Genomic DNA, 57,671 nt, shown 5'->3' on the forward strand with positions numbered 1-57,671 from the left:
GCTGAAATCTCCGTTCGACTTGCATGTGTTAGGCACGCCGCCAGCGTTCGTCCTGAGCCAGGATCAAACTCTCCATAAAAGTTATATTATGAAGAACCTTGATGGCTCTTTAAAAAACTTACTTGCGCTAGATCACTTACGTGACCCAACGTGTGTGTACTCAAAACGAGTACGGCACATCTGGCTTATTTTAACTTTACTTACATTGTTTAGTTTTCAAAGAACACCTAATTTTATTTTTGCTAACCTTGTCTTCAAAACTAACGTTTCAAACAACGTTTATTATAATATCACAACATTGCTTTTATGTCAATTTTTTTGATTATTCTTGCAGATCACTTGATCTCGCTCGTTTATAATAGCACAATCAAATTACTTATGTCAATAGTCTTATGTCATTTTTTTATTAATTTCAACATTTTTTCACAAATTTGAAAACTATTCCATTTGCTTTATTCAAACTAAGCTTTCTTTTTAATTAATTTCTTCACTGTTATTTTCGCCACCATTCAGACCATTTGGTAGCGGAAAGGGAAATTGCACATATGTACTTGGTACTTCACCAACAACAACATATTCAGCAATTAGCACTTGAGTATCCACGCTTACACTTTTACTCACTAATGGTACTACAATTCTAATTTGCGTTGTAGCAATCAAATAAATCATATGTCGAGTTTGATTGATGCCAGCTTGCTGAAATTTATCAATTACTTTTACACTCACAGTACCCATGGGAATCACTGTGACTGTAATATCAGGACCAACACTAGCAAATAGTTGACTTCCTAGAATTTGCCCCATAGGAATTTTAATTTTCTCCTCACCAATTTCTTTCAATATATCTTGCACTCTAATTGTAGTATCAGCTGCAATTTTATTGAACTCCATTGTATTTGGTTGTATTAGTACGACACGTCCGCGACTATCTAAGGTTACATTCACTAGTTTTTGCGAATCAACGCTTACATTTACTCTTTCACTAATTACACGATTAATTGATTGTGTTGCTATTAATGTAGCTTTTGTTTCAGCTATAGCGAGCAAAGTCGGTTTTAAATGACTTTCGATTACCCACAAAATGGCGATTAAGCAACTAAAGCATACTATAATGATCATCGTCAATGATGTTATATTACGTCTTTCCTTCACTAAAAATCTCATGATTTTCCTCCTAGATCTATGTATCTTTTATCAATTCACAATTTTATTCACTCTTATTCTTACTTATATGTTATATACCCATCCGATGTGTATCTTTCTCTTTAAAAATAGCTGATAGTTGCAATTCATCAATAGGATTGATTTAATCGTTTTTTTAAAACTAATACTTTTCATATGGTATTTTTACTCCGAATAATATTGTTTTATGTTATAATAATTAGCGTATTCAAATCTGAGGAGGTTACCAATGGATAACGATCATAACGATAGTCAAACATCCGGCCGTCGTTCTTCTAAAAATCGAAATTCGAAATTAACAATCATCGTATTAGTCGTATTTGTCGTCATGATTTCTGGTGCTGGTCTTGGCTTTCTGACAGCAAGTATTCATACTATGCCAAGTCTCAAAAACGATATAAGACCTTCAGCATCTTCACAAATTTACGATGTGAATGGTAAATTAATTAGCACGATTCATTCTGTAGAAAACCGTCTTCCCGTTCCCATGAGTAAAATACCTAAAAATTTACAAAACGCTTTCGTTGCTGTAGAGGATGCGCGTTTTTATCAACATATGGGTGTTGACCCTCGCGGCATTGTACGAGCTGTATGGTCGAATATTACGAATCGTGGTGTATCAGAAGGCGGCAGTACCATTACACAACAATTAGCGAAAAACGCCTTATTATCCCAAGAAAGAACGCTCAAGCGCAAAATTCAAGAAGCTATTTTAGCATTGCAAATTGAACAACAATATAGTAAAAATGAAATTTTAGAACTATATCTCAATCAAATTTATTTTGGGCAAGGTGCTTATGGTGTACAATCTGCAGCTATGGTTTATTTTGGAAAAAATGTAGAAGATTTATCTTTAGAAGAATGTGCTATGCTAGCAGGTATTCCAAAAAGTCCCAATTACTATTCACCATTAAATAATCTAGCAGCAGCAACCGAACGTCAATCTGTTGTATTGGACCAAATGGTTAAATATGAATTCATCGATAATGCAACAGCCAATAAAGCTCGTAATACCAAGTTAAAATTAACATCACGTTCCGCTCAGCCTGAGAACCAATCAAATACTGCCAGTTATTTTATCGATTATGTCACCCAACAGCTCATTGATAAATATGGTGCCGATGCAATCTATAAAGATGGTCTAAAAATTTACACATCTTTAGATCTTGATATGCAGGTAGCTGCTGAAAGTGCCATGCAGCAACTTCCTAATGTACGCACTGATAGTAATGGACTAAAGCAACCTCAAGGTGCATTAATTGCGATTGATCCACATACAGGTCAAATTAAAGCCATGGTTGGCGGTCGAGGTACTGACCAATTCAACCGTGCGGTACTTGCAGAACGTCAACCTGGCTCTGCATTTAAACCTTTTGTTTATTTAGCAGCGATTGAGGGCGGCATGACTCCATCATCCGTTATCGAAGATAAAACCATTAGTTTTGGTAGTTGGTCTCCAAGTAATTACGACGGAACATTTCACGGTTCAGTGTCATTACGTAGTGCGTTAGAACAATCTTTGAATGTACCAACTGTAAAAATAGCAAATCATACAGGAGTGGACAAACCGCTCTATTATGCTCAACAAATGGGAATTTCCACCCTAGTTTTACAAGGTTTCACTAATGACCGTAACTTAGCAATGTCCCTAGGCGGATTAACTAGAGGTGTTACCCCTCTAGAACTCGCTAGAGCCTATGGCGTATTTGCCAATCAAGGTATTCTTGTTGAAACAACGGCCATCATTAAAATTGTTGACCGGAATGGAAAAATTTTAGAACAATATACACCACAAGAAAAAGCTGTTGTCAATGAACGAAGCGCTTATATTCTCACAGATATGATGCGTGGAGTCATCAGTCATGGCACTGGTACAGCTGCAAACATTGGTCGTCCTGCAGCAGGCAAAACAGGTACAACCAGTGACTATAAAGATGCTTGGTTTGTTGGATATACTCCCGACCTAGTCGCATCTGTGTGGATTGGTTATGACAATGATGGTAATCTAGATGGCATCACTGGCGGTGGCACTCCTGCAAAAATTTGGCAATCATTCATGTCAAAAGCCTTAGCACATACACCAAGCAGAGACTTCATTAGACCAAACGGTGTAGTACTTGATGCTCCTCCAACAACAACGATCAAAGAAACTCCCGATGATAAAAAACCAGCAAATCCAGCAACAACTGATCCAAAAAATGATAAGGCGACGGATTCTAAGACAGGCAATAAACCTACGGATAAAACGACTCCGCCACCGCCTACTAAGACAGATAAACCTCTTACAACTCCTCCAGATACGACCTCTCCTGTTTCATCAACACCTCCGCCTCCATCACGACCTGATGAGTCAACGAAAAAAAATAATCCTTAAAAAATAAAAAAACACGCGTAAATTACGCGTGTTTTTTTATTTCTTGCATATACATGACTATAGACTATAAACAAGTACTTGAATCATCATTATTACAACACACTAACAAAAGAATAATAATCACAATAATCCATACGTTTCCACCAAAACCGCCGCCACAACCGCCACCAAATCCAAATCCACGTCCCATATTATATTCCTCCTCCCCATGTTTCATCCAATCATTAATGGAGAATTTTACATTTCTTTGCTTTACTATATGAGCAACACGATGAATTGGTTACTCATTTACTTAAAAAGGATTGTAAATAATCATGCTGCAAAGCCATTCATAGATGCCTTGTTCCAATTCCTTTGCGGTAAGTATTTGAGCAGCTTATGAGAAACTATTGTCATCATTAAAGCAGAATAGCAACAGAATGATAATAATGATCCACCAAGATTGACCCCCTCCAAAACCGCCTCTTGCCATTACATATTCCCTCCTTACATCTACCTTTGCCAGGGCAATGACTTATGCCCTTCTACTTTTAATATATGATAATCCTTATGAAAGTGTTACCATACCCTCAGCTTTTTCCCCAAAACATCATTCTAGTATGCGACGAATATTTTTAGGTACTTCCGATACAACTTTCATTGAACTCATTCCATTGTTCACTAATTCAGTGATTGTACGCAATTTATCAATTGTTGTCGTCATACCATCAATTCTTCGATCCATTTGCATATTATCAGAAGTTAAACTTAATAAAATAACCATTAATTGCATATTAAAATTAGGATTTTTCATTAATTGTCTAATCATTTTTAACGGTCTGAGTGATTTGCCTTCTTTGACATTGTTAGCTTTTCCTGTAGTATGGCTATTTTCCATTTTTTTTGTTTCTTGCACTTTATCTTCTACTATTTCTTCATTAATTTGACTTTCATTATTTTCTATCTCTGACCGTTTATAGTTTTTATAATGTCTCCGTAAGCGCAATCCCATCACCCCTTATAAAATGAATAAACGGATCCATTTACTGTAATATATGAAACACCCTCACAATTGGTTAGCGTAAGTTATTAAATATTTTTTGAGGAGGTTTGTAAAATGTGGGAAAACTTAGGAAATATGATGGACTTAGTCAAAAAGGTTCAACAAAATGTTGACAATGTACAAAATGATTTAAAATTACAACGTATTGAAGTTTCTAGTGGTGATGTGATCAAATTAACACTCAATGGTCAACAAGAGCTGTTAGCAATCGAAATCAATCCCAACTATCTGGCTGCTGACAATGCGATATTATTACAAGATTTACTTGTTGCTACCATCAATAACGGTTTAACAAAATCTCGTGAACTCCAACAAACAGCAATAGGAAAACTAACAGGTGACCTTAATCTTCCCAAAATTCCTGGTCTATTTTAAGGAGGGTATTCTATGCCGAACGAGAGCCCTAATAGTTCTCTCTTACAAACAATCACACATATGATCGACACAATGATCAACGAGGGCACCGGCTATGATACGCTCATTAATGTTTTATCACTGCTGTGCCTGCTTCATATACTCAATCGTACACAATCGACTGCGATAATGCCGACGGCACAAAACATTCCACAAACAAATTCGAGCAATCCATTACAAAAAATATTGGGTGATCTTACCAAAGGTGGCGATCAATCAGGAGGTGGGCCATCTCCTGATTTGCTAATGAGTCTCTTACCCTTACTGAATAACCCACAAATTAAATCCAAATTAAATCCAACCAACATCTCAACAATCTTAGGTCTTATGAATAATTTAGGCGGCAGCGGCAGCAGTAACAATGATAAACCTGAAAAAAAGGAACCACCAGCAGCTACAGTAAGCCATCCAGTGCCTCCCCATACAACTAATCCAGATGAACAAGAAAAGAAAGACTTAGGACGCTCCTTGAACTGGAAAACTAATTTTCAAAATGAAAAAGAGGTATGAGAAATTAAATTCTCATACCTCTTTTCTTACCTCAATTGAACAATGGTCGCGCCATCCCCACCCTCATTAAGTTCACCAATACTAATATCTCTCACATAATGATGATGTTTTAAATAAGCTCTGACCCCTTTACGTAAGGCACCAGTCCCCTTACCATGTATCACAATAATTTTATTTAATCCTGCTAAAATAGCATCATCAATATACTTGCCTAGAAGAATTTCGGCCTCATCTACCATCATACCACGTATATCAATTTCCCTTGATACATCACGAACTTTAGAAAAATCCATACTGATTTTAGCTGTTTTATTTTTCTCACTAACAGATTCCGATGACAAGCGACAATTAGCAATTGCTACATTCATTTTTAGAATCCCCAGTTGAACGATTACATCATCACCATGAACAGAAAGTACCACACCCTTTTGTTTTACAGTGGTTACATAGACATTCATTCCAGGTTTCAATAAGGTAGGCGTAATCCTTGGCAAAGAGTTATCATCTTCTTCATCATCACCACTTTGCAGAGAATCCAGATTCTCACGCAACCGTTTTCGACTTTTATCAATAGTACTTTGTCTCACAGTTCCGCTCTTCTCAGAAAATTGAGTTTTAAGCTCACTAATAATACCTTCGGTTTCCCTGCGTGCTTGCCTCAATATAGCCTCAGCTTCATTTTTCGCTTTGACTAATATAGTTTGTTTTTTTCGAGCGAAGGACATTTGTTCTTCCGCAAGCTTTTCTTTAACCTCTGTCAATAATCGTTCTTGTTCAGCCAACTCTCGATTGAGTTTATCATAGGCGATCTTTTGCTCTTCTAATGAATTCAATACATTCTCAAATTCAGCATGATCTTTTCCAATGAATCCTTTAGCATGGTCAACAATGTCCTCAGGAAGACCCAATCGTCTACTAATGGCAAATGCATTACTGCTTCCCGGGATACCAATTAACAAACGATAGGTCGGTTTTAACGTCTGTATGTCAAATTCCACACTCGCATTTTCAATTCCAGGTTTAGAATAAGCAAAGGTTTTTAATTCACTATAATGGGTTGTAGCAATCGTTCTCGCACCAACTTTTAGTAAATATTCCAAAATGGCGATTGCTAAAGCTGCCCCTTCATCAGGGTCAGTACCTGATCCAATTTCATCGATCAATACCAAATCGTGTAAAGAAACTTTCCCTAAAATACGCACTAAGTTTGTCATATGAGCAGAGAACGTACTTAAACTCTGCTCAATACTTTGCTCATCCCCAATGTCTGCAAATATATTATTAAACACTGTAATTTCTGAACCATGTTCAACGGGGATATAGAGCCCAGACTGAGTCATAAGAGCAAATAAACCAAGGGTTTTTAAAGAGACTGTCTTACCACCAGTATTTGGGCCTGTAATGAGCAATGTATTAAAATCTTTACCAATATAAATATCAATGGGTACAACTGCAGCTGCTGGTATCAAAGGATGCCGCGCCTGGCGCAGATTCACATATCCTTCATCATTGATTAAGGGCATTGTTCCCTGCATATCTTGACTGAGCTTAGCTTTTGCAAAAGCAAAATCAATTTGCGCCAAGACCTGACAGTTCTCATTAATTTCATCAACAAAATTAGCAATTTGCCCTGTAATCATACGCAAAATACGTTCTATTTCATTTTTTTCCGCAGACATTAATTGTTTGATTTCATTATTCAACATGACAATTGCCATGGGTTCGATAAATACGGTAGAACCACTCGCAGACTGATCATGAATAATTCCTGGAAAATGATAACGCGACTCTTGCTTGATTGGAATTACATAACGGTCACCACGCATGGTTACCAAGGCATCTTGGAAATATTTTTGATACTCACTCGCGCGCAGTATACTCTCCAATTTATCCTTGACACGACTTTGAGACAACTTGATATCGCGTCTGATTTTCGATAATTCTACACTGGCATCATCACGAATCATTCCTTGCTCATTCACTATATTTTCAATACTATTCTCAATATTACGCAGCACGGTAATATTGCTTACATAACCTGCTAAAATGACTAATGATGACGGCATGTCAGTAAAAAAACTTTTCATGCGCCGCGAAGCATATAAAGTACTGCTGATAGCAACTAACTCATGAGCTTCGAGAATCGATCCAACTTCTGCCCTTTTGAGCAGTGGTCGAACATCACGAATACCGCCAAGAGGTACATTTGACATAGCATCTAGAATTTCTCTAGCCTCTCGAGTTTCCGCAATTCGTCTTTCAACTTCTGCCATCTCATTGGTTGGAACCAATTCTTCAACTAATTCACGCCCCATGGTGCAGCTACTTCGATCAGCTAACATAGTACGAATTTTAGGATATTCTAATGTTTTTAGTACAGATAAATCCATGTATCCCTCTCCTATTGACAAAAACTATATTCTACTATAATACACCTCGGAAATAATGTCCCCGAGTGATCTGCTCATGTTCAACGCTTCCTATTTTATCCTGCACAAACAAAGGATGATTGTCGCCTTGTTGCAGAATTTCCTTATACAATCGAGTCATTTTCCCTAAATAATCCACATCGCCTTTCTTACCTTCAATTCGAATACTGTCAATTCCCATGATACCAAATTTCGGAATATGGGGTAGCATGCTGAGTTCTTTACCATTTAGTACATGCATCCGACAATATTGATCCGTTACAATTGGGAAATATTCATTTTTGCGATCCTTTAATTGGTACTCGCGGCGTAAGCAAGGTTGGTTACATTTACCGGTATGAAGTTCTCCCAAATAACTGCCAATCATACAATATTCTGAGACCATCAATGTTAGATAACCATGTGCCAAACACTCTACGGACATCTTACCTGCATGATTGATTTCTGTAATCTGTGCACAGTTTAACTCTGGAGATAAAGTACCGCTAGTGATTCCCTGTTCTGCAAAAAATTGAAGGGATAGATCGTTATAGATATTTAATGGATAATCGCCATGTAAGGGTAAGGTAAGCAATCTCTTCGCAAGATGAAGCACTCCTAGATTGCTCACACTTACAGCATCAGGCTGTAATTCTTGAAATAAATCAAGCTCAGCTTTTAGACCATTCATTTGCCATTCTTTCACAATCCGTGGCGTATTTAAAATAATTTTTTTCCCCTGTTCACGAACAATAGCTACCGCTCGACGATACTCTTCAGGAGTGATAGCTTGGTGATGAAAAGATTCGCCACCAAACATAATTGAATCGGCTCCATTTTTAAGACAAGCTTCTAATTTATCAATTGTATCAACATTCACTGTCAATAACGGCACTGTAAGAGAAGGTTTGACAACACTTTTACCTGCACGCGGAATAAAATCCTGTACAGTATAACGTTGCTCAGACAAAGGTGGACGATCATAATAAGCCAAACGAGCTTTTTCTAACTCTTCTACAGCCCTACGTCGTGCATCATTGATTTCACTGACGGGTACCATGACTTCTCCCTCAATATGACAATTTAATTGTTGCAGACTAAAGATAGTGGACCCCAATCGGTCAACTTGTTTGGCAATTGTTTCGATTGTTAAGGGTCTTTTAATGGCCTTTTGTGCCAAAAAATCCGTCCCAGCAGTCCCAGAAAAACCATCCGTATCTTCTATAGTAATGACAAGGGGCTGGCCTTCACTCACAGCAACCTTTATATCAACACCAACTCGTTTTACCGCAGTAGGCTCCGCGAAAAAGGACCGTGCTCGTTCCATCAATCCAGCATCATACACTTTAAATACTCGATCATTCACGCGTACAGGCTGTACCCCAATCGATACTTCTGTCCCCGCTGGCGCCATAGTCACACTTTGACCGTCAACAATCATTTCTGATATCGTCGCACTGACACGCCCGCCAACTTTAACCCAAAATTCAACAATATCATGAATATATAAAGGCTCATCAAGTTTTATCGTCGCCATTCTTTCTGGATATTGATACTCACTTACCCGTCCAATGCGTACCCCCCGATTATTAGGGCGGCGATCACTCATCATATTACGTCCTTGGTGACGTTCTAAGTATGCAGTGGTAAAATCACGATTAAAAATTTGCGCCAAATCTTTTTGTTCTTTTTCATCAACAACATAATTTTCTTGATCTGCCAAGCAAGCATCAATCGCCCGCCGATAGGTATCAACTGCCACTGCGACATACTCTGGTCGTTTCATACGACCTTCAATTTTAAAGGATGTAATACCAGAACGAATCAGCTCAGGCATCATTTCTAACGTATTCAAATCCTTAGGGCTCAGTAAATATTCGCCAGCATCCCCTTCATTCAATGCCTCATTTCCATACTGATCAACAAGGGTATAAGGTAAACGACAAGGCTGAGCGCATCGTCCGCGATTCCCACTACGCCCTCCAATCATACTACTCATTAAACATTGTCCTGAATAGGAAATACATAGGGCACCATGAATAAAGGCTTCAATCTCCGTATCCGTATTGTTACAAATATAGGTAAGATCATCAAGAGACAACTCTCGTGACAGAACAACCCTTGTAAAACCGAGTTCTGTTAATAACTGTACGCCTTCCAAATTATGTACTGTCATTTGCGTACTACCATGTATCGGCATATTCGGTACGACTTCTTTAGCAATTTTAAAAGCGCCAAGATCTTGAACAATAATCGCATCGATACCAATTTGATACAAATACCGTAAATATTTAATAAATGCAGGAACTTCGCTATTATCAAGTAAAGTATTCACTGTGACATAGACTAAAACGCGACGCAAATGAGCAAACCGTACTGCCTCTGCCAATTCCTCATCATCAAAATTAGGTGCACTGGCACGAGCACCAAACATTTTCCCGGCCAGATATACGGCATCAGCTCCGCTTTCCACTGCTGCTACTAAGGCCTCACGACTACCAACAGGTGCTAATAATTCTATCATTTCACTTCATTCCTTTCCTAAAACCCATACAAACCAAATAGAAGAAGGGATTCCCTTCTTCTATTATGACTCTTTCGTATTTTCCGTTTCCTTATGATCGATTGCCCCCTTGGACAAACCTTGGTTTTTTATATATTCTGCTACATAGTGTACTTCAGACATACATTGTTCTAATTTAACCCACTGCTGCCCGAAGGGACTCAGTGGATTTGTATAAATACTTTGTAGATAATTTTCCAATTCTTGTTTTGTCAATGATTCCATCTCTGGTTTTTTTATAATGGAGAAAACACCACAACTTTCCAGCCGTGCCAGTTTAATCTGAGGTAAATCAGTCATGTCCATTCCTTGTTTATGTAATTCCTGACGTAAATCATCATAATTAAAATGAGTTTTGATGAAATTTTCCTTAATAATTTCTCCATCTTGAATCAATAATACTGGTGTACCCTCAACCCATTTGCGCACCGTGGTACTTTTAAGTGATAGATATGATAATAATTGTTGTAAAACTAATAATGCCACAAGTCCTTCAATTCCCGTCAACAATGTCTGCCCTTTGTCCATGGAAGCTGTAATAATAATGTCACCGATGCCCACCATAATTACAAAATCAAAAGGAGACAATTGACCAACTGTACGATTGCCCATTAATCGAACAACAATTAATGCTATCGTAAATAACACAATAATATGTAATAAAACATAACCAATACTATCAATTTGAGTCATAATCTCAGTCCTTTTTTTACTATTATTCGCACTTAAAAGGACTCTTATACGAGGAAATTCTATGGATTATTCTTCTTCTACCATTTTAATCAATTGTTTGTAATTATGCTCTAGCTGCAAAAAATCTTCAGCAAGGTTTAAGGCGGCGAGTACCGCCACTCGACTAGGTGATAAACATAAATTCGATTTAGAAATTTTCTTCATCCGTTCATCTACTAATGCTGCAACCTTCATCACTTGCTCAAGCTCTATATCACTTTTCAAAGAATAAAGTTCACCAAAAATTTCAACTGTTACTTTATGTTTTATTCCACTCATAACTCCACCTAATTACCTATAGTTTTACCTATTTCCTACATTCGACCTATGAAATATAATTTCCTGCATCTAAGCAAGAAAAAAGACTTGATCTTTCACCAAGTCTTTTTTCCTCTATTTTGTTAGCTTCTAATTTTCGCCATTAATTCTTTATCAAGGTATTCAACAATATTTTTGTGAAACACATCAATCTCCGTATCCGTCAACGTTCGATCTTGATGGCGATAAGTAAGAGAAAAAGCCAAACTACGTGATCCTTCCGCAACCTGCTCACCCGTATACACATCAAATAGACGCACATCACTTAGCAATGGCCCCGCACTAGCAATAATCCCTTTGATCACTCTATCCACAGTAATTTCTGTCGATAAAACAACTGCCAAATCCCGATTGATTGCCGGAAATTTTGGCAAAGATTGATACGAAGTAAGTAGAACAGCCTGACTAGATAAGGTTTCTACATTAATCTCAAATACATAAACTTTACGATTAATTCCAAAATCATCTAATACTTTTGGATGTACTTCACCAACTGTAGCAAGTAAATGACCATTTTTTGTAAAGATTGCTGTTTTTCCTGGATGTAGTGATGCATGCTCACCAGTTGCCACTTCATAATCAATGACTCCCAAAGAACCTAATAAGACCTCAACAGTCCCTTTAGCGTCATAAAAATCAACATTTTCTCGACTTGTATTCCAAGAAAGTTCATTTCGTTTGCCGACCAAAGCACCGCAAAGCATCAATGGTTCTTTAGGCAAGGCATTTAAAGGCAATTCTTCAGGCAGGTACACTGCACCCAATTCGTAAATTTTTATATCTTCATTTTTGCGGGAAATATTACGTACAACAGTTTCTAGCAATCCACCTAACAGTGTGGTCCGCAAAATAGGAAAATCATCCGTAATTGGATTGAGTACCGTAATCGCATGACGAAGTGTACTATCAGTAGGGATATTCAATTTGTCAAAAATCTGAGGATGGGCAAAACTCAAGGAAAGAATTTCATCAAATCCTGCTCCTGTTAAAATAGTTTTTATTGAATCAGCAATGGATTGAACATATTCTTGTCCACCGCGCAAGATATTTCCACCAGGCGTCGTCGTTGGAATTTTGTTAAAGCCATAAATTCGTGCAATTTCTTCACAAATATCAGGGTGACCATGAACATCTCCGCGCCAGCTCGGAACATTCACTGTAACTTTATCATCAGTAGATTGGGAATTAATTTCAAACTCCAACCGGCGCAAAATATCCACCATGACTGCTGTATCAATGTCAGTACCTAAATAAGCATTGACTTTAGCAGGAAGAAAGGTAATTTGTCGCGGCAACAGCATATTAGGATAGCTTTCCACAATCTCAGGGCAAACTGTGCAAGCACCCATACTTTCAAGCAATTGAGCCGCACGATCAAGAGCACGAATGCTATTGGCAGTATCAACACCGCGTTCAAAGCGTCCAGAAGCTTCCGAACGTAAGCCTAGGGCACGAGAAGTACGACGAATACTCACTCCATCAAATGTAGCAGCCTCTAATACAACAGTTTGGGTATTTGCTGTAACTTCTGTCGCAAGACCACCCATTACGCCAGCAATACCGACAGCTTGAATACCATCAGCTACCACAATCATTTCAGACGTCAGTTCACGTTTCACATCATCAAGAGTGGTTATTTTTTCTCCTGGATAAGCTTTGCGTACTGTCAAACTATGTTTTGATAATAAATTATAATCATAAGCATGCATTGGTTGTCCCATTTCAAGCATGACATAATTTGTCACATCAACCACATTATTAATGGATCGCATACCAACAGCTTGCAAGCGATGAGTGAGCCACTTTGGCGACGGGCCAACCTTAACATTTTGTAAGACCCTTACTGCAAATCGAGAACATAAAGCAGGTTCATCAATGATCACTTTTACCAAATCAGTTGCTCTTTCTTGAGCTGTTTCGTGTACACTTAATATAGGTTTTTTGAAGCTTCCACCTGTTAATACAGCCACTTCTCTCGCCAAACCTAACACACTAAAACAATCTGCGCGATTTGCAGTTAATTCAAACTCTAATACAACATCATCAAGTCCAAGTGCTTCTTTAATATCCATACCAATCGGCAAATCCGTTGGTAAAATATAAATACCTTCCCGCGCTTCAGCTGATAATAATTTACTATCAATATTAAGCTCACTTGTTGAACAAAGCATCCCATAAGACATGAGACCGCGTAAATCCGTTGGTTGAATTTCAAGACCATTTGGCAATTTGGCTCCAACAAGAGCAACCGGAACAATCTGCCCCTCTTTTACATTGGTAGCACCTGTTACAATTGTTAGATTTTCATTTCTTCCTACATCGATCGTACATACGGATAATTTAGTTGCATTTGGATGTTTTTCAATATGAATAATCTTACCCGTTACAATATTGTCAATCCCTTTACCGAGATCTGTAATTCCTTCAACAGGAACTCCAGCCATTGTCAGCATTTCCGCTAATACGGCTGGGGCTTCTGTAAACTCAACATATTCTTTAAGCCACTTGATTGATGCTTGCATACCCATCCCCCTTAGAAATTATCAATTAAAATTTATCCAGCGTTAGCTGAAGGAGTTTATTTAGAATTGGCGTAAGAAACGCAAATCATTTTCATAGAACAACCGTAAATCATCAATACCATATAATAACATGGCAATCCGTTCTACGCCCATACCAAAGGCAAAACCAGTCACTTCTTCTGGATCAAAATTGCTCATTTCTAGTACTTTAGGATGTACCATTCCTGAACCCAAAATTTCCAACCAACCAGTACCTGAACACACTCGGCAACCGCTACCAGAGCAAATTACACAAGAAATATCCACCTCAGCACTTGGCTCAGTAAAAGGGAAGAAACTCGGACGGAAACGGACACCAACATCTTCACCAAAGATTTCATGAATGAATAATTCTAATGTACCTTTTAAATCTGCAAAACTAATATTCTTATCAATAACGAGTCCCTCAACCTGAGTAAACATAGGTGAATGAGTCGCATCGTAATCGCGACGATACACTTTGCCTGGTGCAATAATACGAATTGGCTCGTTTGGTGTAGCAGCTTGCATCGTACGAACTTGCACTGGTGAAGTATGAGTACGCAGCAAAAATTCTTCAGTGATATAGAAAGAATCTTGCATATCACGGGCTGGATGATCTTTGGGCAAATTAAGTGCTTCAAAATTATAATAGTCCTGCTCAATCTCTGGCCCCTCAGCAATAGCAAAACCCATTTTCATGAAAATATCTTTAATGCGATCAAGAGTAACTGTCAAAGGATGCTTATGACCAACATTAACCTTGCGACCTGGTAACGTGACATCAATTTTTTCTGAAGCCAATTTTCTAGCCAGCTCAGCTTGTTTAAAACCATCACTCTTCGTCGTAATGATTTGCTCAAGTTCACTTCGAATATCATTGACAATTTGGCCAATCCGCGGCCGTTCCTGAGCACTGAGTGCTCCCATTCCTTTTAAAGCACTCGTCAAACTGCCTTTTTTTCCTAGATATTTAACCCTTAGATCATTTAACCCTTCCATATCAACTGCCTGTGACAATTCTGCCACAGCCATCTGTTTTAAGGATTGTAATTCTTGTTCCATAAATACCTCCTAAAACTTAAAAATTGAACTACACACTATGTTAACAGCCTCACTTAGCGACGCTGGCGTACAACTTCATATAAGATAACAGCTGCTGAAGCTGCCACATTCAGGGATTCAACATGATTGGCCAAAGGGATATAAAGTCTCTCTTGAGCCTTTTCGATAAATTCTTGACTTACCCCATTGCCCTCATTACCAAAGACAATGGCAAGGGACTGCTTAAAATCAATCTCAAAATACACCTTTGAAGATTCCAAAGAAGTGGCTAATATCTCAATGTCATGTTCCTTTAAGTAAGAAATGACTTCACTTCTTGTTAACCCTTCAATGATTGGCACATGAAAAATCGATCCCATACTCCCTCTGACAGCTTTACTTGCAAACACATCAGCGCAGCCTTTTGTCAAAATGACTCCTGTACACCCTGCTGCGGCGGCTGTACGAATCATCGTCCCCACATTACCAGGGTCTTGCACTTCGTCAAGCACAATGAAAAACTCTTTTACTTTTGCTTCTAGCCTATCTTCTAAGGAATGGACATTTTTTTTAACAATTGCCATAATACCTTGAGGTTCTTTAGTGTCCGTTACTTTTTCATAGATACTACTTGCCACCTGAATCATCCGACAATTTTTCGACTGTAGGTCAGCGATGATTCTCTGAACCCTCTCTTGCTCTAAGGTTTCTTCTGTGTATATACAAGTTTCAATCAGCCAATCAGACTGTACAGCCTCTTCAACTAAGCGAACCCCTTCGACAACAAATAGACCTAATTCATCACGGTATTTTTTTTGTTTCAACGAAGCCGCTAATTTTACAAATTTATTTTGCAAACTCGTAATTATTTCTATCATTTAAGAACCTCTAAACGTTGTATTCCAATAATACTGCCCACTACAACTAAAATATCATTCATTTTTATTTTTTCATTTGGCAGTGGTGGTACGATGATATCGTCCCCGCGTTTGATTGCGACCACATTAATTTCGTATTTAGCACGTAAATCTGTTTCCGCTAAGCTTTTGCCAACTAATGCATGAGGGACATTGACTTCCATAATATTTAAATTAGGTGAGAGTTCAATATAATCTAACATCGTACTTGATACAAGGTTATGCGCTACCCGTTGCCCCATATCGCGTTCTGGATAAACTACCCGATCAGCACCCAATTTTTCTAGCATTTTACCATGCAGCTTATTACTCGCTTTAGCAACAATGTAAGGTACACCAAGTTCTTTGAGCTGTAAAGTTGTCAAAATATTCGCTTGAATATCTTCACCAATCGCAACAATAACCACATCAAAATTTCGAATACCTAGAGCAACTAATGTATCTTCATCTGTCGTATCGGCTTGCACTACGTGGGTGACCTCATTACTAAATTCTTGCACCCGCTCTTCATCATTGTCAATGGCTAATACCTCATAGCCCATTTTATGTAAGGTAGTAGCTACGCTCGTACCAAATCGTCCTAGCCCAACCACAGCGAACTGTTTCGTTTTCTTCACATCTTCAACCCCTAACCGATAATAATTTTACCTTCTGGATATTGCACCGTACCTTTTCGTGTACGTAAAGCCAAAGCTAATGCTAAGGTTACAGGACCCACTCGACCAGCAAACATCATAATAATAATCCATATTTTTCCGTATTCAGTTAAAGTCTGCGTGATACCTGTTGTCAAGCCTACCGTACCAAAAGCCGATACGACTTCAAACAAAATCCTAAGGAAGGATGCATTTTCCGTAATACTCATCATCATTGTCACAAAGATAATCAAAGTTGCTGCAATGAAAAATATGGAAAAAGCTTTATAGATAAGTTGTTGGGGGATACGACGTTTGAAAATTTCAGCATCTTGTTTGCCAGTAATTAAAGCCCATACCGCTGCCATCAATACACCAATTGTTGAAGTTTTGATACCGCCACCCGTTGATGTAGGCGATGCACCAATGAACATTAAAATAACCATAAAAAAAACAGTTGCATCTTGAAGTTTACCAATATCTACAGTATTATATCCAGCAGTCCGCGGCGTAACAGATTGGAAATAACTTCCTAGTATTTTACCCTGCCATGTTAACGGACCAAGAGTATCAGGATTATTCATTTCTAGCAAAAGAATAACAAGGGTACCAAAAATAAGTAATACCGTAGTAGTCGTAAGAACTAATTTAGTGTGCAAAGCAAATTTACTCCAGTGACGATTACCCCATACATCAAACATCACGGTGTAACCAATACCGCCTAAAATAATTAAAGATGTAATCGTAAGATTGACTGTAAGATCATCCACATAGTTTGTTAAACTGCTAAAATTGCCAAACAAATCAAATCCAGCATTACAAAAAGATGATACCGCATGCCAATAACCAAAATAAATTGCCTGACTTCCTAAATCTGCATACCAACGAACAGCTAAAATACTTCCGCCAATAAATTCAATGAGCAGTGTAATGAGAATAATATATTGGGTTAAACGCACTACGCCTGACACTGTCATTTGGTTTAATGCTTCTTGCATAATGAGCCGCTCTCGCAGCTGAATTTTGCGTCGCATGACGAGAGCCATCAAGGTCGCCATGGTCATAATACCAAGACCACCAGCTTGAATCAGACAAATGATAACCATTTGTCCGAATATAGAGAAATAAGTTCCAGTATCAACGACAACTAAACCTGTTACACAAACTGCCGACGTCGCAGTAAACAAAGCATCAATAAAATTTAAGCTCTGTCCTGATACGGAGGCTTGCGGCGTCATTAAGAGCAAGGCACCACATAAGATTAATCCAGCAAAACCTAATACCAAAATTTGATAAGGCGTAAGCTTCCACTCAGCAATATCCATCAGATTTGAGAATCGAGTATGTAAAGCCATACTATTTCACTCCAAATTTAAAATACGGTCTGCACATTTAAGCAACTACTGACTGGACGTTTATTTATTTTACCATTATCTACAATAAAAATAAACTTTATTTGACATTTAACCATAGTATGCAAAAAATTCCTAGACCTAAGTCTAGGAATTATTTTTTTACTTCAGTTGTTCTTTAGCAATTTCAACAAGTTTAGCGAAAGCAACCATATCATTAACAGCGAAATCCGCCATCATTTTACGATTAATTTCTACGCCAGCCTTGCTCAAACCATTAATCAAGCGACTGTAAGAAAGACCATTCAAACGAGCAGCAGCGTTAATACGAGCAATCCACAATTTGCGGAAATCGCCTTTCTTAGCGCGACGATCGCGACGAGCATAATACAGACCTTTCATTACGGTTTCGTTAGCTTTTTTGAATTGTTTGCTACGTGAACCTCTATAACCTTTAGCTAACTTTAAAAGTTTTTTATGACGTTTATGCGCAGTTACGCCTGATTTAACTCTTGGCATGTGCTGTACCCCCTATTTAATATGTGTAACGTTTAAGCGTAAGGAAGCATTTTCGTTACGCGTTCATGATCTGACTTGCTTACCAAAGCAGCTTTACGCAAATTGCGTTTACGAGCTGGAGATTTTTTCTCAAGGATGTGACGTTTATGTGATTTATTGCGTTTGAACTCGCCAGATCCAGTAACTTTAAAGCGTTTTGCAGCGCTTCTACGTGTCTTCATTTTAGGCATAATTGGTCCCCCTTCTTAATTCTATGGCTTAGGTGCCAGAATCATTATCATATTTTTACCTTCAAGTTTAGCACCACGTTCGATATTGGCAATATCTTTAATCTGAATCGCCATTTTATCTAATACTTTTCTGCCAAGTTCAGGGTGGGAAAGCTCCCGACCACGGAACATGATGGTTACTTTTACCTTATCGCCATCTTGGAGAAAACGTTGGGCATTCTTGAATTTTACCTCAAAGTCATGATCTTCAATATTGGGACGAAGTTTTACCTCTTTGACTGTTACAATCTTCTGCTTTTTCTTTACTTCTTTTTCCCGTTTTTGTTGTTCATATTTGAACTTACCAAAGTCCATAATACGGCATACAGGCGGTTTCGCAGTTGGTGCCACTTCTACCAAATCAAGATTTTGTTCAGCTGCCATCTGCAGTGCATCCCTCAATTGGACAATGCCCAATGGTTCATTGGTTGCGCTCGTCAAGCGAACTTCTCTAGCTCTAATTTCCTCGTTAATTCTCATCGTTTCTTTGCTAATTGTCACTCACCCCCTGATAAATTTGTGCTAAATATAAATAAAGCGGATGGTATAAATACCACCCGCAACAATAGCATAAAAAATAAATATGCTTTGATGACCTTACGAACTACCGAAGTGTTGCAAGGTGAGAAGCGGATGGCTTCTACTTCAACTCAATCATTATTGAGTACTGGATTAGTATACCATTGAAAAAAATCAAAGTCAAGCATGTTTTTGATTTTTTTACTGTTTTTCTTGTATTTCTACAAGGAGATTGCTAATAAATTCTTGGGCATCCTGAGAACCAATATCTCCTTGTCCACGTTTACGTACTGCAACAGTGCGGGATTCAATTTCTTTATCCCCAACAAGAAGAATATATGGTACTTTCTCCATTTGCGCTTCACGAATTTTATAACCAATCTTTTCACTGCGATCATCCACTGCCACACGAATTTCTTTGCCAAACATCACTTCTTCTAATTCCCGTGCATATTCAACATGACGATCAGTAATTGGTAGTATTTTAACTTGTACAGGTGACAACCATGCAGGGAATGCACCAGCATAATGCTCAATCAAAATACCAATAAAACGCTCAATGCTGCCATATGCCACACGATGAATCATTACGGGACGATGTTTTTGACCATCTTCACCCACATAAGTCAGATCAAATTTTTCAGGCATTTGCATATCCAATTGGATAGTACCACATTGCCAAGTCCGGCCAATAGAATCCCTCAAATGAAAGTCAATCTTAGGACCATAAAAAGCTCCATCGCCTTCATTAATCCGATATGGCAAACCACGTTCATCCAAAGCCTCACGTAGCGCATTGGTTGTCAGCTCCCATACTTCATCAGACCCCATCGCTTTAGCTGGTTTAGTGCTCAGTTCAGCATGATAGGACAAGCCAAAAGTGCTATATACGGTATCAAACAAATCAATAACACCTTGAATCTCTGTTTTAATTTGGGACGGCAACATAAAGATATGAGCATCATCTTGAGTAAAGCTTCGTACCCGCATCAAACCATGCAATGCTCCAGAAATTTCATGACGATGAACCAGGCCAAGCTCTGCTGTACGTAATGGGAAATCTCGGTAACTATGGTGATTCGTACGATAGACTAAAATCCCCCCAGGACAGTTCATGGGTTTAACCGCAAATCCTTCATCATCAATTTTCGTAAAGTACATATTGTCACGATAATGATCCCAATGACCTGACTGTTGCCACAATTTTTGATTTAGAATAATAGGAGTTTTAATCTCTTGGTAGCGATATTTAACATGCAGTTTGCGCCAAAAATTTTCAAGTTCATTACGAAGAACCATACCTTTAGGATGGAAAAACGGAAAGCCTGGACCCTCTTCCTGAATACTAAACAAATCCAGTTCTTTTCCAAGTTTACGATGATCACGTTTAGCAGCCTCTTCGAGCATTGTCAAATAGGCATCTAAATCAGCTTTTTTTTCAAAAGACGTACCATAGATCCGTTGCAGCATCTTGCGTTTTTCATCACCACGCCAATAAGCTCCAGCTACGCTTTGTAATTTGATTGCTTTTACTTTGCCTGTTGAAGACAGATGAGGACCTGCACACAAGTCAACAAACTCCCCTTGCTTGTACATGGAAATAATAACATCCTCTGGCAAATCTTGAATTAACTCTACCTTGTAGGTTTCGCCTAATTCTGTAAACAAAGCAATCGCCTCTGCACGACTGACTTCAAGTCTTTCAATTGGGAAATTTTCTTTCACAATTTTTTCCATTTCAGCTTGAATTTTCCCTAAATCTTCTTGAGTAAAAGCTGAAACTGCATCAAAATCATAATAAAATCCATTAGCAATGGCAGGTCCAATGGCAATCTTTACATCACCAAATAAACGTTTTACAGCCTGCGCTAAGATATGGGATGAAGTATGGCGGAAGGCATCACGCCCCTCAGCATCTTCAAATGTAACAAATTCAACTTGAACATCCTTCTCTAACTTAATAGGCAAATCAGTAACACGTCCATCAACTTTCGCCGCTACTGCACTTTTTGCCAAGCTCCGACTGATGGATGCAGCAAATTCAGCCAATGTAGTACCTTGTACAACCTCACGCTGACTTCCATCTTTTAATGTAATTTGTATCATACTCATATTTTTTTCCTCCTTGAACATTATTTTTGCAAAAAAATAAACTCTCATCCCATAGGGACGAGAGTTGTAACTCGCGATTCCACCCTGATTGGCCAAAGCCTCTCTCATATTTTGATAACGGGAACGACCCCGGCGCAACTTACCATTTTACACCATACAGAAAACTCTCTATGACACAAAATATTCAGCCGAACAGTTTAAAGGTGGTAACAATAATGATGTTTGTTAAAATGCTCACAGCCTATGGCATTTTTTCTCTGAAACAACATTTTCACGATTGTCGTGTCCTTTGCATTACTTTTAGCAATTTAATGATTTTAGAATAATAATATCCATTTTTATCATCATTGTCAATAACAAAAATCACACCTTTCACAAATCATAACCCGCCCTGGGAAAATGTTTTTGATTGTTTCCACCACACTTTGTGTCACAGAATTATTACAATGATGTATGTGCACAACAACATGATAAGGAGCAATCGTAATCAACGCCGTAATCAGTAAATCCTCATAATTAATTTGCTCACTTCTTTGCAACAAAAAACTTTCAAAATTTTGATTATCAATAGATTGGCCTTGGTCATCAACAATCTTATACAGCCCCTCCTGAACAACAATCACATGAACTTCTTCTACTTGTGGTTCTTGAATATCGACAAATCCACGCAAGACATGAATAAACTCTTTATATTCTAAGTCCATCATATAATCATCTGCTGCCTTATCCACGATCTGCATCAACTTTTCTCGATATTCTTTTAAACGGAAATTGATAAACCCTTCTAAGACTAACTCATGGTGATTATCAAGATATTCAATAATTTTTTCCAGTATTTGAGTGCAACGTGTAGCCATACTAAAATCCACAATCACGCCATTACTATCACTTAACAACTCCAACGTATGGTCATAAATAACCTTACGTTCCTCTTCAGTATAATAAGCATAATATTGGTCAATCATTTTTTTCACAATTTTCTTTTCTTCTCGTACAACAATAAATTCGGCTAGCATTTTAGCAACGTGATTTTTCATTGAATTCTTGATCCGCTCATAATTACGAAAGGACAATTCGCCTTCGATTACATTGCAGCCAATAAAAGTATAGTGACCTTTATTAATTTCATCAATTGCTACTCGAAAACCATCTTGTATCAAGGTTTTACAATCCAATTGCAATCTTTCGCGTATTTCCTGAGTTGTTCCCTTTAAACCAACAGAAAGTAATTTCACCACCCTCACTCCCTTCTTGATCTATTATATGTATTACATGATAAATGCATACAAAAGAAGAAAAGCAACCTAAATTAGGTTGCTCATACGATGATCTGTATTTGTCTATTGATTTCATCAAACCACTCGCCACTGCCCTTGACTACGAACTTCAACTTTCGTTCTTTGATCGTTAGCACATTTAAGACATTAGGAATCACAAACAATGACTTTCCCTTTGTTAGTTCTGCAATGTGGGCTAGCGGCACCTCTTCCATATACTTATGAGTAATATCAAGCAGGTATCCTACAAACACCAATCTTTCCGTTGTCAAATACAAAGCACCACTAAAAGCTTCACCATCACATTGCAAACTGACAAGACCTTTTTTTATAATATTCTCACCTGTTTCTATTGGAAAACTATACACACTATCCCCCCATTCTCTCTGATTCCATGCCAAATCAATCGCCTATTCAAAAAACACTTAGTTCTTGTTCGTTTTAGCCTGTGCAGGTTTTGCTTTAATCTTATTCATATTTTTAGGTCTAACCTTTTCACTCGCCTTAGCTGGATCTGCCTTTGTTACTTTATCGAGAATTTTTCCATTAGCCATATATTTTGCTGCAATCTTTAGGTTTAATAATTTTTCATATTTATGAATCACGGGAAGTTCAGGTTTATCGATAATACTGATTGCAATACCACTCTTTCCAGCTCTGCCTGTCCGTCCTACACGATGCAAATAAACCTGTGGATCTTCTGGCATGTCCAAATTGAATACGTAGTTAACACCTGTGATATCCAGCCCACGCGCCGCCACATCAGAAGCAACCAACAATTGAACTTTGCCTTTACGAAAATCTTCCAAGGACTTTTTACGATCACCTTTAAAGGAACTGCCATGAATACCTGCAGCTTTGAGTCCATGATATTCAAGTTTGGCTGCAGTCGTTTCAATTTCTTCACTTTTATTGATGAAAATCAGCACTCGTTCACCATGAATCAGTGCTACAATTTTTCTGAGCATTTCAATTTTATCCCGTTGCTCTGCCATAAAATATAAATGAGTAATATCTGGCATATCACCAACTTGTCCTTCAATGGTCAGCACTTCAGGCTCATGCATAATTTTTTGAGCTTGCACGAGGGTTTCTGGTGTGATCGTTGCTGAAAAAAGCATAATCTGACGATCTTTTAGCGTCGTTTTGATTACAGCTTTCACGCTATCTACATTACGTTCATCAAATAAGCGATCAGCTTCATCAATGACAATGGTTTTAATTGTTTGGGAGGTAATTTTCTTTTTTTGTATTAATTCTAAAATCCTACCACTCGAACCCACTAGAATATGTGGTCGTTCTTTCAGCTTATCAATTTGCCGTGCAATATTTACATTGCCAATAATCGACGTTGACGTTACAGGCAGACCTGAGTTCTTGGCTAGCACTTCAACTTGTCGTAATATCTGAATGGCTAGTTCATGAGTCGGAGCAAGAATCATAGCCTGCATTTCCCGTTTCGTTGTATCAATTCTTTGAAATATAGGTAATAAGAAAGCTAATGTCTTACCTGTACCCGTTGCCGATTGACCAATAATATCCTTGCCAAGTAGTGCCAAGGGAATGACCTGAGTCTGTATTCCTGTAGGAACATCAATTCCTGCGGCATGAAGTCCTGCCACGAGCGGGCCACTCAGACCTAATGTATCAAATGATTCTGTCATGATTTACTCCTCTTTTACCTCTTTACTTTATGTATTGAATTACTATAACGGTTTTCTGATTGCATTGCAAATAGAATTTTAACTCTTTTGATAAAAGAAGGCCATATAGTAATAAATCGTACAAACTAGTACGACGAATGTCGACACGATAAATAATGCCTGGTAACCGAAGAAATCCGCTACCCCACCCAAAACAGACGCTCCTAGAGCAAAACCCACATCACCTGAAGCCGTCAAAATACTAAGAGCCGTCCCTCTGTTCGCTGGCTGCGTGTGATTGACCACAAACCCTGCCATCGAAGGAAAAATAATACCAAAACCTAAACCAATGAGTATGCCTGCAATTGCAAAAATGAAACCATTTGCGCTAAGAGCAAGAATTGCCATACTAAAAACATTGAGAAAGCTTGCAATTAAAGCCGACTTTTCACTGCTCCAACGCATATTGATATATTGTACACTCATTCGTACCGCCACTACAGCCACTGTAAACGTCACAAAAAATATAGAATAGGATGTGACATGTTGACTAATTGCATAAAGTGGCACATAGGTGAAACCTGCACTAAATGTAAAATTAGAAGCAAATTGACAAACAGTCGGTACAAACACTTCTTTAGACTTCAGTACGACTCCAAAACTTGCCCGTTTTTTCTGAGAAAAGGGCGGAATTGCGATTGTACGCACGGCAAAAAAACAAGTTGCCATGGCCAGCGTTGCTAAACTGAGAAAAACTAAGGGATGGAAATCCAAAATATGAAAGAGAAGTGGCCCACCGCTCGCTGCAATGCCCATACCTACCATTGTAAAAACTGAGTAAAAAGCAACGGCACTCTCTGCATACTGACCTGACCCAATACTGCTAGCAAAAGTTACAGCTGCTGTTCCATAGAAACTCGAAGCTATACCTTGTAATAATCGGGTAAGTAATAAAGGGATAAACCCACTCGTCCAAATAAACGCTGAAATACTAATCATTGTCAATACTTGACCAACTAGAACCAGGGGATGACTCCCATGCTTATCAACACTTTTCCCCGCCCATGGCCTAAAAATCAAAGCCCCAAAGGCTGAAATTCCTATAATTAAGCCAATTTGGCTATCACTTAACCCTTGTCCTTTTAAATACACTGGTAAAATAGGGCTTAGCAAAGTCGATCCAAATACTGTTAGCATTTGTGCGATTGCAATCCCTTGGAATTGCTTGTTCATAAAGACATCTTTTAAATTCCCCATAGATAACACCTTATTGTTTCTTACAATCCTTCCCACTTATTCGAAAAAATATCACCATTATATTACCCAATTATCTTGTATTTATCTTTACATTCGACAAAAACCCTTTTTTACCTTTGGAAAACCATTAGATAATTACCTTTTTTTGCCTTATTAATATTTTAGCAACTAAAAAGTCGCTCTACTTTTCAAGTAGGGCGACAAATGACTCTTATAAATTGGGTAGCCAATTATTTTTTTTGCCCTCTTCGGGTTTTATGCCATCTTTAGGTTTTATATCTTCTTCATTGGTAGTATTCAGCATTTCAGTTACTAACTCAGCATCAGAAATACTAGAGAACATACCAGGAATCAGTGTTTTTTTCAAAAACATCACCTCCTCGTGATAGTTTCTCCAATATCAAAATTTTAATTACTCAACTTTCATTATATGAATTAAAAGGTCTATTTTCTTTACATTGGCAAGAAATATTCTTACATTGTGAAAAGATACATGATTTTCAGATCATCTGGTGGATTCTCTTGGCCCAAATTTATTTTTTCCCAATTCATTTTAGATTTTGGATCGAAGGAACAAATGACGCGATCATCAGGTGTAAAAAAAGCGACCACCCCTTCAAAACGCATTTTTCCATTAGGGTAAAGTTTCTGAATTTCTGCCCATGATGATCCTGCATGTAATCCTTTCGCCGTCTTGAATTCTGAGGAAAATGCCATAATTTGATAAATTTTCCCTTTGTCATCCAATATAATTTTGAGAGCTGGATGATTATCATCAGCCGAATCTAGATATACATTGACAACGCGACTTATTGTCCCTTCACCAGCAGGCTCCTCTTTCTCAATAATACGTCCTTGATAAGTATCAGTAATAATCCTTTTCGCATCATTAATGGTCAGATCTCGACTCAATAACCCCACTCTTCCATGACCAACTCTATATAAGGCTGCATTACCAGCGCCTACATCTTCACCAATCACTTCGATTGCCTTTGGTTTTTGACTTTGCATTTTTTTCCACAATTCACCATCTAAATTAATAAAATTACTCATTTTAGCATAAGGCACATTGTATCCACTAATTGCGCCTTGAGCATATGAGGGGATTGAATACACCCTCATGGAATTCTCCAATAACAAAAAAGACTTTTCATTTCCCACCCATGAATCACTAAATGTTTTATTCGTCCATCCATCCCAAAGACTTTCAATTTTAATTCGATAGCTACTATCATAAGCTGAGCAAATCTCTTTAATTTTGCTCTCAAAATCAACATTACTTTTAAAAAGATCTTCAATTTTATAGACTTTTCCCGTCGTTAAATCAATATGAATGCCACAATCAATTTTATTCGGACGAGCTGCCCCTGGTGTAAAACTATTACCTCTGAAATGGAGACCTAGCAAATTAGAATTATAAAATGAGACCTCTACATCACCATAAAGAGAGCTATTAGCAGAAGGATTCGCAAAAGACAATATAGTCGCTTTCAAATTACTATTAATCGTATCTTGTAAATCTAGATTTGTCATTCCTCTCACTTGAGGAAGAAACACCTTACTAACGTTTAGCAAATATGGGGTTTTCACGATTTTTATGACCGCCGCTTCTTGCGTGAGAGAATGGCCAGACGCTGTCCCCACTTTACCACAGCCACTTATGATTGCCGAAAGAAAAATTGCAAGAATAATTGCGCCAAATAATCTTTTGGACATCACTGTTTCCTCCTTCCTACTTGGGAGTCTATCTAATTAAATTATATCAAAAAAAATTCTGACAATTTTAAACAAAGTTTAAACTTTTTTCTAAAATCTTCTTAAAAAGATTCATTTTTATTCTTAAAATGACATTTAATGATCTTATATTTTTAATATAAATTGTCGAATAAAAAAAAGGAATATACTTACAAAAGAAGAAATATATATCTGAGGTGTTTTTATGTCACAACAAAAAATTCTAATTATCGAAGATGACAAGGAAATGAATGAAATCATTTACCTTTATTTAACTAAAAGTGGCTTTAAATGTTTTCAGGCTTTTGACGGAAATGACGCTCTCATACAAGCCCGTGAATACTCCCCTGATTTGATCATTCTCGATGTGCAATTACCTGGAATAAACGGTATCAATATATGTCGCATCCTACGCCAGGAAACAGATATCCCAATTTTTTTCCTAAGCTGTTGCACAGAAGAGCATGACAAAATCAAAGGCTTAGAAGCCGGCGGGGATGATTATATTGCTAAACCTTTTAGTTTAGCTGAGCTACAGGCCCGCGTGAAAGCTGCTCTGAGACGTAGAGGGTTACCTGATATGCCAACTATACGTAAACAATGTTTAGAATTTCCAGGGTTAAAGATCGACCTTGTCAAATCACTCGTGATACTTAATGGTGCAGTGATCGACCTCCCCCAAATGGAATTTCAACTATTAGTAAGATTAGCACGCAATCCTGGATGGCCCTTTACAACTGAGCAACTTTTTTCTTCGGTCTGGGGTGCTGACAGCATTGATACTCGTACAGTTGCCGTCCACATCAACCGTTTACGCAAAAAACTAGAACAAAATACTGACAAACACGAATACATCATTACTGTTTGGGGTAAGGGATATCAATTTAATAGCCAGTTATAATAACAACGGATAATATTGCAACATTACAATCACACAAATATAAATAGCCCTATGGAACAGACTCATCAACAGTCTATTCCATAGGGCTATTTTACAAAATTCTAAAAGCAAAAATATCATTTTTTATATGACAGGTAAGGTAAAGCAAATGGTACAACCTTGACTTATTGTTGTATCAACCCAGATATGACCGCCATGAGCTACTACAATTTCTTTCACAATAGCTAACCCTAAACCACTGTTTTCTGACGAAGTTTCCCGCGCCTCACTGCCACGATAGAAACGTTCAAAAATATTGGGGATATGCTCAGGCGCAATTCCTATTCCATCATCAGCCACCTTTAGTAGCACCATCCTATCAGGATTTTTTCCATCACTCCAACTATCTAACAACTCACAACTAATCGTAATGCACCCACCTGGTTGGATATATCGTATTGCATTGCTAATCAGATTCGCAAATACTTGATCCAACCGATCCGTATCAGCTGATACCATCACATTCATCGCCACGTCATTTTGATATTCAAACCCAAAACCAGCATTTTTCACATCAAATAGATATCTTTCAAAAATCTTTTCGACGATTTCTTTTGCAGCGACCTTCGACATCTGAAAACCGGCCTGCTGGGATTCGATTTTTGTTAGCTCAAAAAGATCCTGAATGAGTCGATTGAGCCCAAGCATTTTGGAATGAATTCGTTTTAAATAATTTTGTTGTTGTTCTGGCGTTTCTGCAAATCCTTCTAAGAGTAGCTCTACATGTCCTAAAACAGAGGCAACTGGTGTCCTTAAATCATGAGATATATTCCCGAGCAGGCGCCGACGAGACTTATCCATGATCTTCAGTTCTTCTGTTCGCGTATCCACCATTTTTTCCAGACTCTCTGAATATTGTTCCACTTTCTTGTGCAACCGCAAAAATCGATTCGTTAGAAGAATCGTTTGAGAAAAGATAAATATCGCCACTCCCCAGGTTGCCATATATTGAGGTATATGTGGATAATATTGTCGGGCAGCCTCCAATATCCCACTACTAAAAGAAATCACACTACCTAAAAACATAATAATCGCATCTTTATCTTTCCTGGCTAACTTATAAAACAAATATAAAATACCGATACAACTAGAACCGATAATGATCCAATTATTTAAGTAGGCATCAACATATTCCCACCCTCGAATATCCTTATATAACATTAAACCCAAAACGAGTAATCCAGCATACAACAGTAAACCTTTGGTCATATAAGCAAACTTTCTTTCCACCTGCGTGCATGGGATGCTCCGTGGTAGTAATTCATAAGTAAATCGTAAAAAAAGCGGCACAACAAAAAATACAGCACTATAATATAATCGGAAATCACACTGTCTCTCAATGCCAAGTATGTATCGCCATTGAGAAACGTAAAAAGTATAAATCCCCATATCGAGAGCACCTAATCCAAAAAAAAGATACTCCCACTCCTTCGGTCTTCGTACAAAGAAAAATAAAACACATACACTTAATATGATAAAACTACCACTAAAGATAAGCACTGCCGCTTCAGCACGGATAAGCTCCGTCCAAAGCTTTTCATAATCACCTAATACTACTTTCCCCTCATAGATCCCTATGTCGCCGTCACTCCCACCTTTGACACGTACTGACACTAAGTTATATCCGCCAAAATGCAAAATTTCATTCGGTATTTGATAAATCTGCACTTTTTCAATAAATAGATTATACGTGCCTGGAGAACCACTAGCGCCAATCATAGATCCATTAACAAACACTTCATGATAAAAAGCGATCTTTCCAAGTTCTAGCCCCAAATTAAACATCGGTTTATCAAAAGGAATATAAATCCATTTTCGATACCATACATAGCCACTCGATTGTGTCACGAATTGCTCATCTTCATTGGCGGGGACTTGTATAATCCGCCAGTTCGAATCATCATAACTAGGGTCTCCAAATGCACGCTGATCAGCCTGCATAACCTTCCAAGATCCAGCAAGAGAGATGGGATTATCGTCAATTCCTTTGTCTGCAGTGGCCTGTGGTTGACTATAAACTAGCCCTATGAATGAAAAATGTACAAATACAAAAACCAATAAAAACATTTTCATCATCAAAAATCGTTTTTCTATGTGACTAGCCATATATCAATCTCCCAGCAAAGAAGGTTCATCATATCACAATATGATTTCGCAATAACACTAAGATTTCTTCTTCTGGTACAGGTCTACTGAATAGATAGCCTTGTATTTGATCACATTGTTTTTCCTGCAAAAACTGTTGCTGAGCCATGGTCTCCACACCTTCAGCTACGACTATAATCCTTAAGGCATGTGCCAACTGAATCAAAGCACCGACAATCGCTCCACTACCAATATCGATAGCCACATCATCGATAAATTGCTTATCAATCTTCAGTGTATTAACAGGCAAAGATTTTAGATAAGCCAAGGATGAATATCGCGTCCCAAAATCATCTAAAGAAATTTTGATTCCCAGGGTACGCAGATGCTCAATTTTAGTTATATATTTATCTAAATTCTCCAATAACACGCTTTCTGTTATCTCTAATTCTAAACATTCTGCAGACACTCCCATGCCAGCCTTCATAATGGTCATAATCTGCTCAACAAAATCTTGCTGCATTAACTGGTGACCAGAAATATTCACTGCAACCGCCAGACCTTGGTAACCATTCTCATGTAGCCGATTAATAAATCGACACGCCGTCTGCAGAACCCACTCCCCAATCGGCAAAATTAACCCCGTCCTTTCCGCAATCGGAATGAAACGGTCAGGAGATACCAAACCAGATTTGGGATGTTTCCAGCGAATAAGTGCTTCAAGACCAGCAATCTTTCCAGTCAAAAGTTCAACTTTGGGTTGATAATAGAGTAAAAATTCTTCGCGACGGATAGCCTCTCGCAAATCATTCGCCATCTGCATACTTTCTTGTACAGCATCTTGCAATAAAGAATCAAAAAAGCAATACCCTCCTTTTTTCGTCATTTGAATTTCGTGCAAGGCAATATAGGCATTTTTCAATAATTCATCCATATCCTCACATTGCTCAGGATAAATGACACTCCCAATGCTGACTGAAAGATGAAAACGAGCATTCCCTACTATGAAAGCCCTTTTAAATAATTGCATAATTCTATCGATAAAAGCAATACTATCATCTCGATTACTCACACCAGGTAAAAGTAAAGCAAACTCATCTCCACTAATATGCGCTACTGTATACTCTCTTCCAGCAAGAGTGCGCAATCTTTGGGCAACCTCAATTAAGGCCGCATCCCCACACGGATGACCAAAAGAATCATTCACTAATTTGAAGTCGTTGATTCCAATCAATACCAAACTACCACATGCTTCTTTTGTGCGGGCCAATGTAAGTTGCTCTTTGATTCGATTTGTGAGCAATGCACGGTTAGGCAATCCTGTGAGCGCATGATGAAAAGCTATATGACGAAGTTTCTCTTCATTTTCAAAAAGTGTTACCTCAGCTAATTTCCGTTCGCTAATATCGCGAATAACACCTAATATGCCAAGTAAATCTCCCTCTGAATTATAAAGCCCACCAACAACGGCCTCAATCCATACAATTGAACCATCTTTTCGTATTTGCTCTAGCTCTAATCGATTTCGTTTAACTCTCCGCCCCGCTTTCACAGTTGCATGGATTTGATGAAGATCGTTTGCGATCTTAGAAACAGAAGAGGAGGTAAAGACTTTTTCAATAGGCTGCTCCATCATTTCTTCTGGTGTATATCCCAATAGCTTTGTTATCGAAGGACTGAAGTAAGTAGGCCGATCTGATAAATCCAGTGTAAAGATCACATCACCGATATTCTCAGCTAATAAACGATAACGTTCTTCGCTTTGATGCGATATTTTTTCAGCTCGTTCTCGCTCTGCAAGTTCCTGCTTTAAATATCGAAATAACTGTACATTATGTAGTGCAGTACTAAGCTGACCACATGCAGCTATTAATAATTCTTGATCTTTTCCGCGGATTTCGCGCTCATTTTTATTCGCAATTGTAATCGTAGCAATCCCTTTTCCGTCAGCAATCAGGGGATAACTAGCGATATCTGTAAATCCACATTCTTCTGCAATTCTTTTAGTTTCAGTATCAAGTATATCTTTTAGCTTTAGAATCTGAGGCATTTTTGTTAGAATTGCACAACTATCAATCCCTTCCCCCATTCTTCTTTTACTAAGACTACGTGCTAGCTTTTCCGGCAAACCCAAGGAAGAATTAAGCAAGACATATTGCCCATCTTCAGAGACAAGGTTAAATACAATACAATCAACTTCTAGATGTTTTTGCAATATAATCAAAGTTTCTCTGATTAAAACTTCCATATCAAATCCTTGGGTTGTTTGTCTATAGATATCAAATAATACAGATAATCTTCGAAGATTCTTTTGCAATTGTTCATCCATCAACTTACGTTCCGTCACATCACGCGCAATCCAAAATACTTGTTCATCTGATAAGGGCGAAACGGTAGCCTCAAACCATACTATATGATCGTCAATCGTCAAACTATATTCCACATTGCTAGGCTGGCGTGTTTTCAAAACATATTGAATCAAAGTTAAGAAACTAGCGGCCTGAGAGTCAGGAAATACTTCATTTAAGGTTTTTCCAATTAACTCATCAGCGGAATGATAAGGAAAAGAAGGGTTAGAAGGTCCAATTTTAACATAACGTCCATGTATATCAAGAGCGAAGACGCTATCAGTCATTGCACCAAATAAAGCACGCAATTCTGTTTCTGAGGCTAAAACTTTCTCCTCGGCTACTTTTCGTGCCGTAATATCTTCAAGGTATAGCAAAATCATATCAGGAGGAAAAAATGAATATTTGGCAGCAAACTTTTTCTCTTCACCTGTCGCCCTGAGCACAAGAGATAGTTCTTCCTCAATCGCCGTACGAGTTGCAAAACAACGTTTCATTCTTTCAACAACATCTGATCGATCATGATAAAAATCAGTCGCTTTTGATCCTAATTTAGCACCAATTTTTCCTTGGGTCATTTTAGCGCCTGCACTATTGTAATCAGTAAAGATAAAATCATTGCCTACCGCTTGCCATGCAAATGTAGGAATGGGAATGGCATTAAAAAAAGCTTGGAGATTTCCATAATTTCCACGTATACCATTCACTTTATAACAATGCTGCTGCAACTGTTGCTCTGCATTTTCCATCTTTATAGCTCCTCATATTATTGTATTCAATCCGCTTTTGTAACATCTACATTTGCTATATCATGCTTCTGTAAGAATTTTCATACGATTTCTTACAGAAGCGCTCCTTATGAAAGATGATACTTCTCTTTATACAAGAAGAAATCATGAACATTTTAATGACAGATTTAGCTTCATTACTCTTTTATTTTTTATCTATCTATCCTTCACCACAAAAAGACAAAAATCCTGCTAATCTCGAAATAGATTAGCAGGATTTCATAAGTGAGATGAACACTTTAATGATATTTTTAGCGTTTTTTCTTACCTGTAATATGTTCTAAATCAATTCGAATCACTGAACATTTATCTTTGAAAGAATCAATCACTTTCATGCCCTTATCATAGTGTTCAGAGCTATATTTCCTCACTAATGCCTTTAGCATATCGATCTTTTCAGACCCTTCTACCAAATTTGCCCTTCCAAACACGATTACACTTTCATAGTTTGCAGTAAATGAACTAGGCACCAATTCAGAATATGCAACTACAGTAAAACATACCTTACTATTATCCAAAATATTATCCAGGATATGCCCTTCTAAAGCACAATGCAGATAAACAGCAGCATCTAAAATGATATAATTCAGCGGTAAGCCATATGGATATCCATCTTTATCGACTGTGGAAAGCACCCCATATTCCCCTCGTTCTAATATCTCCATTGCCTCATCATGAGTGACTTGTTTGTCAGTAGCACGAATACTTCTCATTATTGGAACCTCCTTTTATTTCGGCACCATCGCATCCAGATTTAAGCTGTAAATATTCATCTTACCATTCTGACTAATAACTAACATATCCTTAGGTATTTTTTTAAGCCAAGCACGAACCGTAGAAGGACTTAATTCAGCAACTTTTCCAATATTTAAAATGTTGATACCTTCTTCATCAAACAAAGCATTTTGCAGTAAAACATGCAGTATCTCTCGAATGGGTTTATTACCATCTGCATAGTTTTCAACTTTTTCCATATAAAAATAGAACTGTTCAGCTCTACTCTCAATGGTAACACACAAGTTTTCAATAGCTTCTTCGATAAATTCTAAAAAACCAATCACAAAAGAAGTTAAATCCCCTTTATTCTTGTAATCATTGGTATCTTTAAACATATCGTAATACTTTTTAATCTTATTTTTAATGGCATACGATAATCCAAAACCAACAACCGCCTCCAACTGCTGCATTAATAAATAGCTACTGATAAATCTTGTCATTCTGCCATTGCCATCATAAAAGGGATGTATATAACCAAACATATAGTGAAATACTGCTATATTTACAAAATAGTTTATTTTTTCATCATGCAATATACCTAGAGCTTCCGTCATAGCTGTAATAATTTTAGATTCAGGAAATAGCCCTTTATGGAGAATTTTTTGACTTGAGGAAATGATTTCAACAATATCTTTTCTAAAAATGTCACCATCCGGAATACTGTGCGCATCAGTTGCTTTGACTTCTGCTAAAATAAATTCATCATAAAGCGTTCTAATATCCTGACAAGTTTTTAAATTGATTTGCTGCCCATTAGAGAGCATCATATATTTTTGTACTAATCCGTATAAGCGCTTTCTTTCTTTCTTTTCATTTTTATTATTAATCAGTTCTCTGATTTCTTTACGAGTACTATGAACACCTTCAATCTCATTCGTCAACTGAATTTCGTCCACAATACACTTTCGAGTAAATTGGATTAAGGCAATTGGCGGCACACTCTTAGCTGCTTTTAAGAGCCTTTTATCCAATTGCAGAATACTGGTTATCAAATTTAAAATTTCGAAATTTATGCCTACGAAAGCCTGGTGTTCAGCAATATTAAAATTATAGCGATGAGTAAACTCACCATTAAATCGTTCCTTATATATAGTCTCATAAGTCGCATTATTTTTATAAAATATTTTATTTAAAGGTTCATATAACATGTAATTCACCCCCTTTCATGTTATTATAGTGTGCAAAAATAAACAAGTAAATACTAAATAAAACTATCGATGTGTTAAAATATCATTTTTTTAATACGCAAATAGTTTTATTTTAATGATTCTTATTATATTTTACCCATTTTATTATAATTTAAATATGATCTTTGCAGAAATCTCACCAAAAGTTGAATATTCCTTAACCAACCTCGGTAAAAGCCCTCAACTCATCTTGGAATCAATCAGCTTATAGGAAAAAGGATATCTAGAACTAAAAGGAACTGATCTAAAAAAATTATTGATGATTAGTTTTCTCTGCATTGAGCTAACTTAGTCACACGCTGAAAGTGCGACTAAGTTAGTACGTTTAAATGTATGTTACCATGCTCTAATGAGAAGATTATATTTTATATTTGAATGCAATTAGTTTTTACATAAATTAGATTATCAAATATATCGTGGTAAATTAATTTACATTCCAATATGGTTAGATTTTCGCTTGCTGTGTTAATCACGAGTGCAGGTACTTCTGCATTTACATTCCAATATGGTTAGATTTTCGCAAATCTGCCATTGCCTTTACCTCTAGACATTCATTATTTACATTCCAATATGGTTAGATTTTCGCGAGTAATGGCCCCGGGAATTAAATTTGATGATGTAAATTTACATTCCAATATGGTTAGATTTTCGCTGAGGCTCACGGTACCGAAACATTTTGCTATCGATTATTTACATTCCAATATGGTTAGATTTTCGCAATCGGTTTTATCCATCATCAAAAACGTGTTCATGCTGATTTACATTCCAATATGGTTAGATTTTCGCTTGCAGTTCACCACTTTGAATATGTACTTCACTATCATTTACATTCCAATATGGTTAGATTTTCGCCGCAAACGGTAAATTAGATACTACCTTCATGCCTACATTTACATTCCAATATGGTTAGATTTTCGCTCTTTGCATAATTGATAATGCGCCATCGTTAACCATATTTACATTCCAATATGGTTAGATTTTCGCATTAAGCTGGCTATTGGTTTTGACCCCGCAACGTTTATTTACATTCCAATATGGTTAGATTTTCGCGGTATGTTCTTTGCTTTTACCACTAAATACAATTACATTTACATTCCAATATGGTTAGATTTTCGCCAATAGTGCTAAGTCTGGTTATGATGTGAGTTCGTTATTTACATTCCAATATGGTTAGATTTTCGCCATCAAGTTTATTTTTTATTGGGCCACTCTGCAAAGATTTACATTCCAATATGGTTAGATTTTCGCCAATACATCTGTATGCTCTGTGATCACCGTCTTGAATTTACATTCCAATATGGTTAGATTTTCGCAGTATCTGTTTTGTTATTATGAGTTTCTTAAAATGCATTTACATTCCAATATGGTTAGATTTTCGCTCTTTGCCTAATGTCTCGCAAGTCTCATTAAGAGCCCATTTACATTCCAATATGGTTAGATTTTCGCCCAGCGCCGACAGAGTATTGACCGTTTACTTCTAGCATTTACATTCCAATATGGTTAGATTTTCGCGGTTATTTTTTTATTAGCATTTTTAATCACTAATAAATTTACATTCCAATATGGTTAGATTTTCGCAGGGGCTACCTTGGGCGAACTCAATTCCGTCAACATATTTACATTCCAATATGGTTAGATTTTCGCTACCCATCCACCACCAGGGATCATATCAATATCACGATTTACATTCCAATATAGTTAGATTTTCGCCCAAAATCTTTAATGTTTCTTCTGATACTCTTTTAGCATTTACATTCCAATATGGTTAGATTTTCGCACCCAATCTCCATCATCAATAGGGATATCAACTGCATTTACATTCCAATATGGTTAGATTTTCGCACCTAGACCACGCAGGAGCCGATAATAATGCAACATTTACATTCCAATATGGTTAGATTTTCGCGTTTTTAGATGGTATTTCTTATCTGGCTCTTACGGTATTTACATTCCAATATGGTTAGATTTTCGCGCGCTACTCGGCAATAGAGCAGCGACTTTTTTCATTCATTTACATTCCAATATGGTTAGATTTTCGCTACTGATAGTCCTTCATTTACTGGGACTGTAACAAATTTACATTCCAATATGGTTAGATTTTCGCATTTAGCTGTTGAAGCCGTAGAGTCGGAAAACCTTATTTACATTCCAATATGGTTAGATTTTCGCTAAAGGGTATTATTCAATGAATTTTTCCGAATTGAATTTACATTCCAATATGGTTAGATTTTCGCGTCAGCTTTTACAAAGTCTGAATACATACCACCTTTATTTACATTCCAATATGGTTAGATTTTCGCTGGCGAGCTGATTGACTAACGTATTCTTGCCTGATAGATTTACATTCCAATATGGTTAGATTTTCGCACCGTAGAGTGTTCTTTAACCGACTGTTGCAAACAATTTACATTCCAATATGGTTAGATTTTCGCTAAGCAATACAGGAAGGTGTTGAACTAATGAACCATAATTTACATTCCAATATGGTTAGATTTTCGCGCGTAAAGAAAGGGGATGATAACACCCAATTAGCCAATTTACATTCCAATATGGTTAGATTTTCGCCACGCTGTTTAAAGTTAGCAACTTCAATATCTTTAATTTACATTCCAATATGGTTAGATTTTCGCATAAATTTACGGCATGTGTCGGCATTAATTGTAAAATTTACATTCCAATATGGTTAGATTTTCGCGGAGATACAATCCAGATTACAACACCAATAACTGCATTTACATTCCAATATGGTTAGATTTTCGCGTAGGGATTGTAGTTAGAAGAGGAACCAGTTTACCTATATTTACATTCCAATATGGTTAGATTTTCGCATGGGCACAGAATTACAGTGAACCCCTCGCTAACTAATTTACATTCCAATATGGTTAGATTTTCGCATATCAGCAACACAAAGACATTGTAAGGATTAACACATTTACATTCCAATATGGTTAGATTTTCGCGGTAGATGAAGTGTTTGAAATGCAGGATGATACATATTTACATTCCAATATGGTTAGATTTTCGCTTAGCTGTTTTGGATATATTGTTAGTATTGTTAACATATTTACATTCCAATATGGTTAGATTTTCGCATTTCTGAATACACTGAGTACCCTGTCACCATAGAATTTACATTCCAATATGGTTAGATTTTCGCATATAATTTTTCAAGAGCTTGCAAGAAATTTCATATATTTACATTCCAATATGGTTAGATTTTCGCGACGGTGTGGGAAGTGTTAGAAATAATATTTTATACATTTACATTCCAATATGGTTAGATTTTCGCTAATTGGCTTGACTGGCAGTTTGCGCTGTCGACTGATTTACATTCCAATATGGTTAGATTTTCGCGCCAGTAATTAAAGGGATAGAATCAAGCAATATTTTACATTTACATTCCAATATGGTTAGATTTTCGCTCCTCAGGCGTTGCATACGCAATTCTCTACTTAATATTTACATTCCAATATGGTTAGATTTTCGCCCATTTTACGAGTTTCGATATATTGGGCTTCATCATTTACATTCCAATATGGTTAGATTTTCGCAGGTAGGCTCACAAAGCTTGTTTTCTAAGCCTTGATAATCAATATTCTGTCGATGATACAAAACACCTTCTTTTTCGATAAAAATTCAAGTATATTAATCGGTAAAAAATCCATTCTACTTAATAACTATAATATGTTGTCGATCACACGTGTTTTTTGCACTACCTCCTATCGACAGATTTTTTCATCAGCCTTTATAATTAAAAGATATTGGCAAGTTTGTCCTCTCTTTTACCCCAAAACTCCTTATCTAGCCAACGTTCATGACGACTTTTAAAAATAATAATCGAGTCTTTGTCATTCCGAATATATTTTTTTAATTCTATATTTAATTTCATTATCTGAGATTCAGACAATTCACCTTCAAATACAGAATCTTGGATATGAGTTAAATATCTTTTACAGATTTTAAAGACATTTCTTAAAACTTTTGGTCCATCATCTTCAACCTTTATATCATATGTTAAAATTACATACAAAATATTTCACCTACCACCATATTTTAAATCCTTCATACTCTTTTTCTTCCATTAAATGTTTGATTAACTTATACGATTCAAGGCGAATTAAATATTGATATGAAACATCTTTTTTAAGTTCTCTATGTTTTATGGTCGTTTTCAATCGGTTATCAAATTCACTTGCAATTAGCTGAGATGCTTCTTTTTTGAGATGCAAAAAATTCAAGTTTTTTGTAAAGTCCTTTTCCGTGATTTGTTTCTTATTTAATAATGAAAAGATCAGTCGATCGCCTAGCATAGGTTTAAAGATTTCTGCAATATCAAGACTCAGCGAAAAACGACGGACACCTGGTTCATGTAAATAGCTTATCGTTGGATTTAATTGGGTATGATAAATTTCACTTAACACTCTTGTATAGACTAGTCCATTAGCAAATGATATTAAGGTATTGATCATATTGTCTGGTGGATTTTTCACACGCCGTTCAAATTTAATATCTTGATCAATGATTGTATTCCATGATTGATAATAAGTTTTTCTGATATTACCTTCATATCCCATTAGTTCAGATACATTTTGGCAAGTTGACAATCTCTTACGTAATGCATTGATTTCATCCATGTACACAGTAAGATCTTTGCCTCTTTCATTATAATAGCGTAAATTTCTGTAAATATTATCAGCTGCCGCTTCAATAATACGCCGTGCTATGATAATACGTTTTTCATTATCTTCATAATGTTGAACTTGCCTTACTAGTAGCCCTCCAGCTGGCATACATTCTTTAGGATAAAAACTTCCAGTATAAAAACTGTAATAATTAAAAAAATGTATGGTTATATTATGTTGAGCCATTAGATTTATAAACTTTGTGTTAAATGACATCTCAGACATTATATATATTTCTGCTACATTTTCAATTGGAACATCACGCTTACTTCCATCAACAGCAGTAAATTGTAACGTATTATCATGACGTCTTAAATCACCATCACTATAAATATAAAAACTTCGCTTCATAATCCACCTCTTTATATATAACACAAATCATAATAAGCACAAGATTTACATATTTTTATTTTATCAGGTATATTCGGTATTTTTTCTGATACTACCTTTTTTATTCCATCTAACATGTGTTCTATTTCCACTTCATCTTCAAGTGTTAGCTCGACATCTAATGTTTGCCGTAAAAGCGGATAATCAATTTTTGCTTTAATATCAGTGACTCCCTTTTGTTTTAAATAATATAGATAATATTTTACTTGCCAAATTCCTGCCTCCTCAATTTTTCTACTTTTTTTAACCTCATGTAAAATACCTTTTTGCTTAATATAATCAATACTAATCACATTATCGATAGTTATATGCTTTTCTTCACGCCGATAACTTTCCTCATCTAAAATTTTTCCAATTTTAACATTTTCATTTTCTTGTTCCATTTGAATATTATGAAAAAAATACCATAGTTTACGCTTACAGACAATGTAGTAGTAGATCATGGTTCCATTAATTGCTTTTTCCATAATGCACCTGCCATTTATATAAATTCAGCTAATCGCATCTGACTTGATTTATTACTCTTTTGATTTCTAATTAAGCCAATCCCAGTATAAGTAGCTTCATCAAATTCATAACTACCTGAATAAAGATAAATTTTACTATTCTTATATATTAACTCAGCCCGTCCTAAAACATTTAGCTCATTTTCATAGTGCGATAAATTAATCGTATACTGTAAAATTTCATCTTTGATTAGTTGTTTTCTTTGATTCGAAGTACTAGGGTCTTCTATTTCTTTTCCCCAACGAGTTATATCTCCATTTTGCTTTAGCATATTATAAATAGATTCTGGAATAATTGTTTTAGTCTGTATATCTCGAAATTCCCTCTGTACATCCTTTTTATCCATTTCATACATTTTTAAGTTTATTAAAGTATCTATTTTTTTGTCTATTTCTCTACAGTATTTTGATCCCCAAATCTCTGGATTACACTTAGGATCATATACCATATATATCATCTCCTGCTTCAAATCCTTATCATCACTTTCTTCTAGTAATTGTCCATCAAAAGCCTGCACTGCTGCAAGGGAAAATTTATATAACTCTGGATCAACAACCTTGCCATATCCATTCTTGCCATCTAATATAAAAATATTAGGTTCATCCACTAAATCGTAAAAGCGACTACGATATACACGCCCTAAGCGTTGTAATAAAGAATCAATTGTGCACATTTCTGTAAATAACACATCAAAATCAATATCTAATGATGCCTCAACAATTTGTGTACTAATCCAGATACCTGGTTGATCACTCCGCTTTTCTTTGTTATTTGGAGCAAATTTTAAAATTTGGTCTTCTAATATTTTTCTATGTTTTTTAATGAATGAACTATGTAATAGCTGCACATTAATGTCTTGCTTATTCTTTAATTTATTACTTTTTATTTTGTCATAAATACGTTGTGCACGCGAAACGGTATTAGCAATAATTAACACCTTTTTCTTTTTTGCTAATTCTGCAATTATCTCATAATCAAAATCAGTTCCTTCTAGAAGTTTTATCCGATGCCGTTTGCTAAATTCACTATGAAAAGATGTCTTCGAACATTCCACTGGAATTTTAAGTTTTTCCATAAACTTAAATAGTACGGGCGGAAATGTTGCTGTTACAATTGCAAATGAACCACCTAGATCAGTGATTGTTTTAAGTGCAACTAAAATAATAGCTACTAGTTCTTTACTATACATCTGTATTTCATCAATAATTAATCGAGAATAAGACAGTGTCGCTAATGCCATCTCACCCCCATTATATCTAAATACAAATTTAAAAAGTTGATCAATCGTTGTAACTGTCAATGTTTTGGATAAAAGTTTTGCACATGTATAAGCGACATGAGCACTATCCATATCATTATTACTTTGTTCATGGAGGTGATATGACAATGCATCTGAATGAAGTAAACCTACTTTTTGATAAGCAACTTCTTTGATAATACGTTCAAAAATCGCATTAATTGATACTTTTAATGGTAAGGTATAAAAGCCCTTGCTATCACCAATCCACAATAAGGATGCCTCTGTTTTACCAATACCAGTAGCTGCAATCACAACCAGATTTTTTTCCCTATTTTCCAACATATATTGTTGTACAGGTCTTAAATTATGTCCCTTAATAGCAAACATATTATGGACTTTTTGAGTTAAGCCAACGCCATCTTCATAATAATCTTCTTCGATATTTTCAATTCCAGCACTAGCTGCATAATCAACGCGATTCAATAATCCTTTTATAACTAGATATTTACGCAACATCTCTTTATAATTTTCTTTACTAATTTTGAATTTGATACGTGTAAAGAAATCAGTATTCAGCGTTTCAGGTATATCCACCAGAGTACATGTAAATTCCGTTTTGTATTTCTGCATAACATTTTCGATATACCAACTCGTATCATCAGTAACATCGTACTCCCGATGATGATGGTAGTATATCGCTTTGAGTAGCACTTCATATTCCGTATTGGGATATTTCTTTTTCATCTCTAATTTATCTAAAAACGCACAGCTTAGAATATTATGTGGAATGCTTTCAATATTTTTATACTCATCTTTAATTTTCTCTAACTTCAATGCACTTAGTATTTGATTCTCAAACTTAATATCAATCTTTCCAAGATCATGATATAGAATTGCATCCTTGAGCAAAATCCACTCTTCATCCGTAAGAATAGATGGATACCGTACTTTTAGTTGCTCATAATAACGAATCGCATCTTTCGTATGCTCTTCAATCGTCTGTCGTGGATTACTCTTCGCAAAGAAATACCTTTTCATAGTAGCCTCCATCATTATTTTTCCATTATGGATAGATTAAAATTATTTAAACTACGCAAAAAATACTACATTGCCATCTGCATCCATCTGAACTTTTTCACCTGAATTAATTCGTGACCCCCTCGTAGCGTACCTAGCATTAATCTGTGTATCCCACTTACGCATTTTAGTTTTAGGGTCAATACTATATTTTTTATTTAATTTGTAGATAGTACCTGTGATATCAATTTCCTCCCCATCGAAACCCTTCTCTATTTTTCTAGGAATATAAGCATCATAAGATAAGGAAATCCCCTTACTTAGACGTTCATCTTCTACTTCCACCACTTCAACTGTATCAATCCTTAATAAATCTTCCCATCTACCGAGTGCTAAATATGCCTTAGGATATAATAATCCCTGAACTATGCTGTCAATCAAATCGTCATTATACAGTTTAATATGAATGAGTAGTTCTACATCTACCAAAACCTCAACATTACCCATACCTCTAATCATACCGTAATCTTGATCTTTACCACTCAGTTTTATGTTATGACGCCCATTTTCATACTTTGTTCCATTGCCAAATTCATACTTTGTATATAATTCACTAGTTGATGAATAATAATGTCCTTGTACACTGACATCCATATCTACATAGCAATCGAAACCACAAGCAGCATGAATCATACCAATAACGCTAGAATAAGGCGGTAGAGGGTAGCTTTCTTTTAAAATAAAACTTGTAGGTTTTCGATACGAAGGCATATTCTGATAAGCCTTCAATTTAATCGTCTTCACTGATACATCGCCTCAACTTCACTACATAACTGCTTAAATAATTGCGAGATTGTCATTGGAGCAAGAGCATTTTTTATTTCCTCATTATTTTTGAAACTATCACCAACATACCCTACTAAGGATCTGTCACCAATACTGTCCATTGTATCTAATATAGGGGCAAGACATAGCCCTTGTTTATCAAATTTAAGACGATTTTCAAAAAACGGGCTTTTACGTTCATATATACCACCAATCGCAAATACAGGAGCGAAGTTTTCTCGACGTCCTTTTATATCCCGATACAAAAACTGAATTGTTTGCAATAAATCAGTAATACGTTTGGCTTTTTCAACATTAGTAACCTCAATATCACGATCAATGCCAACTCTATCTAAATCAATCGCAATTGTATAGGCATAAAATGACTTATGGATCTCACTTTGAGCAATGGAATTATTTGCATTGATACGTTTTGCTTGTCCCATGTTAGTAAGAAAATCTAAGTCAGAATGGTATGGTTCTAGCGATACAGCATTACTTAACCGTACAACAGCTGAACGTGTATTAGCTCCACTGCCTTTATCTGTTTTCATATATCCAAAAAGATCAATTTCTGGGTAATTTGCAATGGAAGTATTTGGTTTATACTGTATGACCTTCTTATCACCTGACCCCATAGCTTCAACTGGTGTATTGTCCCATCCTAGTTGCTCAACCATATTGTAACGCAATGCTTGTCGCGATATATAGGTGTATCCATCCCCACCCTGTCTACTAATTCTTTTTAAAGCTGTAATATTGCCAAATCCTTCACCATAATTTGCACTTTGTGCTTCAAAAATCAGGCTTAGCGTCAATCCTTTTTTCATTTAGCATTTTCCTCCCCTTCATCTTCTTTCTTACTTATACCACCATTTAATCCTGTAATAAAGGCATAGCCAAAATCTAAAAATTTTTCTTCCTGTTTTAATATATCTAAGAAACTAATAGGCATTTGTATTCCTAGACCTATATAATTTCTTAAAACAGTATCCATAAATTCATTTGAATTACGTACTTTTAATGCATTTAGCAGTTTATAAGACAAAGTACGTACTTTATTCTCATTTTGGTTATCACCTAACATTCGCATACGCAATTCTTCCCCACGTTTCATAGCGGCAAAAACTACTTTTTCTCGCATTTTTTCATCTCCTTTACTAAAGGCTACTGCCTGAATTTTTATCATATAACGTAAAAACCAGATTCTTATTGATTTATCTATGCCCTTATGTAAAAGAATATAGATTAATGGGTATAAATTCTCCCCATTCAAGATGCTTTGAATGACTTTGCGATACACATTCAGGTAATCATCCTGTATTTTAACGGAAATACCAACAAGTGCTGCAAAATCACGTTTACAGTATTTTATAATATTTAACTTTTCTTTAGACAGAATATTGAAAATATATCTCCCGTTACTACGTCGTATTACTTGTATATTATTCACTTCTTTTTGTGCTGTAAGCTCTTGATTTATATCCATAAAACGATCGATAACCTTATAAAAAATATCCTCCTTGCGACTATCCACTTTAACTACAGCGACTCCATTCATTTCTTCCAATACATCAATACTTTCATTATCATTAACAAATATACCTTCTGTTCCCTGCATTGAAAATCCTAAAGGTATGCATGCATAAATTAGATTGCAAACAGGACAAAGAAATGAGTCGACTTTAAAGTCCCAATAATAAGATGTTTTTCTTACGGTATCAACACCAACATCATTAATCCATGACATTGTAAATCCATTACTTTTAGTTACGGCACTGTCACATTGGCAACAAGTTAACTGTACTTTTTTTCCCTCTTTCGGCAAAAACTCATACGCTGGTTTCGTGAATGCTTCAGTAAAGCATAAGTCAAATTCGTCCTTGTTTCTTTTACTATTTAGAAATGCTACATTTGTCCAAAATGGCTGAATTTTGGTATATGTAATATCTTTCATGATAAGAACATCTTTATATTTTTTTATTTTGTCTATAAGCTGATCTAATAAAAGTCTTTTTTCTTGATATTCTTTATTCTCTTTAATTGTTTTTACTTCAACTTCAAAATCATATAAATCACCACGTGCTTTAATAATTTCATATCCAGCCAAATACGAGGCACGCTTTAATTTATCAGCGATATATTTAAAGCTTTCATCAAATTTTTTATAATTTTCTTCCTGATTCATATTAAGTGGTACTATTCGATTATAATTTTCCATAATTTCTGAATAAATTATATCATCTCTAAAAGTATCTATTAAGGTTTGCAAATAGTGTGAAGTGAAATCTTTTAATATATCACTGTCAAAATTGATAGTATTACCAACTTCTTGCACCGGCAGATTACTTTTCCTACAAATTCGCAAGAAACCTAAAAGCCCTGCATTGTATAAAGCATCATTCAGCGTCAGAGTTACTATTCTTCCCACATCTTCACCTCCCTTGTTTTATGATATCAAAGTATCCGAATCCGGCAGAACGCTTACTTGAAAATCCCGCTAAGTAAAAATGCGTAAGTAATGGTATTGCACCATGCATACGAAATGTACCTAACGTTGCCTCTATTGATTGTTTGTGATATTTTATAACAGTTTTTTTACAATTAATAGGCTCCAGGTAAAAGTCATTCAGCATCCCATTATACAAGCCACCATGATAAGATAATTCCTGTTCTAATACTTCGCGTAAACTTTCATTAAACCCCTCTTTGCCATACGAATAATATTGATCCTTATTAGTTTCCTTATTATGGTTCCGAACACAAAGTGGTGAAACAAATACAACTTCAATATCAGTAGTTGTAATCACTTCTTCTTTTTCAATCGCAATCTGTTCCATTCTCATCGAATTGCCAAGTGGCAATGGATACCAGTTATTCTTTTGTTCTGTAAATGCATTATAGAAAACGATACCAGCTTCAAAAGAATCAGTACTCCAATGGATTTTAATACGTTTCGATGGTACTAGAATCTTATCACTACAGAACTGAGCTTTACCTAGCCATGCTGCAAAGGAAAAAGGTTTTCTGACAGATGAGGCATAATATTTATCAAAATAGGATCCATTTAAATATTTTGATAGTCCATTTTTAAAATAACTCAAAATTACAGTGCGATAATCAATTGCTAATTGTTCATTTGCTAAAACCATTTCAAGCGTGAATCGCATATATTAATCACCTCCTCTAAATTTATTGCCATTAATATTTTAAACATTAACTTATACGATTGACCATAAGTCAATATTAATTTAATTATTAATTAATGTCAATATAACTATCGCAATATTTAGACTTTTTAACATTGCTAAATATTTATCAAATGTTTATACTAAGAATAGCTTTATTTAATTTAAACCATTTTGGAATGTAAATTTAATTTTTTTCACATTTACTTAACAATAATTTTCTCAACTAATCTATCCATATTGGATTTTCAAATCTTGTTATAATCACTACCTCTCTTAATACACTCTTATCATCCTCCTTAAAACTCCCCTAATCTTAGCCATGATATTATGCTGAGGTTAGTTGCGCACTGCATTTTTTATAACATACATTTATAAAAAAATCTTATTTAGGGGAGAGTAATTTCTATTTTTATGGTAATATGGTAGATAGAATCTACATTTAAATGGTAAGGTGGTAAAGATAATGAATCATGAAGCATTAGAGGCACTCCCTAATGATACATACTGGTTTTTATTTCATAAGGATGAGATCTTAGTGAAAGACGAGGACGGCGTGATCACGATCCCATGCGGAAGTGATCTGAAAGGATTCACCAATCAGCCTATAGATGCTCAGTCTATTGGTATTTTTCATGAACAGGAATGTTTCATTGCCAGTATCAGTAAAGAAAATATTCCTGCTGGATTTTCTTTTAAAGCAGTAAGACCTTTATATGGGAACATGGATGATGAATATTTTTGGTTTGCTTGCCGTGCCTTCCATCTTTTTAACTGGATGAAAACGACTAAATTTTGTGGTTGTTGTGGTAGCAGTATGAACCTTTTATCGTCTGAAATTGCAATGAAATGCTCAAATTGTGGTCATCTTGTTTACCCTCGTATTTCTCCAGCTATCATTGTAGCTGTAGTGAAAGAAAATCAACTTTTATTGGCACGTTCCAAACGTTTTCCTCCCAACCGCTATAGTGTCATCGCAGGTTTCGTAGAGCCAGGAGAAACCATTGAAGAATGCGTCATAAGAGAGTTAAAAGAAGAAGTGGGAATTGAGGTCGAAAATATTAAGTATTTCGGTAGCCAACCTTGGTCCTTCCCTGACTCATTAATGGTAGCCTTCACAGCTAAGGCTGTAACGGAAGAAATCAAAATTGATAATGATGAAATCGTTGCTGCTGATTGGTTTACTCCTCACAATCTCCCTGATCTTCCCGATAAACCAAGCGTCGGACGACAATTAATTGATTGGTTTACTGAAAAGTATAAAGACATGTCCATTACTCCGCAAAAAGGTTAAAAACAAAGTCTTCGATTAAAGTAAGAAATCCCCTAGACGAGTTCAGTTCAAGCTGAGCTAGCCTAGGGGATTTCTTATTAAAATTAACTCTTAGCAAGAGGCCGAACACGATGAGTTGGCATTGCTTCTAGAGGGTTATCAGGCCAATAGTGCTTAGGATAACGCCCCATCAGATCTTTTTTTACTTCGAAATATGTGTTTTCCCAAAAACTTGCTAAATCCTTTGTTACTTGCATCGGACGCTGGGCGGGCGACAACAAATGTAAGGTCAAAGGTACTCTTCCTTGTCCAATAAGAGGTGTCTCCTTCAAACCGAACATTTCCTGCAAACGTACAGCTAAGATAGGATTGCCCTGATGGCTATAATCAATAGGAATGCGTTGACCACTGGGAACAGTAATGTGAGTCGGTGCCCACTCATCAAGATGCTGACGTTGTTGCCAGGTTAGCATGGATTCCAAGATCGTTACCATTTGCAGACGCTCGAGCTGACTACGACTCGTCATACCATATAAATAAGGACCAAGCCACTCCTCCAAACGTTCTAGTAAGCCCTCATCCGATACATCGGGCCACTCAGACTGAGAATCATACATAAAATCGAGACGTTGGCGAAATTGACTAGCTTTTTTCGACCAAGGAAGAATTGAGATTCCTTCCTGCCGAATCCCTGCGATTAAGGCTGATAAAACTTGCTCTGTATCAAGATTGCTCAAAGGGTTATTCGTCAAGACTAGAGATCCTAATACTTCAGACCGTCGTCCTCTTACAGCTTGCGCATCATGATCCCAGGCAATACTTTCTTTCACTACAATCTGGTCCTTAAAGTGTTTCTTTAAGTCGCTTTCACTAATAGGTGCCGCCAAAAAAATACGATTTTCTGAACTACCTTCGCCCCCAAGTTCAGCTGCTACCAGATAAGGTTCTTTTGCTAAAGCCTGTGGTTCTTTAAAAGCAGCACCACGCCCATTTCGTAATAGGAAACGACCATCTCCCCGCCCCTGACCAATTCGATCTGGATAGGCAAAGGCTAATAATAAACCGCACACATCCTGATCATCCACTTGCCCCCGTGGTACAGCAAAAAGCTGTTTCCAATGGCGAATATCACCCTGTAAACGTCGGTGCAAACTAGCGTCTATGGTATATCCTAAAGAATAGTCTGAGGTTAACTTTGAGCTATTTTGACGAAGGGCTTCAATACGCAAACGCAAATCAGCATCTGGTCTACTCTTGTCTCCTTGAAACAGATCTCGTTGTCCAAGCAGTGCGGCAATCTCACAGGCTAAGTTGCCATACCCTAAGGAAATGGCTCGTAGGATCATATGAGAAAGACGTGGATGAAGTCCAACCTTCGCCATCTTACGCCCATGATCCGTAATCTTTCCATCTACAGATAATGCACCGAGTTGCTGAAGGAGTTCCTTACCTTGAGAAAAAGCAGCCTGAGGAGGTGGATCAAGCCACAATAACTCGTCTGGATTCGCCCCCCAGGCAGCTAGTTCTAGAGCCAGTGGTACAAGATCAGCCTCCATGATTTCCGGAGTACTTTGTAGTTCATGAGTCAATTCTTCTTGCTGCGTCCATAACCGATAACAAATGCCTGGTGCGATTCGCCCTGCCCGTCCACGGCGTTGATCAGCCGACCCTCGTGATACCTTTACAGTCGACAAATGCATCATTCCTGTACGCGGTGAAAATCGCGGAACACGCATAAAACCACTATCAATCACAACGCGTACACCTTCAACCGTAATACTCGTTTCTGCAATGGATGTAGCAAGAACAATCTTCCGTTTACCTGTAGGGTCTGGTAATATAGCAATATCCTGAGCAGTCTGTGGCAGAGCGCCATATAACTTAGCGATTGCCATATGTTGCCCAATACCATCGTCCATTAGACGGGATGACACCCAATTGATTTCTCTCACCCCTGGTAAAAATACTAATATATCACCTTGGGTCTCTGTAAGGGCTTCTTTTATTTTATGAATTGTCGCTAGACCGATTGGACCATCAATAGACCTAGCTAAATAGTGAGTTTCTACAGGAAAAGACAAACCTTCACTGACAATCACTGGTGCATCACCCATCAATTTTGCGATAGGAACTGCATCTAAGGTGGCAGACATGACTAGAATCTTTAGATCTTCCCTTAGTATCCCTTGGGACTGCAAGCATAGGGCTAATCCCAAATCAGCATGTATACTACGCTCATGAAATTCGTCAAAAATGATGATTCCTACATTTTCTAGCATTGGATCACTTTGCAACATGCGAGTCAAAATGCCTTCTGTAATGACCTCAATCCGCGTCTTCGGACCAACACAAGTATCAAAGCGAATGCGATAACCAACAGTTTCTCCCACTTGTTCACCAAGAAGTGCCGACATATAACGAGCCGCAAAGCGAGCTGCCAAACGACGAGGCTCTAGCATCACAATCCGTTTCCCAGCAAGCCAAGGTTCTTCGAGCAGGGCTAAGGGAATGCGAGTTGTTTTCCCCGCTCCCGGTGGCGCTACAAGAACAGCATTCTGATGAAAACTGAGTTTTTCTTGTAAATTTATTAAAATATCTTCAATTGGTAGTCTTTTCATTTCATACACCTCATTTGAAAACCCAACATCTTCTTATTATACAACATCACCTCATAGTACGCTCTCATCTTACGCCCCTTTTATCTCAAATTCCCCCTAGCAGATTATTACAAGACACAACCTTCATCCCTTCATCTATCACAAAGAACCACGCCTTATGATAAGACGTGGTTCTTTATGATTACATTGAATTTACTAGTTCATATAGGTTCCGCCATTAATATTAATGGTCTCCCCAGTTATAAAATCAGACATACTAGAAGCTAAAAATAGCACTGCATCCGCTACATTTTGCGCTTTTCCTAGCTTACCTAGGGGAATTCTCGATAAAACTTGCTCTCGGTATTCAGCAGTCCACTGTGTGCTCATATCGGTTTCGATAGGGCCAGGACACACTCCATTTACATAGATATTATGCTTTGCCATTTCGAGGGCGAGATGCTGAGTCAGATAATTCACACCGGCTTTTGATGCGCCGTAAGAAGGCGAAGCATTCCGATGAGGTGTTTTAGCCGTTGAAGATGATACATTGACAATTTTACCGTATTTTTGTTCAATCATATATGGTAAAACAGCCATACAGGTATGAAGCGTCCCATTCAAATTCACATTCATGACTTTTTGCCAGTCATCAATGTTCATTTCTAATGTAGGTGTTCGCATATTAATTCCCGCATTATTGACAAGAATATCAATGCGTCCAAAATGATCCATCCCTGTTTTTACAATGGCAGCTGCTGTAGTAGGATCTGCAATATCTCCGATTTCGATTAAACATTTTTGCCCAAGCTTTCCGATCTCTGCAGCCAATTCATGTAATAATTTCTCATGATTACCATTGATAACGAGAGAAGCTCCTTGCTTAGCTAAGGTTAATGCAATAGATTTACCGATGCCTCTGGTTGCACCAGTTATAATTGCAACTTGATCTTTTAGGAGCATTATAAACTATCCATCTCTATTTTTATCACGACTTTGCGAATCTTGCCAGCTTTCTCTCCAACATTACAATTAGGTCTATGAGCATCCCATGGAAAATAAACTGCAAACATTCCTTGCGATAGGATGATTTCCGTCTCTGCTGAAATACCTTTGTAAAATATAATATCCCGTGCTTCAAGACAATCTTCATCCACTTCAGAAACTGCTGCTAATGGACCAGAGCCTATGATTTCTTGTCCTGAACAGATATATTGTATATCTAAATACTTTTGATGTGCTTCAGGTCTACGTTCTTCTTTTGGCTCAGTCTCATATTCTGCAACCATGGCGAACATACCATCTTGAATTTCGTGCTTTCCTAATGACAAAAGAGAAAGATCCGTTTCTAAGAGAAATTTCAAGCCAGCTTGTAATCCTGCTGGATACAAATTTATCTCATTTTCAATGTTTAATAAATGCCCAACTATCATGATCATCTACCTGCCTTTTGTTATTTTCAGAGACTGCCCTTGCTTTCTTTCGCAAAGGCAGTCTCTTCTTCTTTAACTATTTTACCCCTTAACCCACTCTTCTGTCACGCGAACATATTTAATGGTCTGTCTAAAATACGTAAATGTAACATGAATTTTCCCGTCAGAGGTTTGTTTGATGGATGGATAGGAATATTCTCGATTTAATTTTTCTTTAGAATTATTAGTCATACAATAACCATCGCCAACTTCAATGTCTCGCTTGTACGGCCACGTTTGACCATTATCTTCTGAAATAGCAATTGTCATTGGTGCTCTTGGAGTTCCCCAAAATGCTGTCTTTTTGTTTGGATCAACCTCTTCAGTAGCCACTAGCGCTTTTACTACAACACTTTCACTATCTTCCTCATCCTCAATTTCATCATACAAAGATAGTCTACGCTCGTTAGCACTCGTCGCATTTATATTATTGAATACAATTGCTAAATGTCCATTATTTAGCACTGTAAACTGAATGGATGAATTGTTATTTGGTAGTTCTGTCGCCACAGGTTCTGTCCAAGTCCTGCCATTATCCTTCGAACGGCTCAGATAAACATTGTCCGCCCAACGACTTCTGTATAAGGCTAGTAAACTTCCATCGTGTAACTTCTCGACATTCATATGAACACATCCAACACTATTAGGTACTGGATACTCGGTCCATGTTTTCCCTTGATCAGCGGAAATTTTCACAGCACTTGTGTCATCATCGCCTACCCACTTCTTGCCTGGAGTTACATTGCAATAAAAGATGGGAACGAGCCACTCCCCATTATCAAGTACTACAATAGGCTGGCGAACAAAGGTACCTGGAGTATCGAATAATGTTTCAATAGACCCCCATGTATGACCATTATCGTCCGAAATACGATATCTGACAATCGCTGTATCTTGATTTCCAGATTTTTGCGCTGTATAAAGGAGCCACAATTTCCCATCAGGAGTTGGAAACAAGATCGGATTTTGTTCTGATCTTGTAGGATCTTCTGACATTTTGACTGGCTCTGTCCATTCTGATTGTCCTTGGCAGAGTCGTGACATATAAATTGAAATATCTGCAATCCCTTCTTGGCTGCCTGCAAACCACACGCATAAGAAATCTCCATTGTCGAGTGGCATGATATTTGATGCATGACTTTGTACACAATGATTGGGCAATAATGCCTCGATTCTTTCAGAATCATTTTCTACTTGATATAGATGCCCTAGGGTAACTGTGCTGTCTGTTTTTTCTATCGTACTCAATTTCATCGTCCTGCCTTTTTGCATATTTGTATTAGATTTTTTAAGAATGCTCATTAAGTTATACTCAAGTTACACTCTATCTTTTGTATGAGTTGTATTATTCCAATGGAACATTTTTTCAATCAGCATCACGATGGCTGGAGAAATTAAAGCAATATACATATTATCAATGCCATATGGATCACCCATAATATACCATCCGCTGGTAACAACCGCTGCACCCAGTAGTCCTAAGTTGGCCCACGTGTACTATTAAAAAATGGTAGGTAGAAGGCAATCATGGCTACTACTGAGATAGATAAGCGAATGGCACGAGTAAAGAAGGATAGCTTTAAGATTTCTGGTACAAAGAAAACGAAGATTAAAGGTATGAACCCAATAATTACTGAGAAAATACGTGTCATTTTAAATTCTTTCTCTGGAGTAGGGTTGTAAAAAGGAACATAGAAATCCTTGACTGCCAGTGAAGCAATCGCTAATGCAACGGTACTTACGGCCACAAATACGGAAGCTACAAGAAAAGTTGCTACAATTCCTGCTAAATATGGACTCATACTTTGCATGAATATCGGCAATAATAATTTTCTCAGATAATGTGCCCAGCAAGCAAGGATCTTTAAGTTACTAGAATTCGCCGCAGATCAAATCCTATATTGTAAGTTCTTTTTCATATTCCAGTGATGCTTCAGGATAATCTAGGCGCATGTGGGCGCCACGGCTTTCTTTTCTGTTAAGAGCTGCACATACCATCAAATCCACAGATTTCGCAATTTGCATAGTCCGAGTATCTTTTGCTATCTCCTCTGAAGCCAGTATCTTATCTAAGGTTTCCTTAGCCTTAGATAGTGTTTGGCCGCTGCGATATATCCCAAGAGCTTTTGCGGCAATTTCTTTAATTTCAGGAGCAACTCTATCATAAATTTCATCGCACGAATTATAATCTGCCGAATACTCTTTTACATCGGCTCCAGATATGCCTTTACGCACGATTGCTTCCGCACAAAGCAATCCGGACATCGTTGCTTGGCTTGCTGCATTTCCGGCACATCGACACGCTCCATGTACTCCTCCACAAGCCTCGCCAACTGCATAGAACCCTTGAATATTAGACTGGTAATCTGTATCCACCTGAATACCTCCTGAGAAACTATGAGCCATCGGTCCGACTTCAACTAGTTCACTGCATGGATCAACCCCATTCTCCATCAAGCGATTGTAAAACCATGGATATCCTTTTATAACTTCGTGGTTAATATGACGAAGATCTACCCATGCCCCACCATGTATTGTTCCATTTCCCGCATCGACTTCTTTCCAAATCTGTTTATTAATCAATGTTTTAGGAGATCCACCTTCCCCTTGTGGACGTACCTTTAGCATGAAACGCTCGTTCTTAGTATTAAGTAAATAAGCACCTTCTCCAAGCATAGCAGTTGGGCAAGGCTCACCTACAGCTCCTTGAGGACTGATTACTACCATAGGTTCATACTCCAGGAATTCAATATCTACTAAATTTGCTCCTGCATCTTTCGCCATTGCAAGTATATTTCCTTTAACATCATGAGGATAAGTGGATGTTCCCAAGAGATTTCCTACACCTCCCCACCCTGCAATCACAACAGGTGCATAGATATTCTGAACCTGCTTTTCTGGACTAATTACTGTAATTCCAGATACTTTCTTTTTGTCTGTTAATACCTTCACACACTCATATCCCATATTTACGGTAACGCCAATTTTTTCTAGTTTTTCTTTGAGTTTTTTTACAATGTCAACGCCTATAAGCCCGGTCGTAGAACATAGGGAGCGAGGATATGTGTGTCCTGATAAGTGACGTAACTTAGTCGTTCCATCTGGATTTTGAGCAAAATCTATCCCCCATCGTCTTAAGAGATTATAACCCTCCATTGTATGGGATGTCATATCTTTTACCAAGTTACGATTGTTTATTTCATACCCGGCATGAAGCATGTCTGCATAATATTGTTCTACTGTATCGCCATATGGATTGTCTGGCAGTACAAAGTTAATTGCTGCAACATAAGGTGTTCCACCATATCCTGTTGCATAAATACCAATATTTTTAATTCCAAATTCCGTTAAACGGGCTGCTGTCGCAAGAGAGGCAAGTCCTGCTCCAACAATAATTACCTCATGTTTTTTGTTCATAATTATAATCTTCCTTTCGCTTGGTTAGTTATAGAGGCGTTCTCAGCGTCCATCAAATCGGTTCAATCTGTGGTTACTCTTACTATTCTCCGCGAACTTCATCCAAATCTAAAGATTCAAAGAACTTTATGGGATTCTGCTCAAGATATTTATGCTATTTATGACTTACATCACAAATGGGATATTGAATCTTTTATTGATCTAAATAAAGTTAGATTACATTGCATAGTCCAATGCCGCCTTCAATGCGGAAATACGTTCCGGATTTTCAGCAATTCCAAGACTCTTGATTAACGCGTCATACAGCAATTCCATATTTTTCAGCGTTTTGACAAAACCAATTTCCGTTAACCGCAAAGGCATCTTAGCATAGCGCATTAATGCTTCCACAGCCTGAACCTCATATAAAGAATCACCATTTTGTATGTTTTTTAATCTTCACCTATTAGGTGAAAGGCTGTAGCTCGTGTGATGGTTGATTTTGTTGGCATTACGCCAGTTTTTATGGTTTACGTGAATAATTCAGGTTTATACTATCTTTTTCAGAGAATAGTCGTCAAATTATTCTCGATCTTTTGTATGAGTTGTATTATTCCAATGGAACATTTTTTCAATCAGCATTACGATGGCTGGAGAAATTAATGCGATATACATGTTGTCAATGCCATACGGATCACCCATAATATACCATCCGCTAGTAGCTATCGCTGCACCTAATAGTCCTAAGTTGGCACCGCGAGTACTATTGAAGAAGGGCAGGTAGAACGCAATCATGGCCACTACTGAAATAGATAAGCGAATTGCACGAGTAAAGAAGGATAGTTTTAAGATTTCTGGTACGAAGAAAACGAAGATTAAAGGTATGAACCCAATAATGACCGAGAAGATACGTGTCATTCTAAATTCTTTTTCTGGAGTAGGCTTATAGAAAGGAACATAGAAATCTTTAACTGCCAGTGAAGCAATCGCTAAGGCAACTGTACTGACGGCAACAAATACGGAAGCCACAAGAGAAGTAGCTACGATCCCTGCTAAATATGGACTCATACTTTGCATAAAGATTGGCAAAGCGTAAAGAGCATTCATGTCTGGATAAAGGAATTTAGCAGCTACACCGATAAGCGCTAGGAGGAAACCTAAAGGTAAGCAAAATAGGGCTGCATACATTGTTGATTTTTTGGCATCTTCAGCACTTTTATTAGAGGAAATAGCCTGTACCACAAATTGGGTAGAAAATATAGCACCAACTGTACCAATAACCCAAGCAAAGATGGTAGTTACACCGATTTTACCGTCCCAAGTAAAGTAAAAGGCTGGCATTTTTTCTATCATTGGAGTAATACCACCAGTCATCGATAAGGCTACACCTGTGATAATCAAAATTCCCATATATTTAAAGAAACTGTGTAAAACGGTAACATAGGCAACACCTTTAAGACCACCATACACAAAATAGAAGGTACTGACCACTGCGATAATACACATGGAGATTGGCAAGCTCATTTTGATTACGGTAGACAAGGCTGCCGCACCACTAATGTAGTTACCAACGTTTACTAAGAGCAGGGCATACATCA

47 protein-coding genes, 1 rRNA gene, 1 CRISPR repeat array and 1 other annotated feature (1 of these 50 running past the window's edge) are annotated in these 57,671 nt (G+C 37.0%); of the genes, 5 read left to right on the plus strand and 43 right to left on the minus strand.

Going from position 1 to position 57,671, the window contains the following annotated elements:
- Window positions 1–79, minus strand: a 16S ribosomal RNA gene (locus tag ACAN52_RS15635); the annotation flags it as partial.
- Between the two features lie 395 nt (window positions 80–474).
- A complete protein-coding gene (gene yunB, locus ACAN52_RS15640) occupies window positions 475–1,164 on the minus strand; it encodes a sporulation protein YunB (protein WP_378955850.1) in 690 nt (229 codons plus the stop codon).
- Window positions 1,165–1,411: 247 nt separating this feature from the next.
- Here yunB and ACAN52_RS15645 point away from each other — a divergent pair, with 247 nt between their 5' ends.
- Window positions 1,412–3,556, plus strand: a complete 2,145-nt coding sequence (locus ACAN52_RS15645; RefSeq protein WP_378955851.1) for a transglycosylase domain-containing protein — start codon at window positions 1,412–1,414, stop codon at window positions 3,554–3,556.
- Window positions 3,557–3,620: 64 nt separating this feature from the next.
- Here ACAN52_RS15645 and ACAN52_RS15650 read toward each other — a convergent pair whose 3' ends face one another.
- Together ACAN52_RS15650 and ACAN52_RS15655 are read right to left on the minus strand one after the other, a co-directional pair.
- Window positions 3,621–3,746, minus strand: coding sequence for a hypothetical protein (locus ACAN52_RS15650; protein ID WP_378955852.1), 126 nt, complete (start codon window positions 3,744–3,746; stop codon window positions 3,621–3,623).
- Window positions 3,747–4,145: 399 nt separating this feature from the next.
- A complete protein-coding gene (locus tag ACAN52_RS15655) occupies window positions 4,146–4,541 on the minus strand; it encodes a hypothetical protein (RefSeq protein WP_378955853.1) in 396 nt (131 codons plus the stop codon).
- A gap of 111 nt (window positions 4,542–4,652) precedes the next feature.
- Between ACAN52_RS15655 and ACAN52_RS15660 the strand changes: the two genes are divergently transcribed.
- Both ACAN52_RS15660 and ACAN52_RS15665 read left to right on the plus strand, forming a co-directional pair.
- A complete protein-coding gene (locus tag ACAN52_RS15660; protein ID WP_378955854.1) occupies window positions 4,653–4,973 on the plus strand; it encodes a YbaB/EbfC family nucleoid-associated protein in 321 nt (106 codons plus the stop codon).
- Window positions 4,974–4,985: 12 nt separating this feature from the next.
- Window positions 4,986–5,522: a hypothetical protein gene (locus tag ACAN52_RS15665; protein ID WP_378955855.1), complete on the plus strand. Its 537-nt coding sequence runs from the start codon at window positions 4,986–4,988 to the stop codon at window positions 5,520–5,522.
- 26 nt (window positions 5,523–5,548) lie between these two features.
- On the opposite strand, the gene ACAN52_RS15670 is transcribed toward ACAN52_RS15665, so the two are convergent.
- From ACAN52_RS15670 to ACAN52_RS15760, 19 genes are all read right to left on the minus strand, one after another.
- A complete protein-coding gene (locus ACAN52_RS15670; RefSeq protein WP_378955857.1) occupies window positions 5,549–7,912 on the minus strand; it encodes an endonuclease MutS2 in 2,364 nt (787 codons plus the stop codon).
- A 34-nt stretch (window positions 7,913–7,946) separates the two neighbouring features.
- Window positions 7,947–10,454, minus strand: a complete 2,508-nt coding sequence (locus tag ACAN52_RS15675; RefSeq protein ID WP_378955858.1) for a DUF3656 domain-containing protein — start codon at window positions 10,452–10,454, stop codon at window positions 7,947–7,949.
- 63 nt (window positions 10,455–10,517) lie between these two features.
- Window positions 10,518–11,186 (minus strand): DUF421 domain-containing protein, encoded by a 669-nt coding sequence (locus ACAN52_RS15680; protein WP_378955859.1) that lies wholly within the window; start codon window positions 11,184–11,186, stop codon window positions 10,518–10,520.
- 66 nt (window positions 11,187–11,252) lie between these two features.
- Entirely contained in the window at window positions 11,253–11,504 is a 252-nt protein-coding gene (locus ACAN52_RS15685; RefSeq protein ID WP_378955860.1) for a cell division protein ZapA, read from the minus strand.
- Between the two features lie 122 nt (window positions 11,505–11,626).
- Window positions 11,627–14,065: a phenylalanine--tRNA ligase subunit beta gene (pheT, locus tag ACAN52_RS15690; RefSeq protein WP_378955861.1), complete on the minus strand. Its 2,439-nt coding sequence runs from the start codon at window positions 14,063–14,065 to the stop codon at window positions 11,627–11,629.
- A 60-nt stretch (window positions 14,066–14,125) separates the two neighbouring features.
- On the minus strand, window positions 14,126–15,148 hold the full coding sequence (pheS, locus tag ACAN52_RS15695) for a phenylalanine--tRNA ligase subunit alpha (RefSeq protein ID WP_378955862.1): 1,023 nt from the start codon (window positions 15,146–15,148) through the stop codon (window positions 14,126–14,128).
- 53 nt (window positions 15,149–15,201) lie between these two features.
- On the minus strand, window positions 15,202–16,005 hold the full coding sequence (locus tag ACAN52_RS15700) for a TrmH family RNA methyltransferase (RefSeq protein WP_378955863.1): 804 nt from the start codon (window positions 16,003–16,005) through the stop codon (window positions 15,202–15,204).
- Window positions 16,002–16,661, minus strand: coding sequence for a potassium channel family protein (locus ACAN52_RS15705; RefSeq protein WP_378955864.1), 660 nt, complete (start codon window positions 16,659–16,661; stop codon window positions 16,002–16,004). Before ACAN52_RS15705 ends, ACAN52_RS15700 begins: the two co-directional genes overlap by 4 nt.
- 11 nt (window positions 16,662–16,672) lie before the next feature.
- Window positions 16,673–18,034, minus strand: a complete 1,362-nt coding sequence (locus tag ACAN52_RS15710; RefSeq protein ID WP_378955865.1) for a TrkH family potassium uptake protein — start codon at window positions 18,032–18,034, stop codon at window positions 16,673–16,675.
- A 159-nt stretch (window positions 18,035–18,193) separates the two neighbouring features.
- On the minus strand, window positions 18,194–18,550 hold the full coding sequence (gene rplT / locus ACAN52_RS15715) for a 50S ribosomal protein L20 (RefSeq protein ID WP_378955866.1): 357 nt from the start codon (window positions 18,548–18,550) through the stop codon (window positions 18,194–18,196).
- Window positions 18,551–18,582: 32 nt separating this feature from the next.
- Window positions 18,583–18,780 carry a 50S ribosomal protein L35 gene (gene rpmI, locus ACAN52_RS15720; RefSeq protein ID WP_378955867.1) on the minus strand — a complete coding sequence of 66 codons (198 nt, stop codon included), beginning with the start codon at window positions 18,778–18,780 and terminating at the stop codon, window positions 18,583–18,585.
- A 21-nt stretch (window positions 18,781–18,801) separates the two neighbouring features.
- Window positions 18,802–19,299 carry a translation initiation factor IF-3 gene (infC, locus tag ACAN52_RS15725; protein WP_378956013.1) on the minus strand — a complete coding sequence of 166 codons (498 nt, stop codon included), beginning with the start codon at window positions 19,297–19,299 and terminating at the stop codon, window positions 18,802–18,804.
- Between the two features lie 43 nt (window positions 19,300–19,342).
- Window positions 19,343–19,471 (minus strand) — a sequence feature (ribosomal protein L20 leader region).
- A gap of 68 nt (window positions 19,472–19,539) precedes the next feature.
- Window positions 19,540–21,450: a threonine--tRNA ligase gene (gene thrS, locus ACAN52_RS15730; RefSeq protein WP_378955868.1), complete on the minus strand. Its 1,911-nt coding sequence runs from the start codon at window positions 21,448–21,450 to the stop codon at window positions 19,540–19,542.
- A gap of 350 nt (window positions 21,451–21,800) precedes the next feature.
- Window positions 21,801–22,685: a sporulation protein YtxC gene (ytxC, locus tag ACAN52_RS15735; protein WP_378955869.1), complete on the minus strand. Its 885-nt coding sequence runs from the start codon at window positions 22,683–22,685 to the stop codon at window positions 21,801–21,803.
- Between the two features lie 83 nt (window positions 22,686–22,768).
- On the minus strand, window positions 22,769–23,095 hold the full coding sequence (locus tag ACAN52_RS15740) for a GRAM domain-containing protein (RefSeq protein ID WP_378955870.1): 327 nt from the start codon (window positions 23,093–23,095) through the stop codon (window positions 22,769–22,771).
- A 57-nt stretch (window positions 23,096–23,152) separates the two neighbouring features.
- The gene (locus tag ACAN52_RS15745; protein ID WP_378955871.1) at window positions 23,153–24,391 is read right to left on the minus strand and encodes a DEAD/DEAH box helicase; all 1,239 of its coding nucleotides are present in this window, start codon (window positions 24,389–24,391) and stop codon (window positions 23,153–23,155) included.
- 78 nt (window positions 24,392–24,469) lie between these two features.
- Window positions 24,470–25,627: an MFS transporter gene (locus ACAN52_RS15750; protein ID WP_378955872.1), complete on the minus strand. Its 1,158-nt coding sequence runs from the start codon at window positions 25,625–25,627 to the stop codon at window positions 24,470–24,472.
- A 211-nt stretch (window positions 25,628–25,838) separates the two neighbouring features.
- Window positions 25,839–25,994 (minus strand): hypothetical protein, encoded by a 156-nt coding sequence (locus tag ACAN52_RS15755; RefSeq protein ID WP_378955873.1) that lies wholly within the window; start codon window positions 25,992–25,994, stop codon window positions 25,839–25,841.
- A gap of 107 nt (window positions 25,995–26,101) precedes the next feature.
- Window positions 26,102–27,343 (minus strand): hypothetical protein, encoded by a 1,242-nt coding sequence (locus ACAN52_RS15760; protein ID WP_378955874.1) that lies wholly within the window; start codon window positions 27,341–27,343, stop codon window positions 26,102–26,104.
- A 223-nt stretch (window positions 27,344–27,566) separates the two neighbouring features.
- On the opposite strand from ACAN52_RS15760, the gene ACAN52_RS15765 reads away from it, so the two are divergent.
- Window positions 27,567–28,262: a response regulator transcription factor gene (locus ACAN52_RS15765; protein ID WP_378955875.1), complete on the plus strand. Its 696-nt coding sequence runs from the start codon at window positions 27,567–27,569 to the stop codon at window positions 28,260–28,262.
- Window positions 28,263–28,385: 123 nt separating this feature from the next.
- Here the strand turns inward: ACAN52_RS15765 and ACAN52_RS15770 are convergent, their stop codons facing one another.
- The 12 genes from ACAN52_RS15770 to cas6 form a co-directional block, all read right to left on the minus strand.
- Complete coding sequence (locus tag ACAN52_RS15770; protein ID WP_378955876.1) at window positions 28,386–30,407, minus strand: ATP-binding protein; 2,022 nt, start codon at window positions 30,405–30,407, stop codon at window positions 28,386–28,388.
- Between the two features lie 28 nt (window positions 30,408–30,435).
- Window positions 30,436–33,483 carry an EAL domain-containing protein gene (locus tag ACAN52_RS15775; RefSeq protein WP_378955877.1) on the minus strand — a complete coding sequence of 1,016 codons (3,048 nt, stop codon included), beginning with the start codon at window positions 33,481–33,483 and terminating at the stop codon, window positions 30,436–30,438.
- A 290-nt stretch (window positions 33,484–33,773) separates the two neighbouring features.
- Window positions 33,774–34,235: a pyridoxamine 5'-phosphate oxidase family protein gene (locus tag ACAN52_RS15780; RefSeq protein ID WP_378955878.1), complete on the minus strand. Its 462-nt coding sequence runs from the start codon at window positions 34,233–34,235 to the stop codon at window positions 33,774–33,776.
- A gap of 15 nt (window positions 34,236–34,250) precedes the next feature.
- Window positions 34,251–35,447 carry a Fic family protein gene (locus ACAN52_RS15785; protein ID WP_378955880.1) on the minus strand — a complete coding sequence of 399 codons (1,197 nt, stop codon included), beginning with the start codon at window positions 35,445–35,447 and terminating at the stop codon, window positions 34,251–34,253.
- A 466-nt stretch (window positions 35,448–35,913) separates the two neighbouring features.
- Window positions 35,914–39,037: a CRISPR direct-repeat array (repeat unit 30 nt; unit sequence ATTTACATTCCAATATGGTTAGATTTTCGC).
- Window positions 39,038–39,237: 200 nt separating this feature from the next.
- Entirely contained in the window at window positions 39,238–39,516 is a 279-nt protein-coding gene (cas2, locus tag ACAN52_RS15790; RefSeq protein ID WP_378955881.1) for a CRISPR-associated endonuclease Cas2, read from the minus strand.
- 10 nt (window positions 39,517–39,526) lie between these two features.
- Window positions 39,527–40,519 (minus strand): type I-B CRISPR-associated endonuclease Cas1b, encoded by a 993-nt coding sequence (gene cas1b / locus ACAN52_RS15795; protein WP_378955882.1) that lies wholly within the window; start codon window positions 40,517–40,519, stop codon window positions 39,527–39,529.
- A gap of 11 nt (window positions 40,520–40,530) precedes the next feature.
- Window positions 40,531–41,025: a CRISPR-associated protein Cas4 gene (gene cas4, locus ACAN52_RS15800; protein WP_378955883.1), complete on the minus strand. Its 495-nt coding sequence runs from the start codon at window positions 41,023–41,025 to the stop codon at window positions 40,531–40,533.
- A 14-nt stretch (window positions 41,026–41,039) separates the two neighbouring features.
- Window positions 41,040–43,343 (minus strand): CRISPR-associated helicase Cas3', encoded by a 2,304-nt coding sequence (cas3, locus tag ACAN52_RS15805; protein WP_378955884.1) that lies wholly within the window; start codon window positions 43,341–43,343, stop codon window positions 41,040–41,042.
- Between the two features lie 51 nt (window positions 43,344–43,394).
- Complete coding sequence (gene cas5 / locus ACAN52_RS15810; protein ID WP_378955885.1) at window positions 43,395–44,126, minus strand: CRISPR-associated protein Cas5; 732 nt, start codon at window positions 44,124–44,126, stop codon at window positions 43,395–43,397.
- The gene (gene cas7i / locus ACAN52_RS15815; RefSeq protein ID WP_378955887.1) at window positions 44,123–44,977 is read right to left on the minus strand and encodes a type I-B CRISPR-associated protein Cas7/Cst2/DevR; all 855 of its coding nucleotides are present in this window, start codon (window positions 44,975–44,977) and stop codon (window positions 44,123–44,125) included. The genes cas5 and cas7i overlap by 4 nt, the downstream gene beginning before the upstream one ends.
- Window positions 44,974–46,578, minus strand: coding sequence for a type I-B CRISPR-associated protein Cas8b1/Cst1 (cas8a1, locus tag ACAN52_RS15820; RefSeq protein WP_378955888.1), 1,605 nt, complete (start codon window positions 46,576–46,578; stop codon window positions 44,974–44,976). The genes cas7i and cas8a1 overlap by 4 nt, the downstream gene beginning before the upstream one ends.
- Window positions 46,579–46,582: 4 nt before the next feature.
- On the minus strand, window positions 46,583–47,317 hold the full coding sequence (cas6, locus tag ACAN52_RS15825) for a CRISPR-associated endoribonuclease Cas6 (RefSeq protein ID WP_378955889.1): 735 nt from the start codon (window positions 47,315–47,317) through the stop codon (window positions 46,583–46,585).
- A 484-nt stretch (window positions 47,318–47,801) separates the two neighbouring features.
- On the opposite strand from cas6, the gene nudC reads away from it, so the two are divergent.
- Entirely contained in the window at window positions 47,802–48,629 is an 828-nt protein-coding gene (gene nudC / locus ACAN52_RS15830) for an NAD(+) diphosphatase (RefSeq protein WP_378955890.1), read from the plus strand.
- Window positions 48,630–48,712: 83 nt separating this feature from the next.
- Here the strand turns inward: nudC and hrpB are convergent, their stop codons facing one another.
- From hrpB to ACAN52_RS15870, 8 genes are all read right to left on the minus strand, one after another.
- Window positions 48,713–51,226 (minus strand): ATP-dependent helicase HrpB, encoded by a 2,514-nt coding sequence (gene hrpB, locus ACAN52_RS15835; RefSeq protein WP_378955891.1) that lies wholly within the window; start codon window positions 51,224–51,226, stop codon window positions 48,713–48,715.
- A gap of 195 nt (window positions 51,227–51,421) precedes the next feature.
- Window positions 51,422–52,168: an SDR family NAD(P)-dependent oxidoreductase gene (locus tag ACAN52_RS15840; RefSeq protein ID WP_378955892.1), complete on the minus strand. Its 747-nt coding sequence runs from the start codon at window positions 52,166–52,168 to the stop codon at window positions 51,422–51,424.
- On the minus strand, window positions 52,168–52,644 hold the full coding sequence (locus ACAN52_RS15845) for a YhcH/YjgK/YiaL family protein (protein ID WP_378955893.1): 477 nt from the start codon (window positions 52,642–52,644) through the stop codon (window positions 52,168–52,170). Before ACAN52_RS15845 ends, ACAN52_RS15840 begins: the two co-directional genes overlap by 1 nt.
- Before the next feature lie 75 nt (window positions 52,645–52,719).
- Window positions 52,720–53,925: an exo-alpha-sialidase gene (locus ACAN52_RS15850; RefSeq protein ID WP_378955894.1), complete on the minus strand. Its 1,206-nt coding sequence runs from the start codon at window positions 53,923–53,925 to the stop codon at window positions 52,720–52,722.
- 230 nt (window positions 53,926–54,155) lie between these two features.
- The gene (locus ACAN52_RS15855) at window positions 54,156–54,500 is read right to left on the minus strand and encodes a hypothetical protein (RefSeq protein WP_378955895.1); all 345 of its coding nucleotides are present in this window, start codon (window positions 54,498–54,500) and stop codon (window positions 54,156–54,158) included.
- A gap of 73 nt (window positions 54,501–54,573) precedes the next feature.
- The gene (locus ACAN52_RS15860; protein WP_378955896.1) at window positions 54,574–56,094 is read right to left on the minus strand and encodes an FAD-binding protein; all 1,521 of its coding nucleotides are present in this window, start codon (window positions 56,092–56,094) and stop codon (window positions 54,574–54,576) included.
- Between the two features lie 216 nt (window positions 56,095–56,310).
- Window positions 56,311–56,484 carry a hypothetical protein gene (locus ACAN52_RS15865; RefSeq protein WP_378955897.1) on the minus strand — a complete coding sequence of 58 codons (174 nt, stop codon included), beginning with the start codon at window positions 56,482–56,484 and terminating at the stop codon, window positions 56,311–56,313.
- Window positions 56,485–56,655: 171 nt separating this feature from the next.
- Window positions 56,656–57,671, minus strand: the 3' portion of a protein-coding gene (locus tag ACAN52_RS15870) for a sodium:solute symporter family protein (protein ID WP_378955898.1). It continues 382 nt past the right edge of the window; 1,016 of the gene's 1,398 nt are visible here — the last part of the coding sequence; its start codon lies off the right edge, out of view; its stop codon occupies window positions 56,656–56,658.

The sequence above is a fragment of the Pelosinus sp. sgz500959 genome (assembly GCF_042610375.1).
GTDB lineage: Bacteria > Bacillota > Negativicutes > DSM-13327 > DSM-13327 > CTSoil-075.

Bases quoted from the DNA above. Each gene is read 5' to 3' on its own strand.
- pheS (WP_378955862.1), bottom strand. From the start codon at position 15,148: ATGGAACAAGAATTACAATCCTTAAAACAGATGGCTGTGGCAGAATTG.
- ACAN52_RS15770 (WP_378955876.1), bottom strand. From the start codon at position 30,407: ATGGCTAGTCACATAGAAAAACGATTTTTGATGATGAAAATGTTTTTA.
- cas1b (WP_378955882.1), bottom strand. From the start codon at position 40,519: ATGAAGCGAAGTTTTTATATTTATAGTGATGGTGATTTAAGACGTCAT.
- ACAN52_RS15670 (WP_378955857.1), bottom strand. From the start codon at position 7,912: ATGGATTTATCTGTACTAAAAACATTAGAATATCCTAAAATTCGTACT.
- ACAN52_RS15765 (WP_378955875.1), top strand. From the start codon at position 27,567: ATGTCACAACAAAAAATTCTAATTATCGAAGATGACAAGGAAATGAAT.
- nudC (WP_378955890.1), top strand. From the start codon at position 47,802: ATGAATCATGAAGCATTAGAGGCACTCCCTAATGATACATACTGGTTT.
- ACAN52_RS15650 (WP_378955852.1), bottom strand. From the start codon at position 3,746: ATGGGACGTGGATTTGGATTTGGTGGCGGTTGTGGCGGCGGTTTTGGT.
- ACAN52_RS15745 (WP_378955871.1), bottom strand. From the start codon at position 24,391: ATGACAGAATCATTTGATACATTAGGTCTGAGTGGCCCGCTCGTGGCA.
- ACAN52_RS15775 (WP_378955877.1), bottom strand. From the start codon at position 33,483: ATGGAAAATGCAGAGCAACAGTTGCAGCAGCATTGTTATAAAGTGAAT.
- ACAN52_RS15665 (WP_378955855.1), top strand. From the start codon at position 4,986: ATGCCGAACGAGAGCCCTAATAGTTCTCTCTTACAAACAATCACACAT.
- ACAN52_RS15840 (WP_378955892.1), bottom strand. From the start codon at position 52,168: ATGCTCCTAAAAGATCAAGTTGCAATTATAACTGGTGCAACCAGAGGC.
- ACAN52_RS15860 (WP_378955896.1), bottom strand. From the start codon at position 56,094: ATGAACAAAAAACATGAGGTAATTATTGTTGGAGCAGGACTTGCCTCT.
- ACAN52_RS15780 (WP_378955878.1), bottom strand. From the start codon at position 34,235: ATGAGAAGTATTCGTGCTACTGACAAACAAGTCACTCATGATGAGGCA.
- rplT (WP_378955866.1), bottom strand. From the start codon at position 18,550: ATGCCAAGAGTTAAATCAGGCGTAACTGCGCATAAACGTCATAAAAAA.
- ACAN52_RS15675 (WP_378955858.1), bottom strand. From the start codon at position 10,454: ATGATAGAATTATTAGCACCTGTTGGTAGTCGTGAGGCCTTAGTAGCA.
- cas4 (WP_378955883.1), bottom strand. From the start codon at position 41,025: ATGGAAAAAGCAATTAATGGAACCATGATCTACTACTACATTGTCTGT.
- ACAN52_RS15750 (WP_378955872.1), bottom strand. From the start codon at position 25,627: ATGGGGAATTTAAAAGATGTCTTTATGAACAAGCAATTCCAAGGGATT.
- pheT (WP_378955861.1), bottom strand. From the start codon at position 14,065: ATGCAAGCATCAATCAAGTGGCTTAAAGAATATGTTGAGTTTACAGAA.
- hrpB (WP_378955891.1), bottom strand. From the start codon at position 51,226: ATGAAAAGACTACCAATTGAAGATATTTTAATAAATTTACAAGAAAAA.
- ACAN52_RS15760 (WP_378955874.1), bottom strand. From the start codon at position 27,343: ATGTCCAAAAGATTATTTGGCGCAATTATTCTTGCAATTTTTCTTTCG.
- cas6 (WP_378955889.1), bottom strand. From the start codon at position 47,317: ATGCGATTCACGCTTGAAATGGTTTTAGCAAATGAACAATTAGCAATT.
- ACAN52_RS15660 (WP_378955854.1), top strand. From the start codon at position 4,653: ATGTGGGAAAACTTAGGAAATATGATGGACTTAGTCAAAAAGGTTCAA.
- cas7i (WP_378955887.1), bottom strand. From the start codon at position 44,977: ATGAAAAAAGGATTGACGCTAAGCCTGATTTTTGAAGCACAAAGTGCA.
- ACAN52_RS15645 (WP_378955851.1), top strand. From the start codon at position 1,412: ATGGATAACGATCATAACGATAGTCAAACATCCGGCCGTCGTTCTTCT.
- yunB (WP_378955850.1), bottom strand. From the start codon at position 1,164: ATGAGATTTTTAGTGAAGGAAAGACGTAATATAACATCATTGACGATG.
- thrS (WP_378955868.1), bottom strand. From the start codon at position 21,450: ATGAGTATGATACAAATTACATTAAAAGATGGAAGTCAGCGTGAGGTT.
- ACAN52_RS15845 (WP_378955893.1), bottom strand. From the start codon at position 52,644: ATGATCATGATAGTTGGGCATTTATTAAACATTGAAAATGAGATAAAT.
- cas3 (WP_378955884.1), bottom strand. From the start codon at position 43,343: ATGAAAAGGTATTTCTTTGCGAAGAGTAATCCACGACAGACGATTGAA.
- ACAN52_RS15710 (WP_378955865.1), bottom strand. From the start codon at position 18,034: ATGGCTTTACATACTCGATTCTCAAATCTGATGGATATTGCTGAGTGG.
- infC (WP_378956013.1), bottom strand. From the start codon at position 19,299: ATGAGAATTAACGAGGAAATTAGAGCTAGAGAAGTTCGCTTGACGAGC.
- ACAN52_RS15700 (WP_378955863.1), bottom strand. From the start codon at position 16,005: ATGATAGAAATAATTACGAGTTTGCAAAATAAATTTGTAAAATTAGCG.
- ACAN52_RS15685 (WP_378955860.1), bottom strand. From the start codon at position 11,504: ATGAGTGGAATAAAACATAAAGTAACAGTTGAAATTTTTGGTGAACTT.
- ACAN52_RS15785 (WP_378955880.1), bottom strand. From the start codon at position 35,447: ATGTTATATGAACCTTTAAATAAAATATTTTATAAAAATAATGCGACT.
- rpmI (WP_378955867.1), bottom strand. From the start codon at position 18,780: ATGCCTAAAATGAAGACACGTAGAAGCGCTGCAAAACGCTTTAAAGTT.
- ACAN52_RS15680 (WP_378955859.1), bottom strand. From the start codon at position 11,186: ATGACTCAAATTGATAGTATTGGTTATGTTTTATTACATATTATTGTG.